The organism is bacterium (genome assembly GCA_013360195.1).
GTDB lineage: Bacteria > Electryoneota > RPQS01 > RPQS01 > RPQS01 > JABWCQ01.
In genome coordinates this window covers 1-57,671 of the sequence record JABWCQ010000001.1, presented here as the reverse complement: position 1 = coordinate 57,671, position 57,671 = coordinate 1, and the positions used below count along the sequence as shown (strand labels likewise).

Annotated in this window: 45 protein-coding genes and 1 pseudogene (1 of these 46 running past the window's edge); 9 read left to right on the top strand and 37 right to left on the bottom strand. The window is 53.6% G+C overall.

Annotated elements, in window-relative coordinates:
• From HUU59_00230 to flgC, 14 genes are all read right to left on the bottom strand, one after another.
• Positions 1–437 carry the 5' portion of a flagellar basal body-associated FliL family protein gene (locus tag HUU59_00230; protein ID NUO17864.1) on the bottom strand. The gene continues 121 nt to the left of window position 1, outside the view, so 437 of the gene's 558 nt are visible here — the first part of the coding sequence; the start codon lies at positions 435–437; the stop codon falls past the left edge of the window.
• A gap of 147 nt (positions 438–584) precedes the next feature.
• Positions 585–2,258: a flagellar hook protein FlgE gene (locus HUU59_00225; GenBank protein NUO17863.1), complete on the bottom strand. Its 1,674-nt coding sequence runs from the start codon at positions 2,256–2,258 to the stop codon at positions 585–587.
• 78 nt (positions 2,259–2,336) lie between these two features.
• Positions 2,337–2,738 carry a hypothetical protein gene (locus HUU59_00220; GenBank protein ID NUO17862.1) on the bottom strand — a complete coding sequence of 134 codons (402 nt, stop codon included), beginning with the start codon at positions 2,736–2,738 and terminating at the stop codon, positions 2,337–2,339.
• 5 nt (positions 2,739–2,743) lie between these two features.
• The gene (locus tag HUU59_00215) at positions 2,744–3,463 is read right to left on the bottom strand and encodes a flagellar hook capping protein (GenBank protein ID NUO17861.1); all 720 of its coding nucleotides are present in this window, start codon (positions 3,461–3,463) and stop codon (positions 2,744–2,746) included.
• A 343-nt stretch (positions 3,464–3,806) separates the two neighbouring features.
• A complete protein-coding gene (locus HUU59_00210) occupies positions 3,807–6,308 on the bottom strand; it encodes a hypothetical protein (GenBank protein NUO17860.1) in 2,502 nt (833 codons plus the stop codon).
• Positions 6,305–6,976: a hypothetical protein gene (locus tag HUU59_00205; protein ID NUO17859.1), complete on the bottom strand. Its 672-nt coding sequence runs from the start codon at positions 6,974–6,976 to the stop codon at positions 6,305–6,307. Before HUU59_00205 ends, HUU59_00210 begins: the two co-directional genes overlap by 4 nt.
• Entirely contained in the window at positions 6,973–7,377 is a 405-nt protein-coding gene (locus HUU59_00200) for a hypothetical protein (GenBank protein NUO17858.1), read from the bottom strand. Before HUU59_00200 ends, HUU59_00205 begins: the two co-directional genes overlap by 4 nt.
• 39 nt (positions 7,378–7,416) lie before the next feature.
• Positions 7,417–8,721 carry a FliI/YscN family ATPase gene (locus HUU59_00195; protein NUO17857.1) on the bottom strand — a complete coding sequence of 435 codons (1,305 nt, stop codon included), beginning with the start codon at positions 8,719–8,721 and terminating at the stop codon, positions 7,417–7,419.
• Positions 8,718–9,416: a hypothetical protein gene (locus HUU59_00190; GenBank protein ID NUO17856.1), complete on the bottom strand. Its 699-nt coding sequence runs from the start codon at positions 9,414–9,416 to the stop codon at positions 8,718–8,720. Before HUU59_00190 ends, HUU59_00195 begins: the two co-directional genes overlap by 4 nt.
• Before the next feature lies 1 nt (position 9,417).
• Positions 9,418–10,440 (bottom strand): flagellar motor switch protein FliG, encoded by a 1,023-nt coding sequence (fliG, locus tag HUU59_00185; protein ID NUO17855.1) that lies wholly within the window; start codon positions 10,438–10,440, stop codon positions 9,418–9,420.
• Entirely contained in the window at positions 10,424–12,130 is a 1,707-nt protein-coding gene (gene fliF / locus HUU59_00180; GenBank protein ID NUO17854.1) for a flagellar M-ring protein FliF, read from the bottom strand. The genes fliG and fliF overlap by 17 nt, the downstream gene beginning before the upstream one ends.
• Before the next feature lie 31 nt (positions 12,131–12,161).
• The gene (gene fliE / locus HUU59_00175; protein ID NUO17853.1) at positions 12,162–12,461 is read right to left on the bottom strand and encodes a flagellar hook-basal body complex protein FliE; all 300 of its coding nucleotides are present in this window, start codon (positions 12,459–12,461) and stop codon (positions 12,162–12,164) included.
• Between the two features lies 1 nt (position 12,462).
• A complete protein-coding gene (locus HUU59_00170; protein NUO17852.1) occupies positions 12,463–12,657 on the bottom strand; it encodes a hypothetical protein in 195 nt (64 codons plus the stop codon).
• A 3-nt stretch (positions 12,658–12,660) separates the two neighbouring features.
• On the bottom strand, positions 12,661–13,149 hold the full coding sequence (flgC, locus tag HUU59_00165; GenBank protein NUO17851.1) for a flagellar basal body rod protein FlgC: 489 nt from the start codon (positions 13,147–13,149) through the stop codon (positions 12,661–12,663).
• A gap of 673 nt (positions 13,150–13,822) precedes the next feature.
• Here flgC and HUU59_00160 point away from each other — a divergent pair.
• Positions 13,823–15,550 carry a hypothetical protein gene (locus HUU59_00160; protein ID NUO17850.1) on the top strand — a complete coding sequence of 576 codons (1,728 nt, stop codon included), beginning with the start codon at positions 13,823–13,825 and terminating at the stop codon, positions 15,548–15,550.
• A gap of 74 nt (positions 15,551–15,624) precedes the next feature.
• Here HUU59_00160 and HUU59_00155 read toward each other — a convergent pair whose 3' ends face one another.
• Positions 15,625–17,004, bottom strand: coding sequence for a sigma-54-dependent Fis family transcriptional regulator (locus tag HUU59_00155; protein ID NUO17849.1), 1,380 nt, complete (start codon positions 17,002–17,004; stop codon positions 15,625–15,627).
• Positions 17,005–17,337: 333 nt separating this feature from the next.
• Here HUU59_00155 and uvrA point away from each other — a divergent pair, with 333 nt between their 5' ends.
• The 6 genes from uvrA to HUU59_00125 are packed head-to-tail and all read left to right on the top strand — an operon-like array spanning position 17,338 to position 26,408.
• Positions 17,338–20,214, top strand: a complete 2,877-nt coding sequence (uvrA, locus tag HUU59_00150; GenBank protein ID NUO17848.1) for an excinuclease ABC subunit UvrA — start codon at positions 17,338–17,340, stop codon at positions 20,212–20,214.
• Positions 20,211–22,397, top strand: coding sequence for a M28 family peptidase (locus HUU59_00145; protein ID NUO17847.1), 2,187 nt, complete (start codon positions 20,211–20,213; stop codon positions 22,395–22,397). The genes uvrA and HUU59_00145 overlap by 4 nt, the downstream gene beginning before the upstream one ends.
• 10 nt (positions 22,398–22,407) lie before the next feature.
• Entirely contained in the window at positions 22,408–23,439 is a 1,032-nt protein-coding gene (nadA, locus tag HUU59_00140; protein NUO17846.1) for a quinolinate synthase NadA, read from the top strand.
• A 20-nt stretch (positions 23,440–23,459) separates the two neighbouring features.
• Positions 23,460–24,878, top strand: a complete 1,419-nt coding sequence (locus HUU59_00135; GenBank protein NUO17845.1) for an aspartate ammonia-lyase — start codon at positions 23,460–23,462, stop codon at positions 24,876–24,878.
• A gap of 4 nt (positions 24,879–24,882) precedes the next feature.
• The gene (locus tag HUU59_00130) at positions 24,883–25,611 is read left to right on the top strand and encodes a sulfite exporter TauE/SafE family protein (GenBank protein NUO17844.1); all 729 of its coding nucleotides are present in this window, start codon (positions 24,883–24,885) and stop codon (positions 25,609–25,611) included.
• A gap of 5 nt (positions 25,612–25,616) precedes the next feature.
• Positions 25,617–26,408: a hypothetical protein gene (locus tag HUU59_00125; protein ID NUO17843.1), complete on the top strand. Its 792-nt coding sequence runs from the start codon at positions 25,617–25,619 to the stop codon at positions 26,406–26,408.
• 373 nt (positions 26,409–26,781) lie between these two features.
• Here HUU59_00125 and HUU59_00120 read toward each other — a convergent pair whose 3' ends face one another.
• The 15 genes and pseudogenes from HUU59_00120 to aroF all read right to left on the bottom strand — a co-directional run bounded on the left by HUU59_00120 (position 26,782) and on the right by aroF (position 42,031).
• Positions 26,782–27,348, bottom strand: a complete 567-nt coding sequence (locus tag HUU59_00120) for a hypothetical protein (protein ID NUO17842.1) — start codon at positions 27,346–27,348, stop codon at positions 26,782–26,784.
• A gap of 163 nt (positions 27,349–27,511) precedes the next feature.
• A pseudogene (gene hflB / locus HUU59_00115) lies at positions 27,512–29,350 on the bottom strand (ATP-dependent zinc metalloprotease FtsH).
• A 146-nt stretch (positions 29,351–29,496) separates the two neighbouring features.
• Positions 29,497–30,063, bottom strand: a complete 567-nt coding sequence (cobO, locus tag HUU59_00110) for a cob(I)yrinic acid a,c-diamide adenosyltransferase (GenBank protein ID NUO17841.1) — start codon at positions 30,061–30,063, stop codon at positions 29,497–29,499.
• A gap of 5 nt (positions 30,064–30,068) precedes the next feature.
• Positions 30,069–30,734, bottom strand: coding sequence for a hypothetical protein (locus HUU59_00105; protein ID NUO17840.1), 666 nt, complete (start codon positions 30,732–30,734; stop codon positions 30,069–30,071).
• A gap of 52 nt (positions 30,735–30,786) precedes the next feature.
• Complete coding sequence (locus tag HUU59_00100; GenBank protein NUO17839.1) at positions 30,787–32,253, bottom strand: proline--tRNA ligase; 1,467 nt, start codon at positions 32,251–32,253, stop codon at positions 30,787–30,789.
• Positions 32,254–32,291: 38 nt separating this feature from the next.
• Entirely contained in the window at positions 32,292–32,678 is a 387-nt protein-coding gene (locus HUU59_00095; GenBank protein ID NUO17838.1) for a hypothetical protein, read from the bottom strand.
• Between the two features lie 2 nt (positions 32,679–32,680).
• Positions 32,681–33,100: a hypothetical protein gene (locus HUU59_00090; protein NUO17837.1), complete on the bottom strand. Its 420-nt coding sequence runs from the start codon at positions 33,098–33,100 to the stop codon at positions 32,681–32,683.
• A 64-nt stretch (positions 33,101–33,164) separates the two neighbouring features.
• A complete protein-coding gene (lpdA, locus tag HUU59_00085; protein NUO17836.1) occupies positions 33,165–34,568 on the bottom strand; it encodes a dihydrolipoyl dehydrogenase in 1,404 nt (467 codons plus the stop codon).
• Between the two features lie 5 nt (positions 34,569–34,573).
• The gene (gene trxB / locus HUU59_00080) at positions 34,574–35,563 is read right to left on the bottom strand and encodes a thioredoxin-disulfide reductase (GenBank protein NUO17835.1); all 990 of its coding nucleotides are present in this window, start codon (positions 35,561–35,563) and stop codon (positions 34,574–34,576) included.
• Positions 35,564–35,746: 183 nt separating this feature from the next.
• Positions 35,747–36,358 (bottom strand): type II 3-dehydroquinate dehydratase, encoded by a 612-nt coding sequence (locus tag HUU59_00075; GenBank protein NUO17834.1) that lies wholly within the window; start codon positions 36,356–36,358, stop codon positions 35,747–35,749.
• Between the two features lie 940 nt (positions 36,359–37,298).
• The gene (locus HUU59_00070) at positions 37,299–37,820 is read right to left on the bottom strand and encodes a shikimate kinase (GenBank protein NUO17833.1); all 522 of its coding nucleotides are present in this window, start codon (positions 37,818–37,820) and stop codon (positions 37,299–37,301) included.
• Positions 37,811–38,971, bottom strand: coding sequence for a chorismate synthase (gene aroC, locus HUU59_00065; protein NUO17832.1), 1,161 nt, complete (start codon positions 38,969–38,971; stop codon positions 37,811–37,813). Before aroC ends, HUU59_00070 begins: the two co-directional genes overlap by 10 nt.
• Positions 38,971–39,810 carry a shikimate dehydrogenase gene (locus tag HUU59_00060; GenBank protein ID NUO17831.1) on the bottom strand — a complete coding sequence of 280 codons (840 nt, stop codon included), beginning with the start codon at positions 39,808–39,810 and terminating at the stop codon, positions 38,971–38,973. The genes aroC and HUU59_00060 overlap by 1 nt, the downstream gene beginning before the upstream one ends.
• Complete coding sequence (aroA, locus tag HUU59_00055; protein ID NUO17830.1) at positions 39,811–41,115, bottom strand: 3-phosphoshikimate 1-carboxyvinyltransferase; 1,305 nt, start codon at positions 41,113–41,115, stop codon at positions 39,811–39,813. It abuts the gene before it with no gap.
• Complete coding sequence (gene aroF / locus HUU59_00050; GenBank protein NUO17829.1) at positions 41,105–42,031, bottom strand: 3-deoxy-7-phosphoheptulonate synthase; 927 nt, start codon at positions 42,029–42,031, stop codon at positions 41,105–41,107. The genes aroA and aroF overlap by 11 nt, the downstream gene beginning before the upstream one ends.
• A gap of 227 nt (positions 42,032–42,258) precedes the next feature.
• Here aroF and HUU59_00045 point away from each other — a divergent pair, with 227 nt between their 5' ends.
• The gene (locus HUU59_00045; protein NUO17828.1) at positions 42,259–44,307 is read left to right on the top strand and encodes a redoxin family protein; all 2,049 of its coding nucleotides are present in this window, start codon (positions 42,259–42,261) and stop codon (positions 44,305–44,307) included.
• A gap of 78 nt (positions 44,308–44,385) precedes the next feature.
• Here the strand turns inward: HUU59_00045 and deoC are convergent, their stop codons facing one another.
• From deoC to HUU59_00030, 3 genes are all read right to left on the bottom strand, one after another.
• Complete coding sequence (deoC, locus tag HUU59_00040) at positions 44,386–45,057, bottom strand: deoxyribose-phosphate aldolase (protein NUO17827.1); 672 nt, start codon at positions 45,055–45,057, stop codon at positions 44,386–44,388.
• Positions 45,058–45,161: 104 nt separating this feature from the next.
• A complete protein-coding gene (locus HUU59_00035) occupies positions 45,162–45,803 on the bottom strand; it encodes a response regulator transcription factor (protein NUO17826.1) in 642 nt (213 codons plus the stop codon).
• Positions 45,800–46,171, bottom strand: a complete 372-nt coding sequence (locus HUU59_00030) for an Hpt domain-containing protein (protein ID NUO17825.1) — start codon at positions 46,169–46,171, stop codon at positions 45,800–45,802. The genes HUU59_00035 and HUU59_00030 overlap by 4 nt, the downstream gene beginning before the upstream one ends.
• A 136-nt stretch (positions 46,172–46,307) precedes the next feature.
• Here HUU59_00030 and HUU59_00025 point away from each other — a divergent pair, with 136 nt between their 5' ends.
• Entirely contained in the window at positions 46,308–47,114 is an 807-nt protein-coding gene (locus tag HUU59_00025) for a carbonic anhydrase (protein NUO17824.1), read from the top strand.
• A 74-nt stretch (positions 47,115–47,188) separates the two neighbouring features.
• Here HUU59_00025 and tal read toward each other — a convergent pair whose 3' ends face one another.
• The 4 genes from tal to HUU59_00005 form a co-directional block, all read right to left on the bottom strand.
• Complete coding sequence (gene tal, locus HUU59_00020; protein NUO17823.1) at positions 47,189–48,289, bottom strand: transaldolase; 1,101 nt, start codon at positions 48,287–48,289, stop codon at positions 47,189–47,191.
• 27 nt (positions 48,290–48,316) lie between these two features.
• On the bottom strand, positions 48,317–48,766 hold the full coding sequence (gene rpiB / locus HUU59_00015) for a ribose 5-phosphate isomerase B (GenBank protein ID NUO17822.1): 450 nt from the start codon (positions 48,764–48,766) through the stop codon (positions 48,317–48,319).
• Position 48,767: 1 nt separating this feature from the next.
• Positions 48,768–50,771 (bottom strand): transketolase, encoded by a 2,004-nt coding sequence (tkt, locus tag HUU59_00010; GenBank protein ID NUO17821.1) that lies wholly within the window; start codon positions 50,769–50,771, stop codon positions 48,768–48,770.
• Positions 50,772–50,891: 120 nt separating this feature from the next.
• Positions 50,892–57,671 (bottom strand): VCBS repeat-containing protein (locus HUU59_00005; protein ID NUO17820.1); only part of this gene is annotated, 6,780 nt, incomplete at its 5' end.

The following is a 57,671-nucleotide window of genomic DNA, read 5'->3' as shown; positions in this document are numbered from 1 at the left end:
TCAAGTGTTTTTGAGGAAAGCAATGTGATTGCAGCATCGCGAATCAAAGGCATGTTTGCCTGAACTTCGGCATCCTGCTTGGGATCCTTCAGGGCCAAACCGACAACTGTGGAAAGAAACCTGCGGCCGCCGGTTCCAGCCGGATTGACGATGATCTCGTCAAGAAGAGCTACTGTATTCCCGGTGGGAGAGTTTGCGTGGCCATCTGAAGACTCTTCACTATCGGCGTCTTCTTCACCGTGCGACTCCACATTGGCAATCGCCTCGGAATCAGTTGGTATTGATGAACCAATCAGGGTCTTCTGAATGAAGTAAGCGGCTGCCGTTTGTGCAATCAGAATACCCGCGATGATCAGGTATTTCATCAGCGGTGACTTCTTCTTCACCACGGGCTGCGCCTCAGGCGTCTCTTGTTTTGCGGGTTTTTCTTTTGCCATCTTTCACCTTATGCCGAAGTACTGATTAGGTTTCAGAACTGCAGATCGGCTGGAGAAAGCGACGATGATAGCGGGAGTGGGGAACTGACAATTGCGGCAGCAGGCGCTGCGGCGCGCCCGTTCAAGGACGCGCCGCAGGCTTAAAGCTTACCGTTTGAGCTGTGTGACTTCGTTCAAGAGTTGGTCAGCAACCGTGATAACTCGGGATGCAGCCTGAAATCCTCTTTGAGCGATAATCATCTCAGTGAATTGCTCCGCCATGTCCACTGTGCTAAGTTCAAGGTAACCTGCGTAGATCTGGTTGACATTTCCGTTGTCAACACCAACCAGCGGGTCACCCGAATTCACCGTCGCACTGTATATGTTCTCGCCGGACAATGTCAAACCGGACGGGTTTGCAAATCGTGCCAGCGCGATCTGTCCAAGTGTTCTCGAAATGCCGTTTGAGTAACTGCCAATAATCTTACCTTCATTGTCAACCGTGAAGTCTGACAACACCCCCATGGCATGACCATCCTGATGGATAGCAATCGTTGTGGTCGGCCCGGAGAACTGTGTAATGCCGTCGAATGTTCCCACTGTCCCCGCGTTCAGGTCGACGACGAGTGACTGAGCCTGCGGTGGTGTGAACGTCAGCGGGCCGCCATCAAAGCTAAGCAATGATCCGTCGCTGTTGAAACTCACGGTTCCGCTGTTTCCTGCCAGGAAGTTGTTAATCTCATCAACGCCGCCGTCGTCGACGATGGCCTGCCAGTTCCACTTGTTCTGCTGCGACGTATCTTGCGTGAAGTTCACCTCCACCTTGTGGCGCTCGCCGCGACTGTCGTAAACATAGATGGACACCGAGTGCGTACCGGTCAGACCGGTCTCGGTGTTCACAAAAGTGGGAAGGAGCATTGACGATGCCGTTGAGCCCTGAAGGTCTTCAAATGACATGGAAATCGTCGTGTCGCTGTTCCCTGCGAGATTGTCTTTCAGTATGATTTTGCCGGATGCGTCAATGGCAAGCTTCGACCCGCTTTGAGATTCCGAATCAAAGCCATCAACTGAATTGAATCTGTCGAGCAGATCGCCGACAGTCGTGCCGTCATTGCCTTCACCGTATGTAAACGTGATGTTCACTTCGGTACCGTCGCGGCGGGAAGCCGTAAGACGAATCACATCGCCGTCGTCCATGGGAGCAGTAGCCTGATCTAAATCGTTCAGCTCAGTGTTACGTCCGGCAGGAATGCCTTCCGAAATGAACGCAAATGACGCGGAGTATGTTTGAAGTTTTGAGGAATTCGCATCAAGGTTGCAGAAGTAACGAATTTCAGTTGTCGCCCGTGCAGGATCCTTCTCTCCAAAGGGCAATTTAAGCGGTTCAATCGAGGACGACGGAATCAGGACGCCGTTCTTGTCGGCAAGCCGGCCCAGTACGTGCATTCTTCCACCGGCCGCAAGGAGCGATCCGTTTGCATCGATCTGGAAATTGCCCGCCCGCGCGTAGTACTGTCGCTGCCCGTCTCCGAGAACGAAGAATCCGTCTCCCTGAATGGCGAGATCATTGCGATTCCCTGTGTTCTCAAAATTCCCCTGCGAAAAGATGCGATCGATCGAGTTTATGCGGGTTCCTAATCCGACTTCAATTCCGTTGCTACCCCCCCGCTGATCAATCGGTCCCTCAGCAGGCTGCAGCAGCTGCGAAAATCCTGTTGCGAAGGAGACGCGGCTGCTTTTGAAGCCAATGGTGTTCACATTGGCAAGGTTGTCGCCAATGACGTCCATTTTGGTTTGGTGAGTCGACAGACCCGCCACGGCACTGAAAAGTGATGTCATCATAATTTTGTTCCCTTTTCGGGCGTCAATCGTTCCGCCCTTGTTGGGGCCTCCTGCAAGAGGGCCGGCCCGGTTTCAGATTTATGCAATTACTGCGCTGTCAATTTGTGTGAATACGTGTGAGCTTGTCTGTGCTTGCTCAAGTGCTGTCACAACGGTCCGGTTGCGTACACTCACGATGAATGCAAGATTGTCCAATAACACGAGCGATGACTCCGCTCCCTTGTCCGCTGCGTTGGACACCCCTTTTTCCAGCCGGGCAACCTGTGGCTCTGTCAAGCTGATTTGCCGATGTTGTAGCCTGTTTTGCGCATGGGCCGAAAACTTGACGGGCTGCGAATCGCGAACGGTTTGCTCAAGAAGTTCGCCGAACTTGCCATCCTGCGGACGTGCATGTCCCGGCCGTGAGGCCGGCGTCGTTACGGGACTGCCGACCGGCTGTATTTGCTGCAATCGAGTGATCAGCGAATCAATAGTACTCATCAGCCCTAGCCTGCAAAAGATGAATTTGATCCCGGAGTTCCGCTATCATTGCCGGACAAAACGGCCATGATATCGCCGAGCAGAATCTGCCTGCCGTTTACAGTCAAAGTGACACCACCTTCTGCGTAGTTGACCGACGTCACAACACCTTCAACATACGTGGCAGCGGTTACATCATTACCATCGGCGTCGGCAGCCGTGACATTGAAAGTGTAGTTTCCGTTCGGAACCCGGTTTCCGTCTTGGTCGCGTCCATCCCAGTATACTGCCGCATTCCCGGCAGACTGCGCATTGGCCGTAATTGTGCGAACGACTTCGCCGTCTGCATTCAAGACTTCGACCTGCACATTGGTCGCCGCGGCACTCAATGTATAGCGAAGATCCGCGTCACTCGATTCGCCAATTTCGATCGAGTTATTCTGTGCGCGAACCGTTTTCCCGACAAGCGCGGCCGCAAGGTTACCGTTGATGGACTGAGTCATTAGAAGATTCATGTTGATTGACTCGTCCAGTGCCGCCTTTATCGCGGACAACTCTTGAACAGAAGAGAATTGGGCTAATTGCGCCGCATATTCCTGGCTGTCCATCGGACTCATCGGATCCTGATTCCGCATCTGTGCCATCAGCATTTGCAGAAAATCGAGTTGGTCAAGCGTATCCGCGCGCGAGCCTATCTGCTCTGCAGACGGAACGTTGAAAGTGTTGTTCACTGCTCCGACAGCCATTCTATGACTCCATTTGATAAAGTTGCAGAAAAGCCTTGCTTGGTTCGTGTGTCGTCAAGTATTGACACAGGGCAAACGCGGTTTTACTGACTTCCTGTTGCCGCCCGCAGGACAGGCACGCGATTGTAAAGAGCCTCTTACCCGTCCGGGACTTCCCAGCCTCAACAGCTCGATATTTTAGTGCACCGCAGGTGCATTTTGGCAATATTGGGGTCGATTTTCTCATGACTCGACCTCATTAAAGCAAAGGACAGGCCAACCGGAAGTCATTTCTCAACAATTTGTCATTTATTACTTTAAGTTTTAGAAACGACATTTTACCCGGTTCAGCGGGCAATTTTGTTCAGGCTGTCCAGACACGTCCCCCGGCAAGAGAGGGCTTGGGCAGATGGCCGGATTCCGGGCTTACGTCGCCACTCCGATCCTCTGACCAGTTTGGACTTCCAGTATCATCTCGCCCACTCTGCGTCGGCAGTTGCCACTCAGATTCAAGTTGGTCATGCTCCCCGGTGAATCGGGGTGAAATATCAATTTGCTCCACCGGATGCCCGTGTTGCCTCAACCAACTCACGAGTTGCTCGCGCTGGTCTGCAAGAATAGCAATCGCTTGAGGATCGGCAGCAATCTTCAGAGAGTATGATTCGGACTCGTTGATGATGTCGATGTCAATGGTGCCCATTTCACCGAGCGGAACCGAAATCCGGAGCTCGTCCGGCTCAACTACTCTCTGTTTTGACAGTTCCAGTGCTTGTTGAATCGCGACCCGAATGTTGTCTGGGAGCGTGTTCTGGTGAGGAGCGACGACTTTGGAAGTTGCAACTGATGAGTTATTCTGTGGTGCAATTTCTCGAACTTGTCCGGCACCGGCACGGCTTTCGTTCTCACTGGAATGAGGTTGCCGCACTTCTTGAGCCTTATTGCTAAACTCTGAGCGATGGGAATCCTCTGTCGTTCTCCAAGGCTCATCCGGTTTCCCATGACTTGTTTCAACGGTCCGCTTGGTTCTTTCTTCGTTCCGTATTGCTGCTGCCTGGGGAATCGCGTCAAACACAGGTGGAGTCAGTTTCATTGCGGCTGACATATTAAAGGCCTTTTCCTGAGGCGAAACAGTCTCAGGAGCTTTCAAAGAGCCATGCGTATTGTCCATGGCAGGCGGTTTCATCGGTTTGCCAATCACCTCACTTGGTCGTCCTTCCCAAGCTGGACGTCGTTCCTTGCCATCGGAGCGAGCATCAGCAGGATCAAAAACATTTTCAAAATTGCCCTGATATCTCACTTCAGGTCCTGTGGGCGCAGGTGCAATTCCCTGCTTCAAAATAGCGCTCCCCTCCAGTTGCAGCTTCGGCAGTTTGAAGTAGACTGAATCTCCCTCGGTGTGGATTTTCACCTTTGGAGAATCGTTTTCAGAAGAAATGATCGGCAGTTTGAAGTAGACTGAATCTCCCTCGGTGTGGATTTTCACCTTAGGAGAATCGTTTTCAGAAGAAATGAATGGAATGAACTCTTCAGACTTAAGTGAGCTATTGGATACTTCGCCCGGTTTCACAGCACGGACCTTCGTATCAGATTCAAAGCTTGCCAGATTGCCGCTTGAATTGCGCACTTTTGCTTCAAAGCGGAATGTGGACTGAAAATGACTGATGATCTCCGTGACTGCCGATTTCACACTCAGGTCTAAGCCAACTGGAGATGTCACGTCATTTGTCGTGTTCAATACCTTATTTGACGTGTCTTGAACTTCACCGGCAGGCAGTGCCCTGACACTCTGAGCATTCGTACTGGCCGTGCGAAGTGTGCCATTCGTGGTCCTATGCCTGCCAGTATTCATTATCGTTGGTGCTTCTGCGGTGTCAAGCTTCGAATGCTTGAGGCCTGTTACTTGTTCTACTTTCCCCCGGTTTTGCTCAGGTATTTCCTTATGCGAACTGCTCTGATCTTTAATTTGAGAATGAGGCGCTTGGCGAACCGGGACGGAAGTCTCGGCTGAATTGTTTGCCGAACGCGACACAAGCTTACTATGGGATTGTGATTCCGGCCATGCACCGAAGGAGCGCTCGGTCGCCGAGCTTGCGTTCTTTTGCAATCCTTCCGGAATTGCTGACTGCCTGATAGATACATGGTCTTCCGCGCTGGCCACGGTGTCCGCAGCGCGAGTTTTCTTGCGAGTTACCGTTTCTTGCGGCGTGACTTGTGCATGAGCATTTGCCCTCTGCGGATTGGCTTGTGTGGGGCGCAAGTCGACATGATGTGTCAAATCACTATTGGACTTGGCGAGGGTATCGGGTTTGTCAGTTGCTTTCAGTGTGGTCACTTTCAAAGACTGCCCCTCTCGCTGCGCCGCAGTGGAAACAATTAGTCCGGCCATGTTCGATTGGCGTCCCTCGATAGCCGCTGCCCGACTACCCTTCAATTGGTCAACCCCTGCCGATTCACTTGCTTTGGCTTCAGGCTTAATGACTCTTTCGGTCTGATGACCCGACTCCGGTGCATGTGCGATCACCGTAATGCCTGAAGAAACTCCCTGCGCTGGCACGACACTCGCAAGTGTCGCGGTGGCCTGTGCCGACGATTTATATTCCCTCGTTCCCACGGTCTTCGACCGTTCCTTCAAGTTGTCTTGTGATTCCTCATGTGCAACACTATAGCGTCCTGAAAGCAAAACCGCCGGCTGTTGTGCCGACGGTCTTTGGAAGGTACCGGTACTCGCCTTTCTCCCCGGCGGAGAAGTAGTGTCTGATACTACGGAAAGCACGCTGCCAAAGCCTTTCTCCTTCTGCAGGGCAGGCCGAGGAACGGCGCTCTTCGGCAGAACCGTTTTGACTGCTTTCAGCAATCCCGCCTTCATGAGGGGCTCTTAACTCCTGACAGTTCAGCCATTTTCGTCGCAACAGATGCCGCTATCGGAACAGGGAGCGATGCCATCATTTTCGCTCCGCTGCGGCTCTTCATTCGCATTACAAGTTGAACAATGGTCTCGGTCGGAAGACGCTCGGCAATGACTGCGGCTTCATCCGGCTTCATACCCTCTAGCAGTTTGGCCAACTTGGCAATCTCAGCAGTTGATTTCGGAGCTTCGGTCAAAACGACTTCGCCGTCTTGCTCCTCGGCCGTCTCGTCGGCAGAGTCTTCTCCGCTTTCATGGCCATCGCCAGCCGCAGAGATCGCGTTTTCAGTCCCGGCCTCGGATTGACTGGCGTTCGTTCCGCTCTTGCTTAGTGCGGTTTCATTGCCTGTAGCCGCGGCCGCGCTTGAAGTGCCATGCGCGCTTGTGCTATCCGAAGAGACAACCGCCCCGTCGTGCCCAAGCGAATCAGTACCGGCATGAGGTTCGTTGGCTTCGTGGGTTTGCCCAACGATCAGGGAATCATCGTGCGTGGAAGCAGTTGAATCGCTTTGCACGGCACTGAGGATTTCACTTTTCGGCTGTGTCATGCGCAGCAGAAAGTACATGCCAACATTCAGCACAACAAACGTGCCGGTGTAAATCGCGATAGGTATGATGAGTTTCTTCATTGTGAGTGTCCGCTGCGTTTGCGTGATTGCTCGTCGGCGATCTTCTGCTCTAATTCAATCAATTCACTCCGCCATGCGTCCCGCTTTTTCTCTCCAAGCTTTTCAAGACTCATTGAGCGCTTTCTGGCTTCGATGAACCTGCGGCGAGCTTCAGACTCATGCCGCAGGTATTCGTTAACGACTCCGGTTTGATAACCGACAATTCTGTCAATTCTTTGCAGGTACTTCCAGTCAATTTGACGGTCGACAATTCGGAATTCAGTTTGAATTGCCGCATCCATGGAGAGACATTGCGCCTCTTTCTCATTGGCGAAGAGTTCAAGCTTCTGCTGCTGAGCTGCAAGTGCTCTCTCCGCCCGTCTCTGTTCGGATAGTCGCAGAGACTCTTGGATCTTTCGCACTCGCAATACCCTGTCAAGGCTGAATCTGAACTTTTTCATTTACCCCGCGAGCAGCCTTAAACCTTCCTTTGCTTCTGCAAAAGAGGAACCTTCATTCATATCTTGCTTCAAATACATATGTATTGAAGGTAACTTCTCAATGGCCTGGTCAAGCGTCGGTATCGATCCTCGCGCGTATGCTCCAATCGATATTAGGTCTTCCCCTTCTTGATAAGAGGCAAGCCATTCATTGATTTTCGCGACACATCTGCGATGCTCGCTGTCCACGACATGCGGCATCACTCGGCTTATGCTGCTCAATACATCAATCGCCGGGAAGTGCCCGCGTGCCGCGATCTTTCTGGACAGCACGATATGACCGTCCAGAATGCTTCGCATGCTGTCTGCCACGGGCTCAAGCATATCGTCGCCGTCAACAAGTACGGTATAGATTGCCGTAATGGATCCTTTATCCGAGTTGCCTGTTCGTTCGAGAAGTTTTGGCAGCATGGCAAAGACTGACGGCGGATAACCCCTGGTCGCGACCGGTTCATTGAGTGACAAACCGACTTCACGCAAGGCATGGCAGACGCGCGTAACGCTGTCCATCATCAGCAGCACCCGTTTCCCCTGATCCCGAAAATACTCCGCAATTGATGTCGCCGCCAAAGCGCCTTTTATCCGCAGAAGCGGCCATCGGTCTGATGTTTCACAGACAACAACAGACTTGCTCAAACCATCCGGACCAAGCGCGTCTTCAATAAAGTCCCGCACCTCTCTGCCGCGTTCGCCCACGAGTCCGACGACGATAACGTCCGCATTCGTGTTGCGTGCCATCATGCCTAACAGAACGCTTTTCCCGACTCCACTGCCGGCGAAAATGCCCACACGCTGCCCTTCTCCAAATGTCAGCATACCATCGATGGCCCGGACTCCGACTTGCAATGGCCTCGTCACTCGCGGCCTGGACAATGGGCTTGGACTCTCATTGTTCAGCGGCCGGTAAGTTTGAGCCTGAATCGCACCTCTACCGTCAATAGGCTCACCAAGGCTGTTGATAACACGGCCAAGCAAGCCGTTGCCGACAGGAACAAGCTGTGTTCTGTTCAAGTCAACCACTTCGTCACCCGGACAAACACCACCGAGATCCTCAAGTGCCATGAGCAAAGTCATCGGGCCGTCAAAGCCGACAACTTCCGCCAGTCTGTCGCCCTTTGATGTGGCTACGCAGCAGAGATTTCCAATTGCACTTCGCGGACCCTTTGATTCAAGGACCAGTCCTCGCACACTGTTCACGCGGCCCACAGCGCGCACTGGGGTTGAATGCTGAAGCAAACTCTGCGCTTGTGCGAGCAAGTCGCTCACGCTCGCTTCTCCAACGACATTTCAAGCTGTTGTTTCAAAGTTGAAAGCTGTGTAGCCAGCCGCGCATCAAGCGAACCAATATCTGAATCGATCAAGCAATCGCCGCGACTCAAGCTCTCATCCGGACGAAGGTCGAGCACCGCCGATGAAGAAAGAGTACTCGCTATTTCTGAAGTCTTGTCACGCAGAATCTCAAGATCCTTGGGATGCACTCTGACCGTTACCTGCTTTGCCTCCCCGATGGAGCGCAAAGCATTCTTCACAATTCCCGCAAGCAGTTCGGGCTTGATCTGAAGCTCGGTGTTCAAGATTTTCTCGGCCATTTGAGTCGCAAGGCTGACGAGCTGATCTTCAAATCGCAAAGCTAAATCTGCGCGTTCAGCGATCAGCATTTGAGCGTATTGCTCCATAAGCTCGAGTGCGGGCGAAAGCTCCCGGAAGGCGATGTCGCGTCCAAGAATCTTGCCTTGCTCAATTCCCTCCAATCGAGCTCTCTCGACCTCAGCGGCATGACGCTTTCGTTCTGACTCCGGAACACGAAGCGCGGCGTTCGTTCCAAGCAACGTTGCCGGCCGGACAGGTCTAGCCGGATCCTGCACAACTTCCTTGAAAAAGTTCACAGGCCGTTCAGTGAATCTGGTGAATTGTGCGGGCGTAATTGCCGCATCGTCTGCTAATCTCAGTACCTTTCCCATACTACTCCACCATGACCTCGCCCTTGCTTCCCGTTGCCACGACGATCTGACCCTGCTCTTCAAGCTTGCGAATTGTGTCAACAACCTGCTGCTGTGCAACTTCTACTTCCTTGAGCCGCACAGGTCCCATATACTCGATTTCCTCCTTGATTGTCTCGGCCGCACGCTCGGACATATTTGCCAGAACTCTCGCCTTGACATCCGGATTGACATGCTTCAACGCAAGTGCGAGGTCCTTGTTGTCAACTTCTTTAAGCACCTTTTGAATCGACCGATCATCAAGCTGGATGATATCCTCGAACACAAACATGAGATTCTTCATCTCGGTGGCAAGTTCCGGCGCACGCTCATTAATCTTCGCCAAGATTGAGCGCTCCGCAGACGTTCCAATAAGATTTAGAATCTCAGCGGCAGCCTTCACGCCGCCAAGCTTGCTTGAGCTTTGCGAAAAGTCAACTCGCGATTCAAGAACAGCCTCTACGGCGGAAATCGTCTCCGGAGCAACCCGCTCCATGTTTGCATATCTCATCATGACCTCAGCCTGCAGGTCCGGCGAGAGATCAGCAAGAATCTGCGCGCTCTGTGCGGGCTGCAGCTGGCTAAGCACGAAGGCGATCGTTTGCGGGTGTTCTTTCTGCATGAATGCGAGAAGCTGATTTGCATCGACGTTCTTCAAGACATTAAAGCCTTTGACTCGAATCATGCGCTCTATACGGCGAATGATTTCGACCGCCTTCTCCTGTCCAAGTGAGCGATTGAGAACTTCCTCTGCGTATTGTATACCGCCGACAGCAACGAAGTCCTGCGCCGACATCATGTGGTAAAACTCTTCCACAACAGAATTTGCCAAAGCCGAATCTACGTTTCTGAGACGCAGCATTTCTTTGGTGATTTCTTCAATCTCCTCTTGCTGCAGCCGTTTGTAAAGCTCTGCCGAAGCGTCCGGGCCGATGGAAATCATCAGCACCGCGGCCTTCTGGAGATTTGTGATTCGCTGCGGAGTCGGTTTATTGGTTTGCGCCATCTGCCACCCAGCTTCTAAGAATTTGTGCCGCGTTCTCCGGTTTGTTCATTACAAACTGCACGGTCCTGTTTAGCATTTCCTGAGCCCGAATCGCCTCAACTGACGGTCCGCCATCATCGATCTCGATTAGTTGTGGACCCTCTGTCTGGCTCTTGAACACGACCTTGGGACCCGCTGGAGCATTCATCACCGCTGCGGCTGTTCCCATTGGACTGACCGAACCACCGCTGGCTGAATTGTCGTACGTGGCGTGCGGGAGCTGACCGGCTGCGGGCGCGCTCGCTGCAAGTTGACCTCCGTGTGCGGCAGCCGCCATCATTACTGGCTGTCCGCCCGGTCCCAACTGCATCACCGCCGCTCCGTGAGGCAGAGACGGAAGTCTCTCACTCATCCTATTCATCACACTGCGAATAGCAAAGAAGGCCAGAACGAGCACCAGCGCAAGAATAATCTTGTCTGCGTATTGCATGAGCAGCGACAGCCAGTTTGTCGGAGTCTGAACCGCAGGAGTCAACAGCGCAGTTGTCTCGTTGAACTGAAATGACATGACCGTCAATTCATCACTGCGGTTTGCGTCAATTCCCAGCGCGCTTGACACCATCTGCCTGAATTTCTCAAGCTCCTGAGGAGTTCGCTCCACATACTGCAAGACCGCGTTGCCTGCCGAGTCCACATTGCTCGTGTAATTCCCGTCAATCAAAACGGATGCCCATATCTTTTCTACGTTCCCTACTTCCGGCACAACCTTTTCTACTGTTCTCGGAACTTGGTAATTGGTCACGCTTTTTTCGGAGGCGCCGGTATTCGGGTCATCGCTCGTCTGAGTTTCCTCGGAAAGTGTCGCAACCCTATCTGGATTGTAATCCTCTGAAGTCCGCTCAATCCGATTCCAATTCAATTTCACCGTGACTTCGACACGGGATCTCCCCGGACCGACCACATCAGATAAAAGCGACTGCGCCTTTCGTTCGAGCTCTTGTTCAACCATTGTCTGCATTTCAAGCTGCGTCGACGATAATCCCGCCAGGTCATCGCGCGGCCCGTTCGTCAGTGGATTGCCCTCCGAATCCATAATTGTTACATGCTCCGGGTCAAGTCCTTCCACAGCATATGCCGTCAGCGTGGTCAAAGCAGCGACCTGCTTCTTGCTCATGCTGAAACCCGGCTTCAGAGTGAGCACAACTGACGCTGTCGCGGGCTTCTGGTCCTCTTTGAACAACCGCTGCTCAGGCACCACGAGATGCACACGGGCATTCTCGACGCCCTCTATTGATGACATGGTTCGCGCCAGCTCGCCTTCAACTGCCCGACGCTGATTCAGTTTCTGAAGCTGATCTGTCAAGCCAAGTTGCGGCTTGTCAAATATCTCGTATCCAAGTTCACCCGAGTGCGGGATTCCCTTCTCGGCAAATGTCAATCGCAGAGTGTTAACATGCTGTTGCGGGACTTTAATTGTCCCGTCGCTTGTCACGTCAAACGGTATCTTCTCGTCCCGAAGTTGATCGGCGACCGCCGCCGCATCCTTTGACTCAAGTCCGCTGTATAGCGTCGCCATCACCGGACGAGTCGTATACGTGATTGCCGCAGCCGAAATCGCCACGATCAGACCGACGCCGATGATTAGCATTGCCCGCTGATTGATGGTCAGCCGTTGCCAGAGTTCACGCAGAGTGTCGAGTGGATTGCCCATGTATTGAAATGTTCGTGTTTACTCGCCCTGATTATACCGGCGTTCTCATTAGCTCCTGATACCCTTCAAGCGCCTTCTTGCGAATTTCCAGGAGCAGTGCCATCGAGATGGATGCCTCCTCGACAGCCGCCATGACTTCATGGATATCCTGAATCTGTCCGGTCGCAAATTGCTGTGTCTTCTCGCCCGCCTGCACCTGCATCGCGTTGACGTTGCCGATGAAGTTCGATAGAGTGTCGCCAAATGACTCGCCTGCTCCGGGTGCTGCCTTGGGCTGTGTGCCTTCGGCAATCGGCGGAATCGGTTTGATACTGTCAATACCGTAAATCATGTCAGGCCCTCAAGTCAAGATGTTTGCCCAGCTCTTCGACCGGGCGGAAGCGATCAAATTCAGCATGCTTTTGTGCGATGAGTTCGCGCAGTCTGGCCTCAGCGTCGTCCCGCTGCCCGGCAGGCTGCGTACTCTGCTGACCTGCAACTTTCTGCTGCAGAGATACGGTGGAAGTGTAGCTGGAGTTGATTTTCATGGATTATAGTTCAAGCGCTTTCTTCATCATCGCCTTGGTCGCATTAAACGCCGTGACATTAGCTTCAAAGGCTCTCGAGGCGCTGATTAGCTCAGTCATTTCCTGCACAATGTCTACATTGGGCATGCGCACAATTCCGTTCTCGTCCGCATCGGGATGGCTCGGATCATATACTTCGCGGAAAGGGCTTTGATCTTCTTGTATCGAAGCCGTTACTCCGTTGGACGGAGCGAGAATCTTGGCTTCCGAACGGCCAAACATGTGGCTGCCGTCTGACCTTGCCAGTTTCTGGTGTGTGCCGCGCTCAAGCACTGCTTCAAATCGTTTCTCTTCAGAGAGCACTGTGTCCTTCCTGCGGTACGGACCACCCTCTTCCGTGCGGGTAGTCTCGATATTGGCAATGTTCTCAGCGATCGCATTCATTCGCTTGCGCTGAGCGGTCATTCCCGACGTGCTTGTGTTCATACCGTTGAAGAGGGGATGGATTTCCATGAAGTTTCCCTTGAACTTTTTTGCCACGAGTGCAATAAGCAGTTATCGTGCCTACCGCGTCAAAACTTTAATCCGCTGGTTAGTATCCACCAAAACATATTGATTTATATGTACATAGCGTTTGAAGCTCGGACTCTTAAGTTTGGAAGTTCTTTGTCTAATATTCTTCTTCCGGCACCATTTTCCTACTCCTCTAACTTGAACTTGCCTGCGCAATTGACATAGCTCAGAGCACATGAATTGACAAGAATCATGTTATTGTTTTCCTATGCCTCTAACTCAAACCAGTGATGCTATCGACTTAAACAAGCTAACGCTCTCGGATAAACAACTCCAGAATCATGATTTGGTCGCTGCTGGAGCAATCGACTCATCACGCGAGGAACGTTCACAGTAATCCTGCATATATGAATTGCATCACTTGTTTTCATCCATTAACCGTTGGACAGAACAAGTTCACAATTTTTCTGTTTAGTTCAGGCTCCGCTTGCTTCACGAAGATTGACATGGTATATTGAAACAACAGGTAATCGATATCGGCCGGTTTCGGCTGATAAGCAGGTCAAAGCGAGTCTTCCGTAACCGCGCATGGGTTAGAAGGCTCGCTCTGTTTTTGTGCATCACTCTGCTCCCTGCGCACCCAGATTTTTGTAATGGTTGAAAGGAGTGAATCATGGTATTTCGAAATATCATGTTCTGGACGGCGTCAGTGATATTCATTGCCGGTATTCTTACGGCGACAGAATCGTGGATATCTCGCCCTCCTTCCAGAAATCCGCTGGATTTTCAGTACGATAGTAGTTGGAGCGGTCGGCCGCTTACTTCAAGCGAAAGCACAACAGTTCGCCAGGCTATTGATTCCATCCGCACTCCGCCTCCGGATTCAATTACATACACCGACGCCGCCGGAAACACTCTAACCGTCTCCTGCTCTACGTTGGCAAACGCACTGCAAGGTCAGCTTGAATCGGGCACAATGGAAGCGGAGACGCTGAATGACGACTATGCAGGCGGTGAATACTGGGACGAGATAAATATCAACGATGACGTGCTCGCAGACGCCGGAAGCAGCGGCAACACCGATTATCTTGAAGAGTTGCTTGTCCACGAAGGCACGCACAAGGGTCAATCCAATTCATTACCCGAAACTGACACCGAGATACCGGCTTACGGCGCGGAACTCGCTTACAAGGATTCAATTGGTCTCGACAGTACCGATGCCGACTACCGGTTTACTCGGGATAAACTGAGGGAATACCGTCGCATTCATACCTACAATGCGTTGAAGAAAATGCTCGAGTCATCGTGGCTGACAAGTTGGGTCGTGCGTTACTTGCCGAAGGACCCTCCCGAAAATTGGCAGCTTGCCGCATTTCAACCCGGCGACTCTCAGGAGATTCTCTTTGACCTCGGACCACTCGAGGTATCGGACATGCATGGATTCGAAGACTACTTCGCGCCCGGCATATCCCTGCTCATGCTCGCCGGTGCTCATCGGGATGGCGGAAGCCATCTCACGGCCGCAATGATTGATCACGGTCAAGTCGTACAGCCTTTCCCCTTCTGGCAGATGCGATATCCTCCCGGCCTTTACTCATTTGCATATAGTGAGCAAATGCACTGTTACTTCTTCGTGGATACATTGATGAAGTTCATTATCGTCGCGCCGGATATGGACGGGAACAAACTGCCGGACGGTCCGACACCTCTCTGGGCGACTGCAATGCAATTCCCTGAAATTACGGATATGTTAAGTGTTACTCCGACAAATCACCCTCAGCATGGATTCGGCTTGCTTGTGAATGATTGCGACGCACACTTCTCCCGCTGGATCCCCGCTTACGCCGAGCGGCCATTTCTAAAAGATTTGGGAGGGCCTGAAGGAGCGGATGTCAGTTTCATGTGCCGCAGATTCGAGTTTGTGAACATCAAACCGCGCATTACCGAACCTTGGCCGTGGCAAGGTGACATGCAATGCACTGTATTCGGCACTTGGACTCACCCCGTAGAAGTGTGGACGACGGATCCAAGCGGAGAAATACTCATCGAGCCGCTTGGCGTCGCAGTTTTGGCCGATGACATTGTCGGACAATGCCCGTTGCTGCGTCCGCTGCTTGCCGGCGAAAGGATTGTCGCCGTTGATCCAATCAGTGGAAAAAGATTGCGTACTGCCTACCAGGTGCCGGAACCGATACCGCGTGAGTTGACAATTCGTTATATGGAATCAGGTGAACTCCGGCTGGATTGGATGGACGTTGTCGGCGCTGCGTCTTACGGCATCGAAGTCTCTTTTGACGGCTATGTTTGGGAGGACCCGGGATTGTCAACGCAGGAGAGCGAAATAACGCTTCCTCTGCTTCATCTCAACCTCACGATGTTTAGAGTCGTTGCCCGTCGGTAGTCAAAGAAGTGAGTGGATGCAAACAAAAAGGGTTCCCGTGAAGGGAACCCTTTTGTCAATTCGGAGCTATTCAATCAATCAACGGAGATACCTTCTTCCCGGTATTCCCGCAGTTTGTTTCGTAATGTTCGGATGGAGATGCCGAGTGATTCCGCCGTCTTCGTGCGATTGTTATCATGCACGCGCAATGCCCGGAAGATCGCCGCCTTCTCTATCTCTGACAGCGTCGCAGTCGTCTGTGCGTCAAGGGTAAACATCGTCTCTGAGTGCGGCGCGGCCTCTATGCCGTCCAGATAAAGGTGCTTCGTCCGTACCATGGTCTCATCGCACATGATAACTGCCCGCTCCATCTTGTGCTGAAGTTCACGCACGTTTCCCGGCCACTCGTAGTTCAGAAGCTGCTCCATCGCCGTTTCGTCCAGCCCGTGAACATCCTTCGCGTATTCATTGGCATAGTACGCCACAAAGTGCGTTGCCAGAACCGGAATATCCTCGCGACGCTCGCGCAGTGGACTTACCTTGATCGGACAAACGTTTAGCCGGTGATACAAATCTTCGCGGAACTGATCTTCGGAAATTGCCTTTTTCAAGTCTCGGTTCGTCGTAGCCACGATTCTCACGTCAATCTTGATGGTCTCGCGCCCTCCGAGTTTCTCAAACTCCCGTTCTTGAAGCACCCGCAGCAGTTTGGCCTGCATCGTCGGTGACATTTCCGAAACTTCATCTAACAGTAACGTCCCTCCGTTCGCCATCGCAAACCGGCCTTCCACAGTCTTGATTGCGCCCGTAAAAGCACCCTTCTCGTGACCGAAGAGTTCCGATTCCATGAGTGTTTCCGGCATCGCCGCACAGTTGATCTTTACAAACGGGCCGTTCCGGCGCGGGCTGTTTTCGTGCAAGGCGCGTGCGATCAATTCCTTGCCGGTGCCTGATTCCCCTTGAATCAGCACTGTCGCTTTTGTCGGCACAATCATCTCGAGCTGCTCCAATACCTCGAGCATCTTGGGCGACTGACCAAGTATGTTGTTGAACTGAAACTTCGTGCCCAGTTCACGTTTCAACTGATAGTTTTCGAGTTTGAGCTTGCGCGATTCAAAGGCTTTCTGAATACGCAGGAGGAGAGTCTCTTGGGGGAAGGGCTTCTCGAGAAAGTCGATTGCCCCGTCTTTCAAGGCGGCCACGGCTTCCGGTACGCTGCCGTATTGCGTCATGATAACTACATCGACTCCCGGAAACCGCTCATGTACGGTTCTCAGAAGTTGGAGGCCGGACATCTTAGGCATCCGGACATCCGTCACGATCACATCAAACTGTTGACCGTCTTCAAGGAGGTTGAGTGCGGTCAGCCCATCCTCGCAGGCTTCGACCGTGTAATTTCTACGCTTAAGAGTTTGGACTAACCAATCACGGAAGTGCTGTTCGTCGTCTACAACAAGAATTCGATTTTTGGCCATGTGACGGCGCTCCTCTTCGACTCTGACGAAGGTGTATGGGGTCAAACGTGTTGAAAATTGTCAGCATAACAAACCTTATCCACAACTTCGCGCCATCGCCATCGCTATAGCAAGTATATGTACATCCTTCCTAAAAGCAGCATGTTAGTACATATTCTGCCATAGGTGCGCTCAATATACTAATGGATTGTGAGTTTGTCAAGCACTTTTTGCCGAGGGAAAGTGTTGCCGAAAGATGCTACGGTTTGTGGAGTGTTCTGCCCATCTGCCTTGATTATCGGCTGATTTTTCGGTACATTAAATGTTCACACTAAGGTTCAATTTTACAATTAGATGGAATCCCCGTTTCTGCGCATCACCGGTGCCCGCGAGCACAATCTGCAAAACATCTCGCTGGACTTGCCACGTAACAGATTGATTGTAATCACTGGCATTTCTGGCTCGGGGAAGTCCTCCCTTGCCTTCGATACGTTGTATGCCGAGGGTCAGAGACGTTATGTCGAATCACTTTCGGCCTATGCCCGTCAGTTTCTTGGACTTATGGAGAAACCTGACGTAGACTCCATTGAAGGACTGTCGCCTGCGATTTCAATTCAGCAAAAGGCAGGAATTCGCAACCCGCGGTCAACCGTCGCAACGGTCACTGAGATCTACGACTATCTCCGATTACTGTATGCAAGAATCGGCAAACCTCACTGTCCCAATTGCGGCAAACCCATCCAGCGACAAACGGCACAGGAAATCGTTGATGCTCTATTAAGTCTTCCCGAAGGTACGAAGATTCAATTGCTTGCTCCGGTCGTCAGTGGCCGCAAAGGTGAATACCGTGAAATCTTTGAGAACATTCAGCGCGACGGCTTTGTTCGCGTTCGTGTGGACGGTGAAATCCGTTCGCTCGACGAGAAGATAGAACTCAATAAGAAAATTCGCCACACGATTGAAGTCGTTGTTGACCGGCTCGTCATCAAGGACGGACTGCGCACCCGCTTGACAGATTCGGTTGAGACAACACTTCGGCTCTCAAGCGGTTTGCTCATCGCCGCCATCGAAGGCCGCAAGGAGCGTGTATTCAGCGAGAGATTCGCTTGCCCGGACTGCAGTATCTCCATTCAGGAAGTCGAGCCGCGACTCTTCAGTTTCAACTCTCCTTTCGGCGCCTGTGAGCGCTGCACGGGATTAGGCTTCAAAATGGAGATTGACCCGGAGCGAGTCGTGCCAAACGATGAACTCTCCATCGAAGACGGTGCGATAGCCAGTTTGTCAGGCGGTGTGGACGGCTGGATGGGGAACATGCTCGATGCCGTCGCGCGGAAGTTCAAGATTGGTCTCACGACACCATGGAAGAAGCTCAAGCCCGAACAAAAACAGGTTATTCTCTACGGATCTGGGAAAAAGGAGCTTGCCTTCGTTTGGGAAGGTCAGAAATCCCGCTTTGAGACTACCGGCAAATGGGAGGGAGTCATTCCAAATCTCATGCGCCGCTACTCGCAAACAACCTCGACTCAAGTGCGCGAATGGATTGAGGACTTCATGGGCAATATCCCTTGCCCCGACTGTGGAGGTGCGAGGTTGAAGCCCGAAGCGTTAAGCGTCCTCGTGAACAGTCAGAACATCAATCAGGTCTGCGACCTTTCCATCGGCCACGCACATGACTTCTTCAGTACCCTGAAGTTAAATGAACGCGATTCACTCATAGCGAGACAGATTCTCAAAGAAGTGCGCGAGCGGCTTACCTTCCTGCTGGATGTGGGGCTGGATTACTTGACACTTAATCGTGCTGCGGGCAGTCTCTCAGGCGGCGAGGCACAGCGCATCAGACTTGCGACTCAGATCGGGTCCCAGTTGACCGGCGTCATGTACATCCTTGATGAACCGTCTATCGGCCTGCATCAGCGCGATAATGACCGGCTCATTGCAACTCTCAAAAGACTGCGCGACATCGGTAACACCGTAATCGTTGTTGAACATGACCGCGACACCATCGATGCCGCCGACCATGTTGTAGATCTCGGTCCCGGCGCAGGCCGCCATGGAGGACAAGTCGTCGCGGAAGGAACTCCTTTCGAAATTGCGAAAGTCGAGAAATCGCTCACCGGACGATTCTTGAGCGGACTGGATAAAATTGATGTCCCCTCCGAGCGTCGACCTGGCCTCGGCAAAAACCTCGGGATTCGCCGGGCACGCGGCAACAATCTTCGCGACGTGTCCATTGATATTCCCCTCGGCACGTTCACGGTCGTGACCGGAGTTTCGGGTTCGGGGAAGTCCACTCTGATAAACGAGACGTTGTACCGCGCGCTGGCTCAGAAGTTTTACAGTGCCAAGGAACCGCCGCTTCCGTATGGGCAATTGACGGGACTGCAGCATCTTGACAAGGTGATTGATATAGACCAGTCACCTATTGGCAGAACACCACGCTCAAATCCCGCCACGTACACCGGACTGTTCACACAGATACGAGACCTTTACAGCCAGCTTCCCGAAGCAAAGATGCGCGGTTACAAACCCGGCCGCTTCTCGTTCAACGTCAAGGGTGGCCGCTGTGAAAACTGTCAGGGTGACGGCATCATCAAAATCGAGATGCACTTCCTTCCGGACGTGTATGTCCCTTGCGAAGTCTGTCACGGCAAGCGCTACAATCGCGAAACGATGGAAGTCCGCTGGAAAGGCAAATCGATCGCCGATGTGCTGGAAATGAGTGTCTCGGAAGCCCGCGAGTTTTTTGAATCGCTGCCTCCGATTGCCCGCAAACTTGCAACACTTGAAGAAGTAGGGTTAGGATACATACATTTAGGCCAGCAGGCCACGACACTCTCCGGCGGCGAGGCACAGCGCGTCAAGCTTGCCACCGAACTCTCCCGCGTCGCTACCGGTCGTACAATTTACATCCTCGACGAGCCGACAACAGGATTACACTTTCATGATATCAAACTGCTGCTGAAAGTACTGCACACGCTTGTTGACAGAGGCAACACTGTGCTCGTTATCGAACATAATCTGGACGTCATCAAGACAGCCGATTGGATTATTGACTTGGGTCCTGAAGGCGGCGAACGCGGAGGAGAGATTCTTGCCGCAGGCACACCCGAGGACATCGCCAAACACAAGTTAAGTCATACAGGCCGATATTTGAAGCTTGAACTCGAAGCCCGGCGCAATCAGACACTGCAATCGAACGGCAAGCGCCGCACTGTCGAGGCGAGCGCATGATCAGAGCATTCCTGTTGACTTTCGTTTCGGTTTCCCTGCTCTGCGCCCAGTCTTTTGATGCGCAGCGCGCTCTCGACCTTGCAAATGTCCTTGCAGGCGACGAGTTCGAAGGTCGCCGTTCCGGACACCCCGGTGGAACAAAGGCCGAACAATTCATGGCCGACTATTGCCGTGAACTTGGGCTGTCGCCCATCGGAACGGACGGATTCTTTCAACCGGTTCCGATTCTTGTCACACAGGAACAAGGTTCATCATTGTCGATATCCGGAAGTGAACTCGGCAAGATAACCTTTGTCCACGGACTCGATTACAATTTCGTGACTCACTCAGGTTCGAAGTTTGTCAACACGGAAGCGGTCATCGTTGGGCATGGCATCGTCTCCGACGAAAAGGGACGGAATGATTACGGAGATGTCGACGTCAATGGAAAGATTGTCGTCATTCTGCGTGGAGAACCCAAGAGTGCCTACAGCTTCTCTTCCGAGAATCGCCGAGGCAAGATGCTGCAGTGGGCCAAAGAGAGAGGCGCAGTCGCTGTGATGTGGCACGAGCGGACCATGCCCGTGAATGGAGCTGCAATCTCGGAGAAGAGTTACGACCCTGCTTTCCCGCTTCTTTACATCGGCGACCGCGTGCTTCAGATACTCTTGGAGAATACCGGCTACTCGATAAAGAGCTATCAGGACAAGATTAAGCGCGAGGCGACACCGCTTCCGACCGGAAAGCAGGTTTCCTTAACTGTTAACAACAGGCAGTTGAAGGGTAAGGAAGCGCGGAACGTGTGCGCCATCAAGTACGGAACCGACGCAGTGCTGAAGAATGAGATTATCGTCGTCGGCGCGCATCTTGACCATTGTGGTCTGAACGCGGCGAAAGTTCCTTACAACGGAGCGGATGACAACGCGTCCGGAAGCGCTCTCATTGCCGAGCTGGCGCGGGCTGTTGCGCAAGGTCCGGCGCTCAAGCGGTCGGTGATGTTCATCTGGTTTACGGCGGAAGAGGACGGTTTACTCGGCAGCAATTACTTCGTCGAGAATCCGACGATTCCCTTTGGCAATATTACCGCGATGCTCAACTTCGACATGGTTGGTCAAGGCGACGGCGGAACGACTATCGTTGGACTTGAACTTCTTGGTTCAATTGGCAAAACGTGGGCGGATTCGCTCGCAGAATCCGGCAAGCCGCCTCGTTTGGCAATTTACGACGGGGACGGTGCCAGTGACTACGCGCCGTTTGTCGAATACGGAGCTCCGGGAGTCGCCTTCTTTTCCAAGGGAAGTCATCCGTTCTATCATCACTATTGTGACGATGGAGCTTGGCTGAACCTCGAATCCTTTGCGGACGTCGGGAGACATTCCGAAGCACTGATTCGCAGGCTTGGCAGCGAGCAAACGTCGCTTGCCAGCCGCTCCGATTCACTGCGGATGATGACATATTTCGCAACAACGATTGACGTGGACGGATTCTTCATTGACAGGACCGGAACAGTGAAGCAGTCCTCATCGATTGAGGTGGCCTGGCTTCCCCACAATTCGGCGACACCGATACCTGAACTCATCAGCAGCGCCTCGCACCTGCACGCATATTGTGCTGACAAGAATATCACCAGCAGCGGCCTGAAGGACGCGGTAAATAAGCAGGACGAATTGAAGAGCGCGGTCGTATTGGCTGTTCCGGAAGTCGGTCTGAGCAAGCGGCCGGTTCATGATGTGCTGACATTGACGAAGATGGGTCTGTCACTGGTGAATCTGACACCGGGCGCAGAAGCGGCAAAGCTCGCTATGAGCGACGAGATTTTTCAATTGCTGAAGGACTCCGGGACATACGCTTTGATCCCACTGGATTTCAACACGTCTCCGCGAGTGCAGAAGTGGGGATCACAGGGAATTGTAACGGCTTCCCTGTCACAATTTGCGTCAACTCCGGCTGAGATTCGGGACTCGCTACTGGTCAGTTCCGCGTTACTGCTGATTGATATCACAGGAGAGCCCACAGTCGAGCAGCTCATGACCCTTCATAAGGGACGTCAGCGATATGTGCATTTGAATTTCGGCGAATCCTTTGACGACATGCGCCAGTCTGACCAGAAAGCGGCATTCCGCAAGCTTTATGAGGCGGGCTTCACGCGCGACGACATATTTCATCTTGTGGGGAAGAATCTGCGCAGATTCTTGAACGGGTAACAGCGAAGATATGACTGAACTCTACAATAAGCTCCACCGACTTGATCCGGACTATTACACTGAGGATCGGATCGCACCTCTGCTGGGATCGATAGACCGAATCAAACGCTTAAAACGCGAGCGCAATGCCGTCGTGCTGGCGCACAACTATCAGCGCCCGGAAATCTTCGAAGTTGCGGATTTTCTCGGTGACTCACTTGGGTTGTCGCTGAAAGCCGCCGAGGTCAAAGACGCGGACGTGATTGTGTTTTGCGGTGTGCACTTTATGGCTGAGACAGCAAAAATTGTCAACCCTGAGAAGACCGTGCTGCTGCCAAACCTCGCGGCAGGCTGCTCACTGGCGGACATGGCGACTGGAGAGGATGTAGCGAAACGCGCGGCGGAATTGCGCCGCACCTATCCCGACTTGCAAGTCGTTACGTATGTAAACACCACGGCGGACGTGAAGGCGCAGTCGGACGCGTGCTGCACAAGCTCCAACGCGGTTTCGGTCGTGCGCGCGCTCGAAAGCAAGCACATCTTGTTTGTTCCAGACCAGAATTTGGCTCGTCATGTTGCACTGCACGTGCCGGAGAAGACAATTATCGCGTGGGACGGCTATTGTTACGTGCATCACCAGATTACACCGGAGACAGTCATGACCATGCGCAGGCAGATCCCGGGGATCAAGATACTTGTGCATCCGGAATGCCGCGATGACGTGGTTGCGTTGGCAGATGCCGCGCTGTCAACCTCGGGAATGGTGGAGTACGCACAGGCGAGCGAGGCTACGGACTTTCTTGCAGTAACTGAATGCGGGCTGTCCGATTTACTGCAAATCAGTGTGCCTGACAAGAATTTTTACCGGGCTTGCAAAATTTGCAGATTTATGAAGGCGATTTCTTTGGATGACGTCGAGCAGGCATTGCAGCAGAATCGGTTTCAGATAGAAGTGGACGAACCAGACCGTTCGCGAGCGCGCAGGGCACTCGAGCGGATGTTTGAATTGACGGGCGGGATCCGCGACAACTTGAAGCTACCTGACAGCGTTGCGAACGAATAATCAACTTATTAGAACGGATCATGAGCAGCGAATTTAGAATTGAAAAGGACTCGCTGGGCGAATTGCAGGTCCCGGCGAATGCGTACTACGGCGTGCAAACGGCACGCGCAGTGGCCAACTTCCCGATTTCGGGGTTGCGGCCACACCCTGTATTTGTGAGAGCATACGTGACGATAAAGCGTTCCGCGGCAGTCGTGCATCGCGATTTGCACTTGCTGACAGAGGAGCAGTCGAAGGCGATAATTTCTGCGGCAGACGAGCTTCTGTCGGGCAAACATGCCGACCAGATTGTAGTGGATGTGTATCAGGCCGGCGCGGGCACTTCGACAAACATGAACGTCAATGAAGTGATTGCGAATCGTGCGGCTGAATTACTGGGATTGAAACGCGGTGACTACAGCAAGGTGAATCCGAACGACCACGTCAACATGGCACAGTCCACGAACGACACGTATCCGGCGGCAATGCGTATTGGCTTGTGTCTGAAGTTTCCTGACTTGCTGAAATCTGTAGACATGATAATCTCGGCGCTCGACGCCAAGGCGAAGGAATTTGACGATATTATCAAGAGTGCGCGCACGCACTTGCAGGATGCAGTACCGATTCGACTTGGTCAAGAGTTCGGCGGCTATGCCTCAATTATGAAGCGCTGCCGCGCTCGTTTGGTCGAAGCGGAAGCCGGTCTGCGGCAATTGAATCTGGGCGGTACGGCAGCGGGAACGGGTATGAATGCTCATCCTGAATATCGCGCGCGAGTGGCAAAGGAAATCTCCGCCCGAACCGGCATAGCGTTTCACCCTGCAGAAGACCTGTTTGAGGTGACACAAAGTCTGGGAGACTTTCTGCACTTTTCATCCGCATTGAGGCTGCTCGCTTTAGAGCTCGGAAAAATTGTCTCCGATCTCAGATTGCTAAGCAGCGGGCCCCGGACAGGATTACAGGAGATCTACTTGCCGGCCGTGCAGCCGGGCTCTTCCATCATGCCGGGCAAGGTCAATCCTTCAATGGCGGAAATGATGAATCAGGTGTGCTATCAGGTCGTAGGGTTTGACCAGACCGTTGCCTACTGCGCGCATGCCGGACAGATGGATCTCAATGTCATGATGCCGGTGATGAATTACAATCTTCAGCAAGCATTGCACATATTGAGCACGTCCATTGAAGTGTTCAGTAAACGCTGCGTGGACGGCATCACCGTTGACCGTGAACGCTGCCGGATGTACTTTGAGTCCTCCGTTGGCATGGCCACAATCATGAATCCGTATATCGGTTATGCAAAGGCCGCGGAACTTGCCAAGGAATCGGTGAAGACGGGGAAGTCCATCGTGCAACTGATTCGCGAACACAAACTGTTGACCGAAGAGCAGATGAAGGAGATTCTTGAACCTCGGCGCTTGACGGATCCGGATTTACAGTCGGCCGGAGCAGGCGGCGGATGACACATTGCCGCTGACTGATTACATGATATTGGCCGCCGGCGCACTGCTGGCCTCGACAGTTTCGGGGATTGCGGGCGTCGGCGGCGGCATGGTCTATCTGCCGATCTTGGCTGAGATTGTCGGGATGAAGCTGGCCGTGCCATATCTGTCGCTGCTGCTGCTGGCCGGTAATTTTTCGCGGGCGTGGTTTGCGCGAGCCGGAATCAACTGGCAGGTCTTGCGAGCATTTCTGCTGACGGCAATTCCGGGAGCGGCGCTGGGCGCGCTGGGTTACGCATATCTTCCGGCAATATGGATTGCGCGGATATTAGGCGCGTATCTCGTCATCTACGTGCTGTTGAATTTTCTGCGAGTGCAGTGGCCTAAATCGGCAGATTTGCGGTCCATGTCGTGGATTGGAATCCCGGCCGGAGTTTCGAGCGGCGTAGTAGGCGGCTCGGGGTTGATCATCGCGCCGTATTTCTTGAGATACGGATTGATTAAAGAGAGCTTTCTCGGCACAGAAGCTCTTGCAGCAGCAGGAACTCACGTGGCCAAAATCGCTGTGTGGGGAGGAACGAGCATCCTGACGATGAAAGATGTGTTGCTCTTGCTGCCGCTAATGGCGTTGATGGTTGCAGGTTCGTATTTTGGCAAAGTTCTGGTATCGCGGATGCGCGCACGGGTATTTCGCGGAATTTTGCTGGCAGTGTTGGCGGCAGTTGGCGTGCGCTTTCTATTCTTTTTCAAATGAGACCTATGAAAATTCTCGTCACAATCCTGATCGCTGCCCTTCTTGCATCGGCGGGCACTGCACAGACCATTGGCAATATTCAGACACCACCGGGTTACGAGCGAGTGAGCAAGGTGGCGGGAGATTTCGCCAAGACACTGCGTGACACGAAACTCTATCCGCCGGGCGAGATTTTGGCGGGTGACGGCAAGACATTACTCTGCGACGAGAATGTCATCGGCAAGACGGCTATCCAGCCGTTTGACAATTCACGGGACGTCGGGGTTGACGGCATTGTGCGGCTGTGGGGACAGTATCTGTGGGAACACGGGCGTCGCGGCGATATCGCATTTCCGCTTGACAACGGGCAGGCGGCGCGGTGGAGCGACTGGTACGAGGGACTGCGCCCGCGAAAGAGCGGCGGCAGAATCACATTTATCCAGCAGACGACACCTGACGGAAGTCAGTCCAATTATGAGCGCTATCTGAGTTTTGTCGCCGAAGAGATGGGTGCGATTGCCCTACGACGTGAGACTCAAGCGATAGTGGACGACTCGATTGCGATTGGCGATTTGATTGTCGCGCTGCGCAACGAGAAAGAAAGCTGGGTGGGGATAGTAATGGATCTGTGCCGCAATCAAAAGGGCGAGCGGCTTTTGCTATTAGGTATGTGCGGTACCCCCAGCACAGCGCTCTATTTACCTCGTCCCTTCTCTCCGGTTCAAGGAGTTTCAGAATGGTACACGCTTGACGGAGCGAAGTTTGAGATTGGAGCCGGATCGAAGGCGGAGTTGAGACGGATACGGCTGAATCTGTAATCGCATTCTATTATCATAAAGAGGGCGCGCAACACGCGCCTTTTTTTGTGCCAACTCATTGGATTGTCAAATCAGTGATTGCATCTAATATACGATATATATACACAAGATGTCAATAGTTTGTTCCTCAAAATAATATTTTATTCAAACATTTGTTCAATTTGCAATTAGAGGGTTCTGGCATTGAACTTACGTTGGCGAAGAGGATTTTCGAGAGGCATGATTTGGGGTCGGGAGGCTTGATAAGCGGGAGATGGTGAGGTGCATCCATGGAGGTGCACCAATTGAGAGTAAGCATCGATTCGGACAAACGAAGCGGGCGATGATTACTCATCGCCCGCTTCTCCTTTTTCCAAGTGTCGCTGCATCCACCCTATCGTTTACCCATCATGGTTGAACCTGCTTCTATGAGTTTTATGCGCGGCGGTTGTGAACCTTGCCCGACGACTTCGAGCGTGAAGCCGTGTCCAAGGGGGCAGGTGGTGTTCGAGGTCAAAGGACCGAAGCGAATCGGGTCGCTCCAGCCGCCCTTTGACGCGAACGAGACCGCAACCGAAGGTGCCACTTCCGTACCGGGGCATCCGGTGCGGGACGACATCACTTTGAATGAATCCGTCCCGCTGGGAGCGGTGAACACACGAAACGTCTCCCATTCGACGACATGCGCATCGGTTGAGCTTCCCGGGCCGCTTGTCGTGAACTGCCGCACCTTAACGGGGACTTTGGCCGCCGCAGCAAGATATTGCAGCATGGTTTCGCCGTTGCCGACATCAATGACAATTCGCTGTCCGGGAGTCTGGATATTTCCCAGCACATCCTCCTGACCGGCGTATTTGTTGACCTGCACAAGATTGAAATTAATTTGCACGGGTGCATTATCATCCGCGAACGCGGCAGTGCAGAGGAGCATCAACAAAATCAGCGGCAACATACTTTTCATCCTTCGGCTTGTGTGTTCATACGATGGGCAAGTGATGTGCCCGAAAAAGCGGGGGTGTTGCAGAACGCAAACTGAATAAAATCGAACAGTGTGGTGGAAATGAACCACGCAAAGTGCGAGCCAATTGCAGAATCCAGCGCGCAGAGTGCGAAATTGGTTCAAATCAACCTTCCTTGTCGAGGTTGTGCCCGACATTCGGGTCATCCCCTGATGGCGCTTCCTCATCCTTCGACGGGTCGTCCGCGACGGGTCCGGAACCATTTTTCATGTGCTCGGAGTAGTCGGTAATTCGGTCTTTGCCGAGGAACTGCGCCAGCGCATCGCCTTCAAGGATCTCGACTTTGAGGAGCTCGGCAGTCATGCTTTTCAGAACATCCAGATTCTCCGCGAGAATCCGTTTTGCTTCATCGTAACAATTGTCGATGATTTCGCGAACTTCGTGGTCGATGGCTTCGGCAGTCTTTTCGCCGTAGTAATCGTCCTGTGCCTGAAACGGATTGTCACGACCGCCACCGCGCTTGCGGTAGACGACCTGACCGAGTTTTTCGGACATGCCATAGTCCATGACCATGGCTCGAGCCATTCCGGTGACCTGCTGCAAATCGCTATAGGCACCCGACGAGACTTCGCCGTAAATCAGCTCTTCTGCCGCCCGTCCTCCCAGGGCAACTTTGATTTTGTCCACAATCTCCTGCTTGGTAATCAGGACTTGCTCTTCGGCCGGCAGGTAGAGAGTGTGGCCAAGTGTCGAGGTGCCGCGGGGGATGATGGACACGCGGTGAATGGGGTCGGTATGAGGAAGCTTAGCACCCACCAAGGCATGCCCGCATTCGTGATAGGCGATCTTTTCCTTTGTTTTGGGCGTCATCACGCGGCTGCGCCGCTCGAGTCCGGTCATTTCGCGGTCAACAGCTTCTTCAAGCTCGCGCATGCCGATTTCCTTTTTACCTCGCCGCGCGGCGAGCAGAGCGGCTTCGTTAATGGCATTTGCCAAGTCCGCACCGGCAAAACCGGGAGTACGAGCGGCAATGACGCGCAGATTCACTTCCTTGGCTATCTTCTTGCCTTTGCAATGGACTCTCAGAATCGCTTCACGACCATCGATATTGGGCGGGTCCACGACAACTTGCCGGTCGAACCGTCCGGGACGCATGAGGGCCATGTCAAGGATTTCTGGACGGTTTGTTGCCGCCATGATGATGACGCCTTTCGAGCTTTCAAAGCCGTCCATCTCCACAAGGAGAGCATTCAAGGTTTGCTCACGTTCATCGTGACTAGCCCACGGATTGGCTCCGCGAGCTTTTCCGAGCGCGTCAAGCTCGTCAATGAAGACAATGCAAGGCGCTTTCGTTTGAGCTTGTGCGAACAGGTCGCGCACACGGGCAGCACCGACGCCAACGAACATTTCGACGAAGTCGGAACCAGAGATTGAGAAGAAGGGAACATTTGCTTCACCGGCTACCGCCTTCGCGAGAAGTGTTTTTCCGGTTCCCGGAGGACCGACGAGCATAACGCCTTTTGGTATCTGAGCTCCGAGGGCACGAAACTTGGCCGGGTGTTTCAGAAAGTCCACGACTTCTTTCAATTCTTCAACAGCTTCGTCAATTCCGGCAACATCACTGAAGTTGATTTTGGTCGAACTTTCCACGTAGACTTTCGCGCGGGATTTTCCAAATGACATTAAGCCGCCGGTTCCGCCGCCGCCCATCCTGCGGATGAGAAAGCTCCAGAGCAGAATAATGATACCAAGAGGGAGAATCCAAGCAAAGAAGAAGCCCTTCAACCAATCGGAATCGAAGCGGCCTTCGAATTCGATGCCTTTAGCTTCAAGCTGTTTGACGAGTTCGGAATCTTCGACGCGGACGGTTTCGAAGGGAGTTTGCACTTGAATTCCGGCGGAATCAAGGAGGGCCTCACCGCGGATGTTCTCCTGAGTGATGATGACGTTCTTGATTTTGTCTTCATTCAGGAGTTCCTTGAACCGGGAGTACGTAAGCTTTTCATAGCGCTGACCGCCCATGTAGGCCTGCGCGATGAACAATGCGAGCAACACCGCCACGAGATACCAGAGGGAGAAGTTGAACTTCTTCGTCGCACCGGGCAGCGGTTTCTTCTGAGAGTTATTTTTTTCTTGTGTTTCGCTCAAGGTCAGTAGTCCACCCCGCGTTGGGCAAGAATGCCGCGCTGGAAGGCATGTTTGATTTCTTTCATCTCGGTCACGGTGTCACCGCGTTCGAGTATTTCAGCCGGAGCCCCGCGCCCGGTCAGTATCAATGTGGTGTTCTTTGGCCGGACATCGAGGACTCGATGGAGATCGGCTACAGTCAGGAGATTCAGCATTACGGCGACAAAGATCTCGTCCAACAGGACAAGCTGGTAGTCACCGGATTTCATCTTCTCAATTGCAAATTCAAGGGCTTCCTTCGCAGCCTGTTCGTGGGCTTCGCGCGGCAGATTGTCATCTATAATGCCGACAAAGCCCTTTCCCATGCGATGAAACTCCACTTCGGGCTCAAGCCGCTTGATGGATTTCATTTCCCCATATGTCCAGCTGCCTTTGATGAACTGAACAATGAGAACATGGTGGCCGTAGCCAACAGCTCGCAGGACGGTACCGAGTGCGGCAGTTGTTTTTCCCTTGCCATCGCCGGTATTAATGAGGACGAGTCCTTCCGGTTTCTCGCGCTCAGCAGAAGTTTTTTGAGAATCAGTCAATGTTTTTACCAGAGCACGCCCATCGCAACGATGAGATTGACGGGCGGAAAAGTTTCCTGAAAGCGGTCGGACGGGTCGGGACTCCAGAGCAATCGCGGTTCGAAAAACGTGGTCAAAGCGCCGTCGCTCCACTGTTGTTTCATGCCGACCAAAGCAGAGAGGCCGAACCACGCGGCGTTCGTATGGAACTCGGACTTACGGCTGTTCTGTTCCCGTTTACCGGCTGAACCCCAGCGTGCCGAGGGACCTCCGCCCAAATAGAATTGCGAACGCCCCTCGCTGTCAACATAGTGGTGAAGGTGGGCGGCAAGCTCAATTTCACGAAAATAGGTTTTGTCCGTGCGGGTTGTAAGCAGACCGCCGGAAATCACTTCATCGGTAACTGGGTCAATGACCACCGGTTCGCGCAGTGTTGTGGTCGTGTGCCGGAGCCAGCTGTAGCTTCCGAGAATGGCAATGCGAGTTTGATTGTTCATCGGCAAATCACGGCGAACGCTAATCATGTTGCCGCCGGTTCCGGCTTGTGCATAGCCGTCCCGGTACCAAGTGCCGTCCCAATAAGTGCGGGTGAACCCCCACGAAACACCGTTCGCGGCACTTTGCGCAAACAACGGTGACAGAGCGCAGAGCAGGCTCAGAAAAAGAAATGCGGAACGAGAAGCACGAAGCATGAGGCACCTCCGCAGAGCGGGTTTATTCTTGCCCGGGACCGACCGAATGTAATCAATATGCTTTGGCGAAGACGACGCGCTGCTTGGACGGTTTACCGGTAAGCATGCAGACACCGGATTCCTTTTCACCGTCCATGGGAATCACACGCAGAGTCGCCTTTGTTTCTTCCTGGACACGCTTTTCGTCGGCAGAATCCCCTGCCCAATGGACAAGTGCAAAACCGCCGTCGGCGTCGATAAACTCCTTGAAATCAGAATAGGAGTCGATTTTTCTTGTATTTGCAATCATGCGTACACGGGATTGCTCGAACAGTTCGTGCTGCACTCGGTCAAGCAGCTTGGGAATCTCGGAAGCCGCACCGGAAAGCGGAACAGTAATTTTCTCGCGGTTGTGTCGAAGTGTGACGACGCAATTGCCGGCAGCCAAATCACGCGGGCCGAGTTCAACACGAACCGGATATCCGAAAAGTTCTGCTTCAGCGAACTTGAAGCCGGGCGTAACATTGTCGCGGTCATCCACACGCGAGCCGATGCTATGGTCGGAAAGCTCCTTGCGAATGCGATTGACTGCATCCAAAACTGAGGCGCGCTCGTCATCCTTGCGAGCAATTGGAATAAATATCACCGGCCATTGCGCGAGTCGCGGCGGTATGATTACGCCGTCGTCATCGGAGTGCGACATAATGATAGCACCGATTAGCCGCGTCGAGACACCCCATGACGTAGCCCAGACATAGTCGAGCGTGTTGTGGTCTGTCTGGAACTGAACGTCAAACGCTTTGGCGAAATTCTGGCCGAGGAAATGCGACGTGCCTGCTTGCAACGCCTTTTTGTCCTGCATCATTGCCTCAATGCAATACGTATCAACAGCACCGGGGAATTTCTGGCCTTCACTCTTAAGTCCGTACATGACGGGCATCGCCATGTAGTTCTCAGCGAAATCGCGATAGACATTCAGCATCTTGATCGTCTCTTCGACCGCTTCTTCGGCGGTGGCGTGCGCGGTGTGACCCTCTTGCCAGAGGAACTCAGCCGTGCGCAGAAAGAGACGAGTGCGCATTTCCCAACGATAAACATTTGCCCATTGATTAATCAGGATGGGCAAGTCACGGTAGCTCTGCACCCAATTCTTGTACATGGACCAGATAATAGTCTCGGACGTTGGCCGGAGCACATAGTTTTCTTCGAGCTTGCCTTTCGGTTTCAATCGGCCTGTTCCGTCCGGTTCCAGACCTGAGTGTGTCACGACTGCGCATTCCATGGCAAATCCTTCGACGTGCTCAGCCTCTTTTTCGAGAAAGCTTTGCGGGATGAGCATCGGGAAGTATGCGTTGACGTGACCGGTGTCCTTGAACATTTTGTCGAGCTGCCTTTGGATTCCCTCCCAGAGTGCATACCCGTTGGGACGAATAACCATGCAGCCCTTAACAGGCGAGTAATCGGCAAGTTTAGCTTCGCGAACCAAATCGAGATACCACTCGGCGTAGTCTTTTTCCCGAGGGGTGATGTTCTTAGCCATGTATCAGAGAATTAGGATTGGATAACGTTGCAGTTAATTTACTTCGCGACGGCAATCAGGTCGCCAGCAAGTTCAATGGACTCTTCTTCGAGCGGCGCAATGAGCGAATCGCGCTGTGCTGTGGAATAGACGGTGCTGTTGCGCAGGTTTTTCTTCAGTACCATCAACTCTCCCTTGCGGCGGTTGATGACGGCGGATATTTTGTCCCGGTCAATGACATGCAGTGCGCGAAGTGAATCAAGTTGCTTGCGCACGTCGAGGCGTTTGGCGGCCTGGTCACTTAGAAAACTCTGCGTAACAAACGCTGCCGGGTCGGACTTCCTCATTTCCTGCGGCGGAGCGGAAGTCTGAGCCTTTTTAACTTCCTCTTTGCCGCAACCGATCATCAACGCCAGCACGAGCACATGCGGGACAAGTTTAATCATGGTTACTCTTGCGTTGCAGCAATCGTGACGGCGGCGGCAGTAGACACAATTGCTCCGGCAATATAGAAGCCTTTGTGCGCATTTTTCCATCCGGCACGGTAGCCGTTTTTGAAGCCGCTGTTGTACTCTTCCTCGGCCTGTATGGTCGGTTTCGCCGGTCGGCGCGGCTCAACGATCCACGGGAGCCACATGAACGGGATGTTGCCGACGAGACCAAGTCCGAACCAGCCAAGTTTGCCGGATTTCGAATCACCGACCGGAGCCCCTTCGTTCCATCCTTGTTCGTAGAGCGGCATAACACGCGGCGGTGCGTTTTCTGAATTGAATTGTGTGACTTGAGCAAGCATCGTTTCAGTACCATGCTCTTCAGCAAAGGAAAGCGACGCGGCAATCATCAGGGAGATCAAGAAAATAGTTTTCATTTCATTTCTCCGTTCCGTTAGAACGAAGTTGCGGGCAGCGACTTAGGCAGTTGCCGCACATTTTCTACATATGGACTGCGCGACCGTCGGCGGCAAGTGCGGCCTCCATGACCGCTTCCGTCAGCGTCGGATGTGCGTGAACGGTATTGTATATCGTTTCCGGGGTGGCTTCAAGCACTCTGGCAAGAGCAAGCTGAGCAATCATCTCGGTCGCCTCGGAACCGACAATATGCGCACCGAGCAGTTGGCCGTATTTCTTTTCGAAAATCAGCTTGACGTGTCCTTCGGTGTGACCGATGGCGCGAGCCTTGCCGGACGCGCTAAAGGGGAACCGACCTACTTTGTACTCAAGCCCGAGTTCTTTGCATTTCTCTTCAGTGTATCCCACACTCGCGACTTGCGGCTGGCAGTAGGTACAGGCGGGGTTGTTGGTGTAATCAATCGGATGCGGATGCTTACCGGCAATCGCATCGACACAAACAATGCCTTCATGCGACGCAGTATGCGCAAGCTGCGGAGCTCCAATGACGTCGCCGATTGCATAGTAACCGGGCTTGTTGGTTTTGAAAAAGCTGTCAACTTTGATAAATCCTTTTTCGAGCGCAACACCGGTCTTCTCAAATCCCCAGCCTTCAACATTCGCCGCGAATCCGATGGCCACAAGACAGTGGTCAGCACTCATCGGTTTGTCCTGCCCTTCGATCTGCACAGAAACGCCGCCATTCGTGGCAACGATGGAGCTGACGCGAGTATTCGTTAAAACATTCATGCCAATCTTTTTGAATGCAGCTTCAACGAACTTGCTCGACTCGCCGTCTTCGAGGGGCAGGATGCGGTTCTGCACTTCCACCAGAGTAACGTCTGTTCCAAGCGCTCGGTAAAAATACGCAAACTCGCACCCAATCGCACCTGCACCGACAATCACCAGGGATTTCGGCTGCTTTTCAAGCGACATTGCCTCCATGTAGGTGATGATGCGCTTGCGATCCACCGTAACACCCGGCAAAGTACGATTGACACTTCCCGTAGCGATAATCATGTGCTTGCCGCGAATCTTGTCAATGACTTTGGCCGGATTGCCTTTTTCGTGGACTTCGATTTCGTGGTCACCAACAATGCGGAAGCGTCCGACCGGGCGGTGAATCTTGCTTTTTCGGACAAGGAATTCCACGCCTGATGAATTCTTTTCTGAAACTTCACGAGAGCGCTGGATGATACGTGACCAATCGAAGCCGTCGGTTTTAGCCTTGATGCCCATTTGCGGGGCGACATGCTGGATGTCCTGATACAACTCGGCCGCTTTGAGCAACGCCTTGGAGGGAATACATCCCCAATTGACGCACACTCCGCCGAGCGGCTGTTCATCCACGACACAGGTCTTCAGCCCCAATTGGGCAGCGCGAATGGCGGCGACGTATCCGCCGGGACCACCGCCAAGCACGACAATATCAAATTCAGAAGTTGACATGATGCTTAGGCGGTTGCGAGAAAGTTCTCTTCAGCGGCTTTCAGCCTGCCGCTGTGGGCTTCGCTTTCGAGCCAGCGTTCGGCATCGATGGCAGCCATACAACCGGCTCCGGCCGCGGTTACCGCCTGCCGGTAATGGTGGTCGTGAACATCGCCCGCAACAAACAGTCCTTCGATATCTGTCCATGACGAGTCTGGATGATGGAGGACATAGCCGTTTTCGTCTGTCTTAAGGATATCGCGGATGATTTTTGTGTTCGGTTCGTGTCCGATGGCCACAAAGAAGCCGTCCACAGGCAACACGCTCTCCTGACCGGTAACGAAATTCTTGAGCTTAAGACCATTAACATGCGTTTCGGCGGCATCGCTCAGAACTTCAGTGACTCCTGAATTGTATATCACTTCAATTTTTTCGTTGGTGAGCACGCGGTCTTGCATGATTTTCGAGGCCCTGAATGAATCGCGCCGGTGTATGAGATAGACTTTCGACGCATGGCGCGTCAGGTAGGACGCTTCCTCCATGGCCGTATCTCCGCCGCCGACTACCGCAACGACTTTTCCGCGAAAGAAGAAACCATCGCAGGTCGCGCACGCTGAAACACCTTTGCCTTGCAGTCTTTTTTCACTTTCGAGACCCAGCCACTTGGCCGAGGCTCCTGAAGCTACAATCACAGAGTGGCTGTAGAGCGGCTCCAGATAGCCGAGGTTTACTTTGAACGGGCGCGAAGTTACCTCGATTGAGATGGCTTCGTCTTCAACATAGCGGGTACCAAAGCGCTCGGCCTGACGGCGCATGAGCTCCATCAAGGCTGGTCCCTCGATTCCATCAGGAAAACCGGGATAATTTTCGACGTCGCTGGTAATCATGAGCTGGCCTCCGGGTTGAATACCGTCAATAACCACAGGATTCAGGTTAGCCCGGCCAGCATAAATCGCCGCGGTGAGTCCGGCAGGGCCGGAGCCGACAATAACAACGTTGTGAATTTCGCGACTCATTTTGGTTACAAAATGTTAATAATAAGAAGTTTGGAAATCCTTGATGAAGACCATTGAAAAGATTGTGACGGCATTCACAAGAGATTGGATTAGATTCCGGTGAATACTCAACTTACGGAAAATTCGGGGGAATTTCAAGCCGTTGGCAAAGTTCCGGAAGTCTCTATTCTACGGGGCAGGGTGCTAGAGGGTTTCCGGCAGGCAGAAGGCAAGTTCTTGCATGGCGAGACGGTAGCCCTCAGGTCCAAGCCCGGAAAAGGATTTGCGGCAAAGGTCCTGGATGAGTGAACGATGGCGAAAGTCTTCGCGCGCGGCGGGGGATGAAAGATGGACTTCGATGGAGGGCAGATTGGCAGCGGCCAAAGCATCGCGAACGGCGACGGACGTATGAGTGAAGGCACCGGGATTGAGGACAAGTCCGTCCGCCCACCCTCGTGTCCATTGCACCAATTCGGCAAACTCGCCTTCAAGATTGCTTTGCCGAATAACAAGGTCTAAATTCAGGTCTTCCGCCCACTCCGCACACTGCTTGCAGAGGTCGTCATAGGACATCGTCCCGTAAACTGCAGGTTCACGTGAACCAAGCAAGTTTAGATTCGGACCATTAAGGATAACAATCCTGCGGCGGCGAGGAAGGGATGCAGATGCCGTTCCATTTGAGACAGTCTCTGAAAGCCAATTCGCGCATTCCTGGACGACAGACTCCGGAACATCATGACTGACAACAGGCTTGCCGGGCTCGCGCAGGAGAATCCAGCGCAGCTTCCCCGACGCAGTTTTTTTGTCCGACTTCATTGCAGACAGAAGATCTTGCGGAGAGCACTTTGCACCGGGAAGTGAAAGAGTGCCAATCTGCGACTCAAGTTTGCGGGCTAACGGTTGCGTCATCATTCCACAGCTCTCAGAGAGGAATATGGATGCACGCAGACCGTAGAAGACAGCTTCACCGTGAGTAAGTTTACCGTAGCCCGTTGCCTGTTCCAGTGCGTGGCCGAAGGTGTGACCAAGATTCAGCAGCACCCGCTCTCCGCTTTCGCGTTCATCGCGGGAGACAATGTCAATTTTTGCGGCTGCACCCCGTGAAATCAATCTTTCGAGCTGGCGCGGCTGCCAGCACGTCGCGTCCATTCCGGCGGATTCAATTTCCCGCCAGAATTCGCCGCCGCAAAGCAATGCTCCTTTGACAATTTCAGCCGCACCTGAGCGAGTTTCGCGCGCGGGGAGTGTTCGGAGAATCGAAAGTTCTGCAAGCACGAGTCTCGGCTGATGAAATGTGCCGATAAGATTCTTGCCAAGCTCGTGATTGATGCCAGTCTTGCCGCCGATTGCGGCATCCACCATAGCCAGAACCGTAGTCGGAACGGCAATCCACTCAATTCCGCGTTTGAATATGCTTGCAACAAATCCAGCGACATCTGTGACGACTCCCCCGCCAAATGCAAGAATCAGGTCGTCACGGGCATAGTTCTTTTGTATCAATATGTCGAGCAGCGACTTGACTCTACTCAAGTTCTTCTGATCCTCACCGGGCGGAAGCACAAAAGAGTCAAATTCGTATCCCTCTGCCACCAAGGCAGCCTTCAGGTATTCGAGATGATGAAGCGCAACATTCTCGTCCGTGACGATGAATACCCGAGGTCTGCGTATGCCCAGCCAGCGGGACATTTCGGCGGAAATCCACTCGAAGTTTGCCCGTGCAAACCGAACGGGTATGATACCGCTATTTGTGCGCAGTTCAAACGAGTCCATCAATCGCCTCGAAAATCATCAGTGCGGTTTGCTTCGGATCTTCATTTGCAGTCGGAAACGTCAAGGCGGCAAGTTCGAATTGCTCTTTTCGCTGTTCTGCCAAAGCTTGCAGCGCAAGAATTCGTTCAGCCATCGTCTCGGCGCCATCGAGAAGCGGCCGGCCGGTACTCTTCATGGTGCGCGCCGCTAAGACAGACAAAGGCGCATCAAGCTGAACCAGCAGCCCGCTTGCCATAACGATGGCGCGATTGTCTTCGCGTTCCAATGCACCACCACCGAGCGCAATGACACTATCGCCGCGACTTGCGGCTTGCACAAGCGCCAGGTTCTCAAAATCACGAAAGGCAGGCTCTCCCATAGAGCGAAAAATCGCCGGAATTTCCATCCCGGCGCGAGCTTCAATCATAGAATCCAAATCGACAAATGGTTGACCGCGCAATTCCGCAAGCAGTGGTCCGATTGTGCTCTTGCCGGATCCAGGCAACCCGCAAAGGTAGACTATTGCCATGGTGAGCGGGGAGTTGCGTTTACATGGGCGCGAATCTCGGTAATGGAATCGCCGCCGAACTTCTCGAGAAACGGATTCATCAGCGCGAGCAAGGCCATGGCTTCGCCGACAATGCCCCCTGCAGGCACAGCGCAAACGTCACTCCGTTCCCGCAGGGCTTCGACAGGCTCGCCTGTCTTAAGATTGACGGATTCGAGCGGTTGCATGAGTGAGGATAGCGGTTTCATGGCCACGCGAATCACGAGCCGTTCTCCGTTGGTCATTCCACCTTCCGTGCCGCCTGCGGCATTTGACTTGCGAATGACGCCCTTATCATGTGGATACATCCGATCATGAACGGCGCTGCCAGGGACATTTGCGACCTCGAAACCCATTCCGAATTCAACGCCCTTCATGGCGTGTATGGACATCATCGCTTGTGCAAGGATTCCGTCGAGCCGACGGTCGTAATGAACGAAACTGCCGAGACCTGTCGGCAAACCGTCAACGATGACTTCGAAGACACCGCCGACAGTATCCTTCCTCACAACCGCATCATCAATCAGCCGCACCATCTTGTCCTCAACGTCCGCATCTGCGCAGCGCACGGGGCTCGCTTCGACAATTGCCGCGAGCTGTTGAAGCGGGATGTCCGAATCAACTGGTTTTGCCTGCACACCGCCGATGTTGACGACATGACTGATAACGCGGATTCCGAATTCAGCAAAGAATTTGCGGCAAATCGCCGCCAGAGCAACCCGCATTGTCGTCTCACGAGCAGACGAACGTTCGATGATATTTCGAATATCGTCTTGATGGTATTTGACAGAGCCGGCGTAGTCGGCATGTCCGGGCCGCGGACTAGTGAGTTTCTCTGTTCGCTTGTGCGCACCGGGATCTTCAAGTGACATCTTATCGCGCCAGTTCTCCCAATCCTTGTTTTCGATAAAGAGAGCAATCGGCGAACCAAGAGTCAATCCGTAGCGAACGCCGCTGGTAATCCGAGCATAGTCTGATTCAATCTTCATGCGACCGCCGCGCCCGTGGCCTTTTTGCCGCCGTGCCAAGTCATGGGCGATATCCGCTTCCGAGACGGCCAAACCAGCCGGCATGCCTTCCAGGATTCCGGTTAGCCCGGGACCGTGGCTTTCTCCAGCTGTCAGGAAGCGGATCACGAGTTTCGCAACTCCGGCAAGAGCTCGCGTACGGCATGTTCCAGAGGAAAGGGTTTACCTGTCCAAATCTGAAAACTTTCGGCAGCTTGGGCAAGCAGCATGACCAAACCGTTTTCCGTGACAGCGCCGAATGACTGTGCCGATTCGAGAAACAGTGTTTTACGCGGTGAGTATATCAAGTCATAGACAAGCGCACCGGGTTTGAAGGCAAATGGCGGATCGAGCGGGAAACCTGGACTGGACAGATGGCCGACAGGAGTCGCCTGAACCACAATATCAAATTCATGCAATCGTTTGCGCGCTTTTGTATGCGTTAGCATCACGGGCGCATAGGGCGCAGGCAGGACAGAAGACACTCTGTCGGCTGCGTCAGCGGGGCGGCGTGAAGCAATGGCGATCTCGGTCGGAGTCAGAAGCTGCGCCACGGCAAGCATGGTGGCGCGAGCGGCGCCGCCTGTCCCGATAATCAGCACACGTTCCGCACGCGACGCAATTTCGAGTTTCTGTTCAAGCGCATAACGGAAACCAGCGACGTCCGTGTTGTGGCCGACCAGCTTGCCTTGCTTTCTGACCAGCGTATTCACGGCCTGCACACTGAGAGCACTGTCGGTCAACTCATCACACAACGAAAACGCAAGATCCTTGTGCGGCGCCGTTACGTTCATCCCGTCCCAGCTAATTCGTGCCTGCAACAGGAACGACCGGGCCAATCTGCGGGGGAAGTCGTAAAGAGTATACGACCCCGAAAGACCCGTATTCTGAAACGCCCACGAGAACAGGACGGGTGAGAGGCTGGACGAGATGTGCTCGCCGATTAGTCCGAATCTAAATGCCATTTAGTATTTTTGTATTCCGGCGTCAGGGGAAAGCTTTGCGAGTTCATCATAGAACTCAGGGTAAGAAACGGCCGCGCACGATGCGTTCAAGATGTCAGTTTGGCTTCGAGCTGTGAGTGCGGCGAGTGAGAAAGCCATCGCGATTCGATGGTCGCCAGCCGGATCGATTACTCCACCGCGCAACGGTGAACCACCATTGACGAACAAATCATCACCATTAATCTCAACCGAAACTCCCATCGTTTCCAGTCCAGACGCAACGGCCTGCAGCCGGTCGCTTTCCTTTACGCGAAGTTCGCCAATATTGTAGAACTCCGATCGACCTTCAATCGTTGCCGCGAGAACGGCGAGGGCAGGAATCTCGTCAATCAATCCCGGGACCTCGTCCGCGGTGACCTTGAGCGGCATCATTCGCGAATAGCGAGCAGTGATTCTTCCAACCGGTTCACCGCATACATTTCCTTCAACAGCAGCGGAGATATCAGCGCCTGAACGGCGGAGACATTCAAACCATCGCGCACGGAGCGGATTGAGCAGCACATTTCCGATGGTCAACTCAGATTGCGGGACAAGCAGTGCCGCAACGACCCAGAATGCCGCGCTGGAAATGTCACCGGGCACTTCCCCGCTCAAATCGAGCGGTTTCGAGAGCAGAGTTTGCCTGCTCACTGTCCAAAACCTGTCTTCGTCTTGCCGGAGCCCGAGCAGCCGCTCTGTATGATCCCTTGAATTGAACGGTTCGCGTATACGTGTGACTCCGGACGCGGACAGCCCAGCAAGCAAGAGCGCGCTTTTGATTTGCGCGCTCGCGATATTCAGGTCAACTTCTGTTCCTCGGAGCTTTTGCCCGACAATTTTTGCCGGTAGGCAGCCCGATTCGCTGAGTTCGATTTCTGCGCCCATTCTGGAAAGCGGAACGGCCACGCGGCGCATAGGTCGTTTTGACAATGACTCATCGCCGACTAATGTCCAATTCCCCTCGCGACCGGCGAGCATTCCCACGAGCAATCTTGCGGTGGTGCCGGAGTTTTGACAATCCAATGTCACACCGGATTGAACAGTGCCTCGGTGGATAACAACATTGCGGCCATCAGACAAGACCGGAATGCCGAGCGTTCGCAAACATGAAAGGGCTGTCAAACAATCGTGTCCGGTGCCATAGTTTTTCAAGGACACGGTTTGCGAACCAAGCAGACTAAAGAGTGCGCGTCGGATCGAAACGGATTTATCACCGGATATCCTTACTTCACCCCTGATCGGCTCTGAAGCGGGGGAAATCCGAACGGAAAACTCCTTACTGTCCACGCAAAGTCAGCGTTCGCCCGACAATCGGCGCAATACGCGCAAGGTCCGTGACCATTTCCTTGAATTCGATTGGATCAAGGGATTGATAGCCGTCTGAAAGAGCACGCTCTGGATCGGGATGCATTTCGATCAAAACACCGTCTGCACCAGCGGCAATGGATGCGCGCGCCATCGCCGGAACCAAGTCACGTCTGCCGGTTCCATGCGAGGGGTCGGTAATTACAGGTAGGTGCGTAAGCTGTTTGAGTGCCGGAACGATATTCAGGTCGAGAGTGTTACGGGTGAAATCAGAAAACGTGCGGATACCTCGTTCACACAACACAACTTGCGAATTCCCAGCCGCAAGAATGTATTCGGCGGCATGCAGAAACTCATCGAGCGTTGCAGCCATACCCCGCTTGAGCAGCACTGGTTTGCCTGTGGACGCCGCTTGCTTCAGCAACACATAGTTGTGCATGTTTCTCGTGCCGATCTGGAGCATGTCGGCATGTGCTGCCGCGAGCAAGACGCTCTCCTCGTCCACGACTTCCGTAACCACGGGTAGTCCTGAAACGCGGCGAGCCTCGCTTAGCAGTCTTAGCCCCGCTTCTCCGAGTCCGGAGAATGCGTACGGAGAAGTTCGCAGCTTGAAGGCTCCGCCGCGAAGCAGATGTGCGCCACTCGCAGCAGCCTGTTCGGCGGCTGCCATCAGTTGTTGCGGTGATTCGACTGCGCACGGACCTGCGATCACAGTAAGCTCTTGTCCACCGACCGCGACTCCTCGCACACCGACAACAGTGTCAGCATCATGCACTCGTCGAAGGACACGATGGTACGAGAAAGAGCTGCTCGGCGCGGGCTGAAAGAGGTGACCTGTACTTGCCTGTGACTGAAGTTCGGGCTGTTCCGTAAAACGGTTCTTCGGGGAATGGGACATAAGAGAATTCAATTCGCACGTAAAGTGGACTTAAAATACAGAAATTGCAGGTCTTATTCAAGAAACGACTCACCGCGATTTCGTCCGCACAGAGAGTTTTGATCATGTTAGTATTTGTAATTATTAGTCTTAAGCATTTGGCTTCCGACTCTCCGGAACTTTTCCTGAACGAATACGTCTCTGCTATATGCTTTTAGTTCTTGCTCACACAGGGTGGGTTATTGTAAATGAAAAAATATCAATCTATTGCCAAATTCATTGGAATTCTCGCGTATGTAACGGCTTTCGTTTCATGCACGGGCAACCCAACGCCTGTCCGTGTTCCCTTCCCTTTTGCCACAATGACCGAACCCGCATCACAAACGACCATTACGGAGTCAGCAATGCAGCGACCGCAGCTTCCATCTTCTCGGGTAAGAGCGCCTGAATTTCCGCGCAACTTTGCCTGGGTAAACACGGATCGTCCGTTGTACATGCAGGAAGAGTTGCGCGGGCGAGTGGTCGTGCTTGACTTCTGGACATATTGTTGTATCAACTGCATGCACATTCTCCCGGACTTGGAATACATCGAAAAGAAATACGCTGGAAAACCGGTGGTGGTCATCGGCGTGCATTCAGCGAAATTTGACAACGAGAGCGACAAGGCAAACATTCTGACCGCATGTCATCGCTACCACATCGAACATCCTGTCATCGTGGATGAGCATCACCGCATTTGGTCGGAGTATGGGGTGCAGGCGTGGCCGACACTTGCCGTGATTGATGCCGAAGGCCGGGTAGTTGGCCAGCTTTCGGGAGAAGGCAACCGCGAGATTCTCGACGGCGTGATTGAAGCGTTACTGGACGAAGGTCGGGAGAAGGGCGTTTTAGCCGCCGGCCCGCCGGAATTCAATCGGCATTCCCGCGTGCCTTCGGCAACGGGATTGGCATTCCCAGGAAAAGTGCTGGCGACACGCGATCGGGTGTTCATTGCCGATTCGAATCATGACAGAATCATCATCGCGGACACGAGCGGACAGGTTTTGGCAATTGCAGGTTCGGGGCGGAAAGGAACGAAGGACGGCGGTTTCACACAAGCGGAATTCAACAATCCGCAAGGCATGGCGTTTGACGATCAGAAGGAGATTTTGTACGTCGCTGACACCGATAACCACCTTATCCGCAAGCTTGACCTGTCGGCAAAGTCTGTCGAGACGATCAGTGGCCGCGGAGTACAAGTGTATGACCGACTTGGCGGTGGCATTGGAACATCTCAAGGACTGAACAGCCCGTGGGACCTGGCATTAAGAGGAAGCACACTTTACATCGCGATGGCCGGTCCACATCAATTGTGGACACTGGATATTGCCACAGGAGTGGCTCGCGCATGGGCAGGCTCCGGCCGCGAAGATGTCATTGACGGAGTCGGCACGCGTTCAGCAGCCTTGGCGCAGCCCTCGGGACTAGCGCTGTCAGGTGAGTGGTTATATTTTGCGGACAGCGAAGTGAGCGCAGTAAGACGCGCGAACGTGAACACGGCGGAGGTGCAAACTCTCGTGGGAACGGGACTTTTTGATTTCGGAGATCAAACGGGGAAATTCGACCGCACACTTCTGCAGCATCCGCTGGGAGTCGCCGTTTACGACGGAGACATACTCGTTGCCGATACATACAATCACAAGATAAAGAAGCTCGATCCCGACTCGAAGCTCTCGTTTGACTTCATTGGCTCAGGCAATCCGGAGCTTGCCGCGGAAGACCGGCAGAACCTCTCTTTATACGAGCCGGGCGGAATTTCAATTTCGGGCGACTTGCTCTATATCGCAGACACGAATCATGATCGGATCATTCGCGTGTCCATGCCCAATGGCAATTGGACAGAATTCGCTCTTCGCGGTTTACGAGTATTGGAGAGCGAGATGACGGAACCCGATGCTCGCGAAACTGTGAACGCAACTTTCAGAAGCGGAATTGATTTGGAGCTTGAATTGCATCCAATGTTGCCTCAAGGCGTCCACTTGAACAAGGAAGCGCCCATTATGTTTGCGGTCCGAAGCTCAACGGGCAGGACACTGGAAGAGAAATCGCCCGTTCAACCCCTCCCTGTCAGTTTGACAATTCCTGCCGCCTGCTTGACTGACGGCGGCAGCCTGGACGTTACCATGCACTTTGCCTATTGTACGGACGAAAACAAAGGTCTTTGCGTGCCGGTTTCGGTTGCGTGGACAGTGGACTTGAAATCTGACGATAAGGCAAACGGTAAGGCCAAGCTGACTTCGCATTTGAAGTCCATTTAGTCACTAAACAAGGATCTATTCCAAGCTAAACGGGCGGCACTTGGCCGCCCGTTTCCGTTCGCATAAGCAACCCGCACGCTACGATGAGCGAAGCTCATTCAGAATTGCCACTCCGCTCGACGTGCCAACGCGTTCCGCACCCGCTTCAATCATCTTGCGCATGTCATCCAAAGTTCTAATACCTCCGGACGCCTTAACCTTGAGTCCATGAGAGGCAACGGCATTGTGCATCAACTTAACGGCCTCGATGGTAGCTCCGCCGGGTCCGAAACCGGTAGACGTCTTCACCCACGATGCCCCGGCTTCAATAGAAAGCCTGCAGGCAACGGAGATTTCGCTTACCGAAAGCGCTGCCGTTTCGAGAATCACTTTTAAGACCGCACCGCTTCGACGGCAGGCATCCGCAACAGCTCGAATGTCATACTGCACATCACGCTCCGCTCCGGACTTCAGCCCGCCGATCCACAGCACCATGTCAATCTCGCTTGCGCCGTCAGAAACGGCCTGAAGGCACTCTGCGACTTTGGATTCTGTGCTTGTGGCACCAAGCGGAAATCCGACAACGGTGCAGACCAGAACATCCGTTGCCTGCAACTCAGCCGCGCACAGACGTACGAATCTCGGATTGACACAAACAGTCTTGAAACGAAACCCCTTCGCTTCATCGCAGAGTTGCATAATCTGTTGCGCCGTGGCTTCGGGCTTCAGAAGTGTGTGGTCGATATATGCTGCGGCTTGTTCCGGTGACATGTCACGCCTCGTAAACTGTTTTCCGAAGATACATCATTCCGAAGGAACATGCAAGCAAAAAGCCGTACCAATTCGGTACGGCTTGATATCCGATTCTCGAATACTTATCCTTGGGCGATTTCCTGCTCAGCCCTTTTCTTCGCCCAGAATGCCTCTTCCATCGGTTTTACCTTTGATTCGTAGCAGTCGGGACAAATAGAGTGTGAGAACTGCACATTTGCCTGGTGTTCGGAGATGTATTCTTCCACTTGTGACCAGAGATTCTCGTCATCTCGGATTTTCTTACAATACGCACAAATAGGCAGAAATCCCTGCAGCACTTTCACGTGCTCGCGTTCTTCTTCCAACTCGCGCACACGCCTATTCAGACTCGCTTGCAGCTGCATGATACGTTTTCCGACACGCAGACGCGCTCGCAGTTGGTCGGGATCAATCGGTTTGGTTAAGAACTCGTCCACCCCGGCAAGCATTCCGGCCATCAGATCATCCTTGTCCTGTCTCGAGGTCAGCATAATGATGTATGTGTACTCCGATTCCGCGAAGGCTCGCACAGTCTTGACGACGGTCGGCCCCTCCATTTCAGGCATCATCCAATCCGTAATGAGCATCTTGGGATGAAACTCCATGAAGAGCCGCAACGCTTCTGTTCCGTTTGAAGCCAACAGGGGTTCATAGCCGAACTTTTCGAGCAGGCGCCGCAGAGTAGTCAGTGTTACGCGGTCGTCATCAACAGCAAGGACTTTCATGCACTCAATTCACATTTGATTTTGTTCAGTTCGTCGGCCACGATTGTGAACTCCTTTTCAATACTACCGACAAGCTCGTCCGGACACGGCAGGCCACGTTTGCGCACGGTTTCATCGATAACGGCACACAGATTCGCAAGTTCCGATGCACCAACATTAAGAGCAGCACCTTTCAGTGAATGTGCCAGCTTCCCTGCCTCTTCGAAAAAGCCGGAATTGCATGCAGCGCGGATATTCTTGACGCGTGTTGCGCCGTCTTCAAGCATAATCTCGATGATTTCCGCGGTGAATGCCGGATCGCCCATGCCAATCTCGTCGAGCCTCGCCCGGTTGACATGCTGGATTGAACTTGCTATAGGATTTTCCATGGCCCTTGATATGCACGCTAAGTTTGTCTACAGTGATTTCTGGAAAAGAGCAATAAACGCGCCGTTAGCATGAGTTCAGGCAACTCGCTGGAATGCACTTTGCAGAAAATTCACTTACAAGTAATTAGGAGGCAAGATGATCTGGCTGTGTGTCTTGGCAATGGGAACCGCTTCGCTCGTGTTTGGCAGTGGCAACACGTCTGTGTGGACGAGCCAATCCGCTTTGGAAAACCTGCAGAACGGAAATGAACGCTTCGTCTCAGGCAAGCCAAAAGTCTGGGATAGCGGTGCGGCAGCACGTGAAAAACTCTCGACCGGACAGAGCCCCTATGCATGTGTGATTACGTGCTCAGATTCGCGAGTTCCTCCGGAAGAGATTTTTGACACTGGTCTCGGTGAGTTGTTCGTCATTCGAGTAGCAGGAAATGTCACACCCGCTGATGTCGTAGCCTCGGCAGATTATGCAGTGGGTCATTTGAACTGCCCGGTGGTCGTTGTCATGGGACATACAAGATGCGGCGCGGTCGGAGCCGCACTTTCCGAGTCGGAATTTGCGGAGCCGCTGAACAGCCTGATCACTCAAATCAAGCCGCACGCCGAGGCCTGCCAAGCCAAAGGTTATGCACCCGAAGAAATATTCGCCGGAGTGGTCAAGGAAAATGCCCGCGCCGGCGCTGTCCATCTGCTGGCCGGCTCGCGTGCAATAGAACAGGCTGTGATGGACGGGAAATGCGTCGTGCTGTCGGCCGTCTACGATATTGAAACAGGGGTCGTAGATTGGCAATCCCAACTTGGTAAAGCGGATGTCAAGTCCTCGAAGGAACTCATTTCAACGAAGCAACTGCAAAAGCCGATATCATCGACCAACCGGGATGGTCACGATTCTGAGGCAGATAAGACTCAAACAGCAAGATCAACGGCAAGCTCCAAGGCACGGCATTGACATAACGATATCGAAACTGAGAGCGGCAGGCCAACCGGCCTGCCGCTCTCAGTTTCACAAAACCAAGGAAGCAGTTATACAGCCATCGGGGCTTTAAGCTTTGAGTCAATCGCCGCGAGCATCGCATCAAAGGACTGCGCGAACTTCACGACTCCGTCTTCGATGAGATCAAAGGCGATTTTGTCAATGTCCACTCCCAACTTTCTCATTTCTGCGATTGTCTCGGACGCTTTGGCCATATTCATCATTAGCCTTGCGGACGGCTTGCCATGATCCTTGAAAGCCGAAAGCGTCTGCGGCGGGACCGTATTGACCGTGTTTGCGGCGATTAGTTCCTCAACATAGAGCACATCCGAATACTCAGGATTCTTTGTGGACGTGGACGCCCAAAGCGGCCGCTGCACCTGTGCACCCGCCTTTGCGAGCTTCTGCCATCTTGCAGACGCGGTAACATCGAGGAAGTGCTTATAGGCAAGACAAGCGTTAGCGATCGCGCCTTTTGCAAGCAAATCCTTCCGACCAATCTTCTCAAGTTGTGCATCTGCGACTGAGTCAATCCGGCTCACAAAGAAGCTTGCTACAGACGCTATCCGGGACAGATCTTCCCCCTTCGCATGCCGTTCCTCGAGCGCCCTTAAGTAGGTCTCCAGAACTTGGCGGTATTGATCGAGCGTGAATAGAAGAGTGATGTTGACATTCACACCGCGAGTCAGAAGTTCAAGCACGGCCGGAAGTCCTTCGGGAGTTCCCGGCACTTTGATCATGAGATTAGGACGGTTGACTCGCTGCCAGAGACGCAGCGCTTCGTCTATTGTTCCTTGCGTATCGTGTGCGAGCTTCGGCGATACTTCGAGACTGACATAACCGTCCACACCTTCCGAGTCCCGGTAAACGTTAACGAGCATGCCGCACGCGCGTGACACATCGGCAACGGCTAGATTTTCGAAAACCTCATGCGCACCAAGTCCTGCGGCAGCCCCTTTACGGATGTCGTCGTCGTAATCTGAACTTGAAGCAATTGCCTTCTCGAATATGGACGGATTTGAGGTCATGCCTCGCAATCCTTCCGCGACATGCCGTTCCAGCCCGCCTGAATCCATTAACTCGCGGCTGATATAATCCAGCCAAAGCGACTGACCGAGGTCAAGCGTGGCTTTCATGATCGGATGGCTCATATTGTATCTCCTAAGTGAAATGACTCGCTATTTTCCGGCTGCTTCGATCGCAAGAACCTTGTTCAATCGGCGCTGATGCCTTTCGAGGCCGGAGAACTTCGCGGTCAAGAAGGCCTTAAGCACTTCCTTTGCCAGCTCGCCGCCAACAATTCTCGCTCCCAAACAAAGTGTATTCATATCATCATCCTCGACGCCTTGACGCGCGGAAAATGTGTCGTGACACACACCCGCGCGAATGCCCTTCATCTTGTTTGCCGCCACGCACGCCCCCACGCCGCTGCCGCAAACAATGATCCCCCGTTCGGCTCGCTGACCAATGACTTCATGGCCAACTTTCTGAGCATAATCCGGATAGTCGGCCGCATCGGTTGAATGCGTTCCAACATCGTTCACCTCATGACCGATACTCTTGAGCCAATCAGCCAATTCCTGTTTGAGATGAAATCCAGCGTGGTCGCTGCCAATTGCAAGCCTCATTCTATCTCCCTGCTTTTGAAAGCACCGTCAGTGCCCGTGCCGTCACATTTTCGGCAGTAAGCCCGAACTTCTCGTACAAAGTTTTCGCAGGAGCAGACGCACCGAACCTGTCTAATCCGACGACATCGCCGTCAAGCCCGACATACTTCCACCATCCCTGCGTAGCTCCCGCTTCAATTGCAACTCGCGCGCGAATGTCAGGCGGCAAGACCTGTTCGCGATAGGCCAACGGCTGCTTGTCGAACAATTCCTGACATGGAACCGACACGACACGTGCTGTTACTCCTTCCTTTGCGAGCAACGCACGAGCACTGACAGCAATCTCCACTTCGCTTCCGCTCGCGAGAAGAATGACATCGGGGCGTCCGTTATCCGCGTCCGCAATGATGTACGCCCCGAGCTCGACCGGCATTCTCTCTCCGGCGTAATCAAGCACCGGAAGCGCCTGACGAGTCAGACATAGCGCGACCGGCCCGTCCGTCCGCTCCAGAGCAACCCGGTAACACTCGGCCGTTTCATTGGCATCGGCAGGACGCATCGTCCACAGATTCGGAGTCGCCCGCATGTGGGTTAACTGTTCGATCGGCTGATGCGTCGGACCGTCTTCACCCAATCCTATGCTGTCGTGTGTGTAAATGTAACAAACAGGCAGGTGTGAAAGCGCCGCAATGCGAACCGACGGTTTCATGTAGTCCAGGAATGTCATGAACGTCGCACCGAATGCCATGAACGGGCCGCTGCTTGCGATGCCGTTAAGTATCGCACCCATTCCGTGCTCTCTGATTCCGAAGCGGATGTTTCGTCCGTGGTGCGTATCCTTTTGGAAATCTCCTCGTCCTTCCAGATACGTCAGATTAGATTCGACTAAATCCGCACTCCCGCCCACGAGCCACGGCAGATCTTTCAGCGCGTGTAAACACAACTCCGATGCCTTGCGGGTAGCGATGGGCTTGTCAGACGTCTTCCATTTGGGCAATGCATCCGCCCAGTGTTCCGGCAATCGGCGCGACCAGAACGTTTGCCATTCATGCTGCAAACCGGGGTGCGATGCGAAGGACTTTTCTAATAAACTCTGCCAGGCCGCCTGCCGTTCCGCACCAGTTTGCCGCGCTGCGCCCATGTGCTTGAAAACCTCGGACGATACGTAGAACTTTTCATTTTCCGGCAATCCCAGCGACTTCTTCGTCAATATGAGCTCATCCTCTCCAAGCGGCGCTCCGTGCACTTTGGAGGTTCCGGCACGATTGGGCGAACCGTATCCGATTTGAGTCCTGCAACGGATGAGTGTTGGTCTTTCCGTTTCTGCGATTCCTTCGCGAATGGCCTGATCAACTTCCGCAGCGTCCATGCCATCACATGCCAGCACCTGCCATCCGTAACTCTCAAACCTCGCACCGACGTCTTCGGTAAAGGCAATTTCGGTTGAACCGTCAATAGTAATGTGGTTGTCGTCATACAGCATCACAATGGATCCGAGCCCCAGATGACCTGCCAGTGACGCCGCTTCCGCGCTTACACCTTCCATCAGGTCTCCATCCGAACAGATGCCGAATACGCGGAAGTTTATCACTTCGTGTCCATACCGGTTGAACATCGAGGCGAGTATATTCCTCGCAATGGCGATACCGACAATGTTGCCTACTCCCTGTCCCAACGGTCCGGTGGTGGCTTCCACACCCGGAGTCAAGCCTAATTCGGGATGCCCGGGTGTGATGCTTCCCCACTGTCTGAACTTCTTCAGTTGCTCAAGTGGTAAGTCATATCCGGTCAGGTGAAGCAGTGAGTATAACAGCGCACAGCCGTGTCCTGCGGAAAGCACGAAGCGATCGCGATTGACCCACGCAGGATCCAACGGATTGTGGCGAAGGTGCCTCTGAAATATCGTGTATCCCATCACCGCCGCGCCTAGAGGCAGCCCGGGATGACCGGAATTGGCCGCCTGTACGGCATCAATGGCTAATCCGCGCACGGTGTTTATGCTAAGTCTGTCTAATGCTTCTGACATGGTCGGTACGAACAAATCCGGTTAGGTTTCGAGGTGATGGGGCGATGCAATAAGCACGAAGCGACGGAGTCTCTCCGTCGCTTCGCTTATCTGCCATGCAAACCGTTGCACGGGTTCACATTACTTCATTAAGATCATCTTGCGGCTCGAAACGAATTCGCCCGCTTCGATGCGGTATAGATACAATCCACTTGCAAGGTTCGACGCATCAAACGTGACTGTGTGGAAGCCCGCGCCGAATGCGCCATCCGCAAGTCGTGCGACTTCACGGCCCGTCACATCGTACACTGTCAGTTTGACCGATTGTGCTTCCGGCAATCCGAAGCGAATCTGCGTCATCGGGTTGAACGGATTCGGATAGTTGGACGACAATTCGTAATTCAGCGGCACAACGTGCTGGCTGTACGGCTGGTCTGTGCCGCCGTTATCTTGCGGCAACGCCAATTCCGCTCCGTGAATATCTTCGGCAAGGCTTGAAAGCCATATCTTGATCGTGCCTTCACCCGCGCCGAGAACATCGGTGTCGCCGTCACTGTCAAAATCTCCGCCCTTCACGACTGATGCCTGAATCAGTGTAGTCGTAATCGGATTGCGGTAGAACCGGTTATCCGTGTTACGCCACCACGAAATCTCCTGATTCTCATTGGCAGCAAGCAGCAGATCGGCACGGTTGTCATCGTCCATGTCAATCGCGTCCATTTCCCGCGGGAACGGAACCAGCGAGGTGACATAATTGAACTCCTGCGTCGCGCCGTCAATCCAGCCGATCAGCGCATCCTGTGCCACGCAGAAGTAGATGTCGAGCACGTTATCGGCATTAAGTCTCGCCGCGTTGATATAGGATGCCCCGTAAACGTTTTCGAGCAGGACGTGTCGCGTATACACCATGCCGCCGCCGTTCGAATACCAAGCCAGCATACCGCCTTCATAGGCCGATGCCAGAATGTCCCAATCGTTGTCGTTGCCGATATCAGCCACTTCTACAGTGCGTGCACCGACGAAGTTGTTGTCCACGACAACTCGCGTGAACGTTTCACTGCCGTTGTTGCGCCACCACGAAATATCATTGACATCGCACGCCGCAGTGACAAGGTCCTTGTCTCCGTCACGGTCAAGGTCAACGATCAAAACGTCACGTGCGCCGTCGTAGTTGTTCGCAATGACAAATGTCGTGAACGTGCCGCTGGCGTTCTGGCGGAACCAAACCAACTGATCGGCAAACTGCGCGACTGCGGCAACGTCAAGATCGCCGTCGTCGTCAATGTCACCGACAGCTACAGCACGCGCACCGTCCCAGTTTTCAACGATAACATGCGGGATGTACGCCCACGTGCCGTTGTTTTCATACCAGACGACCTTGTCCGAGAACATGCCGGCCGCAACGACATCCATATCTCCATCTTCGTCCATGTCAGCCGGAACAGCGGACATGCAGCCAAACAGCTCTTCTGTCACAGTGATAACACCGAACGGAATCGGGTCGACAGGCACACGGTATCCATAGGAAACCGCCGACATCTGACCACTGCCGCATCCGTTGAAAGCGCGTACCCTATACTCGTACTCTTCACCCGGTGCAGCCGAGAAGTCGTTGTAGCTGGTAACGTCGATTCCGACCGTGGCAATCACTTCAGGCGGGAATCCGCGCAGTATTTCATATCCGGTCTCCTGCGCAACGTTGTTCCAGGTAATGCGAACCCGGTCATTCAGATTGGTTGATGCCACAACATTCGTCACCGTAGCCACCTGCTGTGCCGAGAATCCGGTCGTCGCTGCGGAAAGAGTGCCAAGACCGCACTGATTCACTCCGCGCACCTGATAGTTGTAGGTCGTGCCCGGAGTTACCGCAAGGTCTGTATACGTTTCGATTCCACCAGGAACTTCAGCCAGCAGCGCGTTGTTGCGCCACACTTCATATCCGGTCGCAACCGCAATCTCGTTCCATGTCACAATTACCTGATTACACAGTCCGTCAGAGGCATTTACACCCGTTGGAACCGGCGGCAGCGGAATCGTTGAACCCGGTACCGTTGGCGATTGCGGACCGCTCCCGCAGGCGTTCGTTGCCGTTACCGTGTAGTTGTTTGAAGTTCCGGTGGGAACGTTGTCTGTATACGAGAATTGACCTTGCGGAACCGTAGCAATCAAATTCCCGTTGCGGCGAACCTGATAGTTGAGCGCATGCTGCGTTCCGGTCCAAGAGATGATGATGGACGTACAGCGGTCATTCGTCGCCGCCACGTTCGTCACCGTACCTGCGGTCGGAGCAGCCTGACCGATATCACTTGCGCAGTCGCCTTCACCACAAATATTCGAGACAGGGCAGACCTGATAGGTCGCCGCCTGAGCAAGCGGAGCGTTGTCTACGTACTGACGGTTCTGTCCCGCCGTACCGCCGGCCAGACGCGCGATGACGTTGCCGTTGCGCTTAATCCAAACGGAATCCTGTCCGTCTACGTTTGTAAAGTTGAAGGTCACCGTGACAAACCCGCAGCCGTCATCGGACGCCGCCATTTGAGTCGGCGCAACCGGTGTCGGAGCCGTGCGGCCGTTGTCCGTGGCCAGCGGTGACTCAATCGTGTCACCTGCGGCACAAACACGAAGCGCGGCAATGCTGTACACGCTTTGCGGCCAGATTCCAAGCTGTTCAAAGGAAGTGTTGCCGGCAAGTAACATGGCGATAGGCGTTCCGTCCCGGCGCAGTTTCAGGTGCGTGACACCCGGTTGATTGTAAGCGCTCCACGTCAAACGCACGCGGTCACACAGATTTTCGCTCGCTGCGAATCCCGACACCTGAATGGGATAAGTGTTCGGCGTCACCGAGATACCTTGCGACAGCGGCCCGATGCCGCACGAATTGAATGCCGCGACTTGAATCACGCAGGATTGCGTATCTGCCGGGCAATAGCGGGCGGATGTGATATTGGCGTTAATCGTGTCCACAATCGCGCCGTCGCAATAAATAAAGTAACCGTCTTCATTGATCACGTTGCCCCAGGTAATATCCACGCAGAAGCACGGGCTGGCAACGGCCGTGAAAGTCGGCACCTGAACGAGCGCGGGCAGAACAGTCACGCCATTGCTTTGAGCGGACTGCGCACCAGCGCCGCACTGGTTGGCGGTGATAATGCGGTACGTGTAATTTCCTGCCGCAAGGTCATTGTCATTGTAAGTTGTCGTTCCCACGGGTACCACGGCAATCTGGACACCGTTGCGGAGAACACGATATTCCTGAATCGGTCCAGCCGCCGGAGCAGTCCAATTGACCGTCACGTCGCCGCAATTCTCGCTGGCAGTGATTCCTGTCGCAACTCCCGGTACCGTCAAACCGATGCCACTCGTTCCGCTGCCAAGTTCACCGTTTCCGCAGTCGTTAAAGGCCCGGACATGATAGGTATGTGAACCCGTAATGTTGTCGACATAGACAACCGTATTCGCCGCAAGCGTTGCAATCGGGGTCAGGAAATTGCCGTCGCGGTAAACACGATAGCCCGTTTCGGATAGCTGATCCGTCCAGTTGATCGTTATCTGACCGCACACGTCCACCGACGCAACCAATCCTGCCACCAGCGGCGGCACCGTTGCGCGGACGCCCTGAACCGCTGTGCTGAACGGAGCGTTTCCGCAGGCATTTACGGCACGAATAGTGTAGGAATACACAACACCGGGAACCGCGCTGTTATCCGTGTACGTCAATGCACCGGCGTTCTGCACAAGCAAATTGCCGTCGCGGTAAACATCGTAACGGTCTTCATCCGTTGCGTCATTCCACGTCAACACCACGGCATTGCAGTTGGTACTCGTGGCCGTGACACCCGTCACCTGCGACGGAACCGTGCGGCGGCAACCCTGAACGCTGTCCGACTCAGGTCCCGTGCCTCCGACATTGAATCCGCGAACGGTGTACGTGAAGCACTCACCCGGCGCGACTGTAGCGTCACAGTAACTTACAACATCTGCACCAACGGTTGCCAGAACCACGCCGTTGCGCAGAATTTCGTAGCCTGTTTCATTCGAGATGTCCGTCCAGCTCAGGCAGACGTCATCACAATCCGTCGTGGTCGCGGTCACGCCCGTCACTTGGCCGAGGCTGAACACCGCCACACCTTGTGCGCCTGCAGATTCATCGCCTTCACCGCAGACGTTGGCCGCGGCAACCGTGTACGTATAAGTAACACCGGGCGTGGCCGTGAGGTCGCAGTAATCCACGTCATCCGCGCTGTTGGTTGCAATCAGAATGTCATCACGGTAAATCTGATAGCTAAGTTCACCCGCGACATCCGTCCAGTTCAGACAAACCTGACTGATGAGATTGTTCGTGGCCGTCAAGCCAGTAACTTGTCCAGGAGTGGACGCACGCGAGCCAACTGCCGGAGCGGATGCCAATCCTGTGTTGCAGGGATTAACCGCTTCAATAGTGTAGCTGTGCGCCACACCTTCAGCAACGGAATTGTCAAAATACTGCGTGGTCGGTGCATTAACTGTTGCGATGAATCCGCCGCCTCGCGAGACATTGTAGCTCACCGCTCCTGTGAATGCTGTCCACGACACAAGTATTCCGTTGCAGCTATCCACAGATGCGACAACGCCGGTCACCTGACCCATTTGCGGAAGTCGCGTGCCGTTGTCGGCAACGGACGGAGCCGTTTCACCGCAGTTCACGCTGAATGCCGTAACGGTGTACGCATAAGTCCCCGCTGCCGGAGCATCCACGAAGTTGGTTTGCGGCGGCAGGACAGAGCCTGCTAGAATTCCGTCGCGATAGACGCGATACTCCGTCACGTCACCAGGTGCCGCGTTCCAGGATACCGCAATTTCATCGCAGTCATCGTCAGATGCGAGAACTCCTGTCGGAGCGTCCGGACCAAGCAAACGCGTTCCGTTTTCCGAGAACGATGGCGCCGAGTTTCCGCATACATTGTCGAAAGCCATGACGGCATAATCAGCCGAAGCTCCCGGTGCGATGCCCGTATCATGATAGTCGAACACACCCGCACCAACCGTATCAATCGGGTTGCCGTTTCTGAAAATAATAAAGCCGTCGACTGTGCCGCCGCCTGAAGTCCACGTCACATACACATCCAGACAGCTTGTATCCGATGCGTTGACATTGGTCGGTGTTCCGGGTAACGGCAGCAATGAACCGGAATCAGAGGACGGCGCCGAATCTTCACAATCTTCGAGGCTCGACAGTGCCGTGATTTCGTAGGTATGCGCGCCGATGCTTGCGCCTGTATCCGTGAACGTGCGCGTTTCATTCAGCGAGTTGCCGTTGAATATCTCGTTGCCGTCACGGGTGATTCGATAGGCCGTCACTCCCGTGAATTCAGGCTGAGCTCCCCACGTTAAGACAACGTTGTCACATCTGTCGTCTGTCGCCGCGAAGTTTGGCGGCGCAACCGGCTGAGCGAAAATGGTCACATCAATTGCAGAAGACAAGGTTCCAACTCCGCACAACGCGGAATAGGCCGCAACTTGCGCGCTATAGGTTCCCGGTTCACCGTTCCACGTAAAACAGGTCGTCCCTGCAAGCACAGAGCCCACAGAGTCGCTGTCAATGTATATCACATATCCGGTCAAGTCACCTGTTGCTGCTGTCCAGCAAATAGTAACCATATCGCAGTTATCGTCTTGCTGCGTGACGTTACCCGGCACTCCCACCTGCTCCAGCGTGCTGCCCGTCGCTTCGACACTGGCCTCGGAATCAATGCAATTAATACTGCTCGCCGAAATGGAATACTGATGCGGATCGCTGTCACCCGGTGTATCAACATATTCCAGCGTTGAAGCATCAACGGTCGCAATCAGAATGCCGTCGCGGTAAATATCGTATCCGTTTACTTCGCCCTGCGATGCACTCCATGTCACGGTCACCGTTGTGCACTCATCGTTGGAAGCGGTCACATTGGTCGGAATCGTCGGTGCCTGTTCGACGTTTACGAGAAACGCCTGCGAAGGCATGGACTCTCCGCATTCATTGACAGACACGTACCAATACTGCACTTCTTGCGGTCCGTTGCCCACAACGTCAATGTAAACGTCCGGAGAAACCGGAACTGTGGTTAACAGAACTGTATTCCGGAAGATCCGAATACTGTCCACGCCTGCCGGAGCGTCCCAGCCAAGTTCAACCGTTTCGCAATCGACACTTTGTGCGTCAAAGCTCGTAACAGCCGGCGGCAGTTGGTCGCGCTGAACCGTCAGCGTGTTCGATGTGTCACCGCGACCGCATTCGTTCGCGCCTACTGCATTATAGGAATGGAAACCGTCAGTCGGTATCTCGATGCTCGAGTTGCCGTTCTGTGCGGCAACTGCAACGACAAGCACACCGTCACGATAAATAAGAACGGTGTCCGTATTCGCGCCTGCCACCCATGTGAACAGTATCTGATCACACGTTACATCAGTCAAGGTCAAGACAGGAACGCCGGGCAACGGAGCTGCGCCGCCACTATTCGGGGAACTGGTTGCCGGACCGCCGGTGCCGGTTGCCTGCACCGTATAGGCATAGACAACACCCGGTTCGGGTGTCAAATCGGTGAACGTCGTCACATTCACGCCAACGCTGCCAATTTGAACACCGTCGCGCAAAATATTGTGCCCTGTCTCCTGTGGAGCGCTGTTATTGTCCATCCAGGTGACGACAACGGAATCACACAAATTGTCCGTTGCCTGCACGTTCGTCGGCGCATTCAGCGAAGCCAAAACCCCGCCCGAGTCCGCAGGCGAGGTAGCCCCGTCACCGCACTCGTTAAACGCTACCACGGCATAAGAATAGCGAACACCGTTCACCGCCGTCAAATCGTCATAGGTCAGCACATCCTGTGCGACCGTCGCCAGCGTCGAACCGTTGCGAAGCACGCGGAAGTTTGTCTCGCGAATGACGTTGTTCCACGTCAC

Excerpts from the sequence above, each read along its gene's own strand:
- tkt (NUO17821.1), bottom strand. The coding sequence starts at position 50,771 with ATGTCAGAAGCATTAGACAGACTTAGCATAAACACCGTGCGCGGATTA.
- HUU59_00210 (NUO17860.1), bottom strand. The coding sequence starts at position 6,308 with ATGAAGGCGGGATTGCTGAAAGCAGTCAAAACGGTTCTGCCGAAGAGC.
- lpdA (NUO17836.1), bottom strand. The coding sequence starts at position 34,568 with ATGTCAACTTCTGAATTTGATATTGTCGTGCTTGGCGGTGGTCCCGGC.
- trxB (NUO17835.1), bottom strand. The coding sequence starts at position 35,563 with ATGAGTCGCGAAATTCACAACGTTGTTATTGTCGGCTCCGGCCCTGCC.
- HUU59_00035 (NUO17826.1), bottom strand. The coding sequence starts at position 45,803 with ATGAAAGTCCTTGCTGTTGATGACGACCGCGTAACACTGACTACTCTG.
- fliE (NUO17853.1), bottom strand. The coding sequence starts at position 12,461 with ATGATTTACGGTATTGACAGTATCAAACCGATTCCGCCGATTGCCGAA.
- HUU59_00030 (NUO17825.1), bottom strand. The coding sequence starts at position 46,171 with ATGGAAAATCCTATAGCAAGTTCAATCCAGCATGTCAACCGGGCGAGG.
- HUU59_00170 (NUO17852.1), bottom strand. The coding sequence starts at position 12,657 with ATGAAAATCAACTCCAGCTACACTTCCACCGTATCTCTGCAGCAGAAA.
- nadA (NUO17846.1), top strand. The coding sequence starts at position 22,408 with ATGACTGAACTCTACAATAAGCTCCACCGACTTGATCCGGACTATTAC.
- uvrA (NUO17848.1), top strand. The coding sequence starts at position 17,338 with ATGGAATCCCCGTTTCTGCGCATCACCGGTGCCCGCGAGCACAATCTG.
- flgC (NUO17851.1), bottom strand. The coding sequence starts at position 13,149 with ATGGAAATCCATCCCCTCTTCAACGGTATGAACACAAGCACGTCGGGA.
- rpiB (NUO17822.1), bottom strand. The coding sequence starts at position 48,766 with ATGAGGCTTGCAATTGGCAGCGACCACGCTGGATTTCATCTCAAACAG.
- HUU59_00155 (NUO17849.1), bottom strand. The coding sequence starts at position 17,004 with ATGGCCAAAAATCGAATTCTTGTTGTAGACGACGAACAGCACTTCCGT.
- HUU59_00190 (NUO17856.1), bottom strand. The coding sequence starts at position 9,416 with ATGGGAAAGGTACTGAGATTAGCAGACGATGCGGCAATTACGCCCGCA.
- HUU59_00215 (NUO17861.1), bottom strand. The coding sequence starts at position 3,463 with ATGGCTGTCGGAGCAGTGAACAACACTTTCAACGTTCCGTCTGCAGAG.
- fliF (NUO17854.1), bottom strand. The coding sequence starts at position 12,130 with ATGGGCAATCCACTCGACACTCTGCGTGAACTCTGGCAACGGCTGACC.
- HUU59_00070 (NUO17833.1), bottom strand. The coding sequence starts at position 37,820 with ATGGCAATAGTCTACCTTTGCGGGTTGCCTGGATCCGGCAAGAGCACA.
- HUU59_00105 (NUO17840.1), bottom strand. The coding sequence starts at position 30,734 with ATGCTTCGTGCTTCTCGTTCCGCATTTCTTTTTCTGAGCCTGCTCTGC.
- HUU59_00135 (NUO17845.1), top strand. The coding sequence starts at position 23,460 with ATGAGCAGCGAATTTAGAATTGAAAAGGACTCGCTGGGCGAATTGCAG.
- HUU59_00025 (NUO17824.1), top strand. The coding sequence starts at position 46,308 with ATGATCTGGCTGTGTGTCTTGGCAATGGGAACCGCTTCGCTCGTGTTT.
- HUU59_00095 (NUO17838.1), bottom strand. The coding sequence starts at position 32,678 with ATGATTAAACTTGTCCCGCATGTGCTCGTGCTGGCGTTGATGATCGGT.
- HUU59_00045 (NUO17828.1), top strand. The coding sequence starts at position 42,259 with ATGAAAAAATATCAATCTATTGCCAAATTCATTGGAATTCTCGCGTAT.
- aroF (NUO17829.1), bottom strand. The coding sequence starts at position 42,031 with ATGTCCCATTCCCCGAAGAACCGTTTTACGGAACAGCCCGAACTTCAG.
- HUU59_00060 (NUO17831.1), bottom strand. The coding sequence starts at position 39,810 with ATGGCATTTAGATTCGGACTAATCGGCGAGCACATCTCGTCCAGCCTC.
- HUU59_00225 (NUO17863.1), bottom strand. The coding sequence starts at position 2,258 with ATGATGACATCACTTTTCAGTGCCGTGGCGGGTCTGTCGACTCACCAA.
- HUU59_00120 (NUO17842.1), bottom strand. The coding sequence starts at position 27,348 with ATGAAAAGTATGTTGCCGCTGATTTTGTTGATGCTCCTCTGCACTGCC.
- fliG (NUO17855.1), bottom strand. The coding sequence starts at position 10,440 with ATGGCGCAAACCAATAAACCGACTCCGCAGCGAATCACAAATCTCCAG.
- HUU59_00220 (NUO17862.1), bottom strand. The coding sequence starts at position 2,738 with ATGAGTACTATTGATTCGCTGATCACTCGATTGCAGCAAATACAGCCG.
- HUU59_00205 (NUO17859.1), bottom strand. The coding sequence starts at position 6,976 with ATGAAGAAACTCATCATACCTATCGCGATTTACACCGGCACGTTTGTT.
- HUU59_00125 (NUO17843.1), top strand. The coding sequence starts at position 25,617 with ATGAAAATTCTCGTCACAATCCTGATCGCTGCCCTTCTTGCATCGGCG.
- HUU59_00160 (NUO17850.1), top strand. The coding sequence starts at position 13,823 with ATGGTATTTCGAAATATCATGTTCTGGACGGCGTCAGTGATATTCATT.
- HUU59_00100 (NUO17839.1), bottom strand. The coding sequence starts at position 32,253 with ATGGCTAAGAACATCACCCCTCGGGAAAAAGACTACGCCGAGTGGTAT.
- tal (NUO17823.1), bottom strand. The coding sequence starts at position 48,289 with ATGAGCCATCCGATCATGAAAGCCACGCTTGACCTCGGTCAGTCGCTT.
- HUU59_00075 (NUO17834.1), bottom strand. The coding sequence starts at position 36,358 with ATGAAGTCGGACAAAAAAACTGCGTCGGGGAAGCTGCGCTGGATTCTC.
- HUU59_00090 (NUO17837.1), bottom strand. The coding sequence starts at position 33,100 with ATGAAAACTATTTTCTTGATCTCCCTGATGATTGCCGCGTCGCTTTCC.
- HUU59_00145 (NUO17847.1), top strand. The coding sequence starts at position 20,211 with ATGATCAGAGCATTCCTGTTGACTTTCGTTTCGGTTTCCCTGCTCTGC.
- deoC (NUO17827.1), bottom strand. The coding sequence starts at position 45,057 with ATGTCACCGGAACAAGCCGCAGCATATATCGACCACACACTTCTGAAG.